Here is a 42,051-nt window from a genome sequence, read left to right as displayed (position 1 = left end):
CCCGCCCACCACCGACCAGACACACCCGCCCCACCCGGCACCTCGCTCTGCACAGGTGATCAAGGAGTTTGCGGCTCTTTCCGGCACCCACGAGCACACAAACTCCTTGATCACCGCGATCTTGGAGTTGTGGCGCCTCACGAACGATGTCAAGCCGGGCATCCTGGGCACCACAACTCCAAGATCGAACAAGCCCTCCCCAGGCACCCCGCCATCGGTCGATCATGAGGTTGGCGGCGACAAACCGGACACCAAGTGCCGTCAACTTCATGATCGACGCCCTTGGGGCGGCTCGCGCGGGGCGGGGCGGGGCCGGATCGGACCGAAGGGCGGCGTAGTACCGCGTCGATCTTGCAGGTGCAGCCCTTCGGGTGTCCCCGTTTGCGCGTTATGCGGGGTACCGAAGTGCAAGATCGCGGAGGACTGGGGCGAGGGCTGTTTGAGAGGGCTGGGACAAAGACATGCGCCGCCGCCCCGTCCGGGCCGAGCTGCCCTCGGACCGGGTTCTGCCGCTGGCAGATCCGCTCACCGTGAACAAGGGGCGCCATGGCCGGCGGGCGGCGGCAGGCTGGGACGCATGCGACTGCTGATGCTGGGTGGTACGGGCTTTGTCGGTGGTGCCGTGGTGGCCGAGGCGGTACGCCGCGACTGGCAGGTGACAGTGTTCAACCGGGGCGTACACGGGCAGGCGCCGCCCGGCGTACACCGGTTGCGGGGTGACCGGACGGCGCCGGACGGGCTGGCCGCGCTGGCCGGCGGCGAGTGGGATCTGGTGGTGGACACCTGGGACGGCGCGCCCCGGGCGGTCCGGGACGCGGCGTCGGCGCTCGTCGGCGCGGTGCCGCACTACGTCTACGTGTCCAGCGGCTCGGTGTACGCGCCACCCGTCGAGCTCGGCACCGGCGAGGAGGCGCCTACGGTGGCGGCGGACCCGGAGGCCGACGACGGCGACTACCCGGAGAACAAGGCGGGCGGGGAACTCGCCGCCACGCGGGTGTTCGGTGACCGGGCGCTGCTCGTGCGCGCCGGGCTGATCCTCGGGCCGGGGGAGGACATCGGGCGGCTGCCGTGGTGGCTGAACCGGATCGCCCGGGGCGGGGACGTGCTGGCGCCCGGGCCGCGTGACCTGCCGATCCAGTACGTGGACGTCCGTGACCTGGCGACCTGGCTGCTGGACCGGGGTGCCGAGGGCGTCGGCGGGGCGTACAACGTGATCGGTCGCACCGGGCACGCCACGATGGGTGAGCTGCTCGACGCGGCGGTGGCGGCGACCGGGTCGGGCGCGACGCTGCGGTGGACGCCGCCGGAGCCGATCCTGGCGGCCGGGGTGGTGCCGTGGAACGACCTGCCGGTCTGGGTGCCGCGGGGGCACGAGTACCGGTGGTTGCAGGAGCGGAACGTCGAGCGGGCGTACGCGGCGGGGCTGGTGTGCCGGCCGGTGACCGAGACGGTCGCCGACACCTGGCGGTGGCTGCGCGAGGTGGGGCAGGTGCCGGCCCGGGCGGGGCGGCCCACACGTGCGCGGGTCGGCCTGGCGCCGGAGCGGGAGGCCACCCTGCTGGCCTCGCTTCCGGCCTGAACCGGCACAGAAGGGGCCGTGCGGCCGGCCTGACCCGCGGAGGGGTTCGGGTCAGGCCGGCACGACCGGCAGGTCGAGCACTTCCTCGACCGGGCGACGCGGGGTGGCGCGGCCCGGCTGGCCGTACCCGATCCGCATCACCATCTGCGGGGTGCCGAACCGGCCCAGCGACATCCGCAGCGCCTCCCGGGCGGCCGGCACCTCGATCGGCTGGGACAGCATCGACGCGCTGAGCCCGGCGTCGGTGGCGGTGAGCAGCACCCGCTGCAACGCCTGCCCGGCGAGGATCTGGTCGGCGGAGGTGTTGCCGGCCGAGCCGAGCACCGCGACGAGCGGCTCCGGCTCGAAGTCGCGGCCGGGGGCGCGGTTGCGGCCGCCGAAGCCGCGCTGGGGAAGCAGGTCCTGCGGCTCGCTCTGCGGTCCGCCGGCGCCGGAGGGCACGCCGTCCGGGGCCGGCTCGGAGCGGATCCACTCGGCCCGCTCGGCCACGTACGCGGGGTCGCGTTCCAGCACCCGGTGGGCGCTGCGGGCGACCTCGGCGACCGCGTTCACCGCGCTGGTGCCGATCACCAGTTCCAGCCAGCACTGCTCGGCCCGGGCCGCCTCGCCGAGCCGCCAGCGGGCCTCGGCCGGCACCGGGTCCGGCCAGAACGGCGCGCGGTTGCTGAACCGGCGGTTGATCGCCCCGTACAGGCTCTGCTCGGTCGGGGTGGGGCGGCGCGGCACGTCCGGCACGAGCCGGGCCACGACGTCCGGGTCGGAGGGGTACGGGCGCAGCCGCACCGTGGCCGGGGTGCCCGCCACGGCGAGCGCGAGCCGCAGGTTGAACAGCGCCGCGCCGGCCGCCATGCGCGCGCCCCAGCCGGTCGGGTCGGTGGCGGGCAGGCCGCGCAGCGGGTCGACGGACACCTCGATGCCGCCGTCGACCACCCGGAACCGCCACGGCTGGGTGTTGTGCAGCGACGGCGCCCGGACCGCGTCGGCGACCGCGGCCCGCAGGTCCGCGGTGGTGTATTCGGTCGTCATGGTGGTGCTTCCTCTCGTGCGGCGCCGGCTCCCCCGTCCGGTACACCACTACGGTGCGTCAGCGGACGGCGCGGTGAGCAGGGCCGGAGGTCCCCACCTGGGCCCGGCCGTCGGTCCCGGCCGGCGCGTGCAGGACGGGACTTTCGACCCGTGCTACTGACGCGGGAAAGCGGGTAGAAAGGACTGATGATCCGGGTGTTCCTGCTCGACGACCACGAGGTCGTCCGTCGTGGCCTTGCCGACCTGCTGCAGAGCAGCGGCGACATCGAGGTGGTCGGCGAGTCCGGCCTGGCCCAGGAGGCGGCGCGCCGCATCCCCGCGCTGCGCCCCGACGTGGCGATCCTCGACGCCCGGCTGCCCGACGGCAACGGCATCGACGTGTGCCGGGACGTCCGCGCCGTGGACTCCTCGATCAAGGGGTTGATCCTCACCTCGTACGAGGACGACGAGGCGCTGTTCGCGGCGATCATGGCGGGCGCCGCCGGGTACGTGCTCAAGCAGATCCGCGGCACCGACCTGGTGGACGCGGTCCGCCGGGTGGCGGCGGGGCAGTCCCTGCTCGACCCGGCGATCACCACCCGCGTGCTGGAGCGCATCCGCAGCGGCGTGGAGCAGCCCCGGGAGCTGAAGTCGCTCACCGAGCAGGAGCGGCGGATCCTGGAGTACGTGGCGGAGGGGCTCACCAACCGGGAGATCGCCGGGAAGATGTTCCTGGCCGAGAAGACGGTGAAGAACTACGTCTCCAGCGTGCTGGCGAAGCTCGGTCTGGAGCGGCGCACCCAGGCGGCGGTGCTGGCGACCCGGTTGCTCGGCAAGAACACCTGACGCCGCGTCAGCCGAGCGGGACGCTCCAGCGCACCTCGGTGCCGCGCGGCTCGGCCCGGCGCAGCGAGAACTCGCCGCCCAGCCGCTCGGCCCGCTCCCGCAGGTTGACCAGCCCGCTGCGGGCCGCCTCCGGGTCGCAGCCGATCCCGTCGTCGGTGACGGTGATCTCGACCCGGCCGGAGTCGACGCGTACGCGCACCGACACCCGGTCGGCCTGCGCGTGGCGTACCGCGTTGGACAGCGCCTCGCGCAGCACGGCGGTGAGTTCGCCGCGCAGCTCGTCCGGGACGGCGCTGTCGATCGGGCCGACCAGCTCCAGGTCGGGCCGGTAGCCGAGCGACTCGGCGGCCACTTCGATGGCCTCGCGGATCTCGGTGCGCAGCGCCGCGCTCATCGGGGTGCGCAGCTCGAAGATGGTGCGGCGGATGTCGCGGATGGTGGCGTCCAGGTCGTCGACCGCCTGGTTGATCCGCTTGGCGGCCTCGGGGCGGGCGTTCATCGCGCCGCTCTGCAGTTGCAGGCCGGTGGCGAACAGCCGCTGGATCACCACGTCGTGCAGGTCGCGGGCGATGCGTTCGCGGTCCTCCAGGACCACCAGCAGTTCCCGCTCCTCCTGCCCGCGGGCCCGTTCCATGGCCAGCGCGGCCTGCCCGGCGAAGCTGGCCAACGGCGCGAGGTCGTCGTCGGCGGCGGGGCCGTGGTCGGGCCGGTAGCCGATCACCAGGACGCCGTGCAGCGTGTCGGCGGCGGCGAGGGGGGAGACCACTGCCGGGCCGGCGACCACGGGCCGGGGCCAGGGCGCCGCGGCGGCGAGGTTCTCCACCTGGTCGTGCCGGCCCGACGTGGCGGACGCGGCGAAGCTGGTCTCGGCGGCCGGCAGCACCGCGCCGACCAGTTCCCGGGTGACCGGGTCGGCGCCGTCGACCACCTCGACGGTGAACTGCGCCTCGTCCTCGTCGTAGAGCAGCACCAGGGCCAGCTCGGCCTCGGCGACCTCGCGGGCGCGGCGGGCCACCAGCGTCAGCGCGTCGGTGCGGCGTACCTCGCCGAGCAGCACCGAGGTGATCTCGGCGGCGGCGGCGAGCCAGCGTTCGCGCCGGTGCGCCAGCGCGTAGAGGCGGGCGTTCTCGATCGCCACGCCGGCCGCGGCGGCCAGCGCCACCACGATCTCCTCGTCGTCCTCGGTGAACTCGGCGGCGCCCTGCTTCTCGGCCAGGTAGAGATTGCCCCAGACGTGGTCGCGGATGCGCACCGGCACGCCGAGGAAGCTGTGCATCGGCGGGTGGTGCGGCGGGAAGCCGTACGAGTTGGGGTGCTTGGTGATGTCCGGCATGCGTACCGGCTTCGGCTCGTCGATGAGCAGGCCCAGCACGCCGCGGCCGTGCGGCAGCTCGCCGATCTTCGCGTGCAGCTCGGGGCTGATGCCGTGGACGATGAAGTCGTGCAGCATCCGGTCGGGGCCGATCACGCCCAGCGCGCCGTAGCGGGCGCCGGCCAGCTCGCACGCCGACTGCACGATCCGCTGCAGCGTGCTGCGCAGGTCGAGGTCGGAACCGATGCCGACGACGGCGTCCAGCAGCGCCCGGAGCCGCTCGCGGCTGGTCACCACCTCGCCGACGCGGTCGAGCATCTCCTGGAGCAGTTCGTCCAGGCGGACGCGGGACAGCGGGGTCAGCCCGAGCGACGGCGCGACGTGCTCGTGCTGGGGCTGGGGTGCGGCGGCCACCGGGCGATGGTATCGCCCGGCGGCCGCCCTGATCGAGACCGGTCAGGTGAGCCGGTCGCGGACCGCCGAGGTGTCGACGGTCTGCGCGACGTCCAGCCGGGGGGTGTGCGGCGGGCCGGCGTGGTTCGGGTCGGCCACACCCAGCCGCATGCTGATGTACGGGAACCCCAGGCCGGCGAGCATCTGCCGTAGCACCTCACGGGTGCCCTCGACCTCCACCACGCCGGACAGCGGCACCAGCGACACCCCGTGCCGGGTGGCGGTGAGCCAGGCGGCGGAAAGCGCCTCACCGGCGCGCAGCCAGCTCATCAGCTCGTCGTCGGCGCCCCAGAGGATCCCGTACACGGCGGTCTTGTCGTGGCCGGGGCCGATCGGCAGCGATCCGGCGCGGCCGAAGTCGCGGGCCGGAACGGTCGTCTGGGGGGCCTGCTCGGGCAGCACCTCCGGCGGCAGCCCGGTGCCGGTGCCGGCCCGGCTGGTCCAGTACGCCAGTTCCTCGCGCAGTTCCGGGCTGTCCGCCTCGACGGCGGCGGCCTGCTGGGCGGCGCTGGCGAGCTGGATCTTCTGGGTGTCGTCGAGCAGTTGCAGGTTCACGCCTTCGCGGGTGGCGGCCCGGTCGATGTCATCGAGCGCGGCGGTCGGGATCGGCTCGTCGCTGACCGGACGCCGGTCGGTGTGCCGGACCTGCATGCACTGCACGACGCGCATGGCGTCGGGGTCGGCTCCGGTGTGCTTCAGACTGGTGATCCTGGCCAGCAGGTCGGGTTCGGCCGCGTCCGGCAGCCGCTCCACCACCGGGGTCCAGCCCTCGGCGGCCAGCGCCACCCGGGCGTGGTGCAGCGCGGCGCCGCAGCTCACCACCAGCAGGTGACCCTCCGGGTCCATGGCGCTGAGGTGCCGTTCGCGTACCACCCGCAGCTCCAGCGCGTCGGGCAGGACCGTCCAGTGCCACGGCTGCGTGTTGTGCACCGAGGGAGCGTGGCCGGCCATTCCGGCGGCCTCCGCGAGCGCGGTGGTCAACGGGCGATCGCCGGCCGGCGTCTCGTGGCTCATCGTCACGACCTTTCCTGTTTTCCCCATCGTGCCCCACGCCCGGGTGGGGACGCCGTTCCATCCCCCGGATTACCCGTGTCGGCCCGCCCGCCCCACGTCCGACTGAGACGATCCACACGTGGGAAGCGAACCACGCGAGTGCGTACCCGAGCAGCCGGCCCGTGCCCGGCGGTGGGCGTGGGCCGAGTGGGCGCCGCTGGTGCTGCTCACCGCGGCCGTGCTGGCCGGGGCGGCGCTGTGGTTCGCGGGCGCGCACGACGCCGCCCGGCTGGTCTGGGCGGCGGTCACGGTGGTCGCGCTCGTCCCGGCCGCCTGGACCACGCTGCGCCAGCTCTGGCTGCGGCAGTTCGGCGTGGACGTCATCGCGGTGCTGGCGCTGCTCGGCGCGCTGCTGGTGCGGGAGTTCCTGGCCGGCGCCGTGATCGCGGTGATGGTCGCGACCGGGCGGGCGCTGGAGGAGTACGCCCAGCGCCGCGCCACCCGTGACCTGCGGGCGCTGCTGGAACGCGCGCCCCGGCAGGCGCGGCGGCGGACCCCGGACGGCGGGATCGAGGTGGTGCCGCTGGACCGCGTCGAGGTGGGGGACCGCCTCGTGGTCGGGCCGGGCGACGTGGTGCCTGTCGACGGCGTGGTCGAGGAGGCGGCCACGCTCGACGAGTCGGTGGTCACCGGCGAGTCGCAGCTGGTCACCCGCGCGGCGGGCGACGAGGTCGCCAGCGGGGTGGTCAACGCGGGCGCCGGGTTCGGGCTGCGGGCCCGCCGCAACGCGGCGGAGAGCACCTACGCCGGCATCGTCCGCCTGGCCGGCGAGGCCACCGCCCGCAAGGCACCGATGGTACGGCTCGCCGACCGGTACGCCGCCGCGTTCGTGCCGTTCACGCTGGTGCTGGCGGGGCTGGCATGGCTGCTGTCCGGCGAGTTCACCAGGGCGGTGGCGGTGCTCGTGGTGGCCACCCCGTGCCCGCTGCTGCTGGCGACCCCGATCGCCGTGGTGTCCGGCCTGTCCCGGGTGGCCCGGCGCGGCGTGCTGGTGCGTGACGGTGGCTCGCTGGAGCAGCTCGGCCGCGCTCGTACGCTGCTGCTGGACAAGACCGGGACGCTCACCGCCGGGCGGCCCCGGGCGGCCGAGGTGGTGGTGGCGCCGGGCGGCGACCGGGACGAGGTGCTGCGGCTGGCCGCCTCGGTCGAGCAGCTCTCCCCGCACGTGCTGGCCGCCGCGCTGGTCCGGCAGGCCCGCGAGCGCGGGCTGGCGCTGGCCGAGCCGACCGATGTCACCGAGGAGCCGGGGCACGGCGTGAGCGGGCGCGTCGACGGGCGGATGGTGCACGTCGGGCAGTTCGCGGGTGAGCCGCCGGAGTGGGCGGGCCGGCTCGGTGAGCGCGCCGAACGGGCCGGGCGTTCCGCGGTCTGGGTCAGCGACGACCACGGGCCGCTGGGCGCGATCCTGCTGGAGGACCCGGTGCGCCCGGACGCCCGGCGGACCGTGCGGCGGCTGCGCGAGGCGGGCCTGACCCGGCTGGTGATGGTGACCGGCGACCGTCCGGGCACGGCCCGCCAGGTGGCGCAGATCGTGGGCGTGGACGACGTGATCGCGCGCTGCTCGCCGCAGGAGAAGGCCGAGCGGGTACGCGAGGAGTCGGCGCAGGCGGTGACGGTGATGGTCGGCGACGGCGTGAACGACGCGCCCGCGCTGGCCGAGGCGCACGTCGGGGTGGCGATGGGCGCGACCGGGGCGACCGCCTCGGCCGACGTGGCCGACGCGGTGCTCACCGTGGACCGCCTGGACCGGCTCGCGGACGCGGTCGAGATCGCCCGGTACGCCCGCCGCATCGCGGTGCAGAGCGCCACCGTCGGGATGGGCCTGGCGGTGCTGGCGATGCTGGTGGCGGCCGCCGGCCGGCTGCCCCCGGTGGCCGGCGCGTTCCTGCAGGAGGGCATCGACGTCCTGGTGATCCTCAATGCGCTGCGCGCGCTCGGCGGTGGCCTGCGGCGGCGGGACCTGCCCCCGCACACGGCGGAGCTGATCGACAGGTACGCGGGCGAGCACGGTGGCATCCGGGACGTGCTGGCCCGGCTGCGGGACACCGCCGACATGGTGGCGACCCGACCGGACGACCCGGCGTGCCTGCCGGCGCTGCGCGAGGTGCACCGGCGTCTGGTCGACGAGGTGCTGCCGCACGAGGCGGCCGAGGACCGGCAGCTGTACCCGGCGCTGGCCGGGCCGCTCGGCAGCGACGAGGCGACCTCCACGATGAGCCGGGCGCACGTGGAGATCGTGCGGCTGGTGGAGCGGATCGGCGGGCATCTCACGGCGCAGCCGGACGGGCGGCTGCGCCGTGACGAGGTGCCGGATCTGCTCGCCGCGCTCTACGGCCTGGACGCGGTGCTGCGCCTGCACCTGGCGCAGGAGGAGGAGGATTACTTCTCGCTCAACCCGGAGGAGGGCTCCACCGCGTCCGGCCGCTGACCACCGTCCTCGCGGCAGGTGCTCCACGAGCCAAGCGCGCCCGTCTGGTCAGCGCTCGCGTACCACGGCGACCGGGCAGTGCGAGTGCTGGATGAGCTGCTGGCTGACCGAGCCGAGCAGCATGCCGCGCAACCCGCCGCGGCCCCGGCTGCCGACCACCACGAGCTGCGCCGACCGGCTCGCCTCCACCAGCAGCGCCGACGGGCTGCCGGGAACGGCCTCGACCTCCATCGGCACGTCGGGGAAGCTCTCCCGCCAGGTGGCCAGCTCCGCCTCGGCAGCGGCCCGCTCGGCGGCGGCGGTCTCCTCCGGGTCGAAGCCCGGCGGCACCCACCTGTCGCCGGGCCGCTCCCAGGCCCGCAGCACCCGCAGCGGCACGTCCCGCTGGGCGGCCCGCTCGACGGCGAAGCCGAGCGCCCGCAGCGCCGTCTCCGAGCCGTCCGAGCCGACCACCACCGGCCCGGACGTGGCGGCCTGACCGTCGCGGACCACCACCACCGGGCAGTGGGCGTGCGCTGTCACCGAGACCGCGGTGGAGCCGGCGAGCAGCCCGCCGAAGCCGCCGTGGCCGCGGCTGCCGAGCACCAGCATCCCGGCCTCGGCGGACTGTTCCTGCAGCACCAGCGCGGGCGGGCCGTCGAACACCTCGCCGTGCACGGTGAGGCCGGGCCGGTCGGCGGCGGCGTCCGCCGCCGCCTTGCGGACCAGTTCCTCGACCTGCCGGCGGGCGGCCTCGTCCGGCCACACCCCCGGAGCCACCCCGGGACCGATCCAGCCGGTCACCGTCAACCACTCGAAGACGTACGCCAGCCGCACCGGCCAGCCCGAGCGGCCCGCCTCGTCCAGCGCCCAGTTCAGGGCGACAACCGCGTCAGGGGAGCCGTCGTAGCCGACGAGGATCTCCTCGTTCATTCGCCACTCCTTACCGCCGGATCGTTCTCGCGGACCCAGCGCCACTCGGCGACGCGGGGGTCGTCCTCGCCGTAGCGCCGGGTGTAGTCGCGGCAGGACTGGCGGGCGTCCACCATGTCCTGACGCAGGTGCGCGGCCCGCGACCGCAGCCCCGGTACCCGGTCGATCACGTCGATGACCAGGTGGAAGCGGTCCAGGTCGTTGAGCATCACCATGTCGAACGGCGTCGTGGTGGTGCCCTCCTCCTTGTAGCCGCGTACGTGCAGGTTCTCGTGGTTGGTCCGGCGGTAGGTGAGCCGGTGGATCAGCCACGGGTAGCCGTGGTAGGCGAAGATCACCGGCTTGTCGCGGGTGAAGATGGTGTCGAACTCGTTGTCCGGCAGGCCGTGCGGGTGCTCCGACGGCGGTTGCAGGCGCATCAGGTCGACCACGTTGACCACCCGCACCTTCAGGTCCGGCAGGTGCCGGCGCAGCAGGTCGACAGCGGCGAGCGTCTCCAGCGTCGGCACGTCGCCGGCGCAGGCGAGCACCACGTCCGGCTCGACGCCGTCGTCGGTGCTGGCCCAGTCCCAGATGCCCAGGCCGCGGCGGCAGTGCTGGATCGCCTCGTCCATGGTCAGCCAGTTCGGCGCGGGCTGCTTGCCGGCCACCACCACGTTGATGTACTGCCGGCTGCGCAGACAGTGGTCCATGGTGGACAGCAGCGTGTTGCCGTCCGGCGGCAGGTAGACGCGGACCACCTCGGCCTTCTTGTTCATCACGTGGTCGATGAAGCCCGGGTCCTGGTGCGAGAAGCCGTTGTGGTCCTGCCGCCACACGTGGCTGGACAGCAGGTAGTTCAGCGAGGCCACCGGCTCCCGCCACGGGATGCCCCGGGTCACCTTCAGCCACTTGGCGTGCTGGTTGACCATCGAGTCGACGATGTGGATGAACGCCTCGTAGCTGGTGAAGATGCCGTGCCGGCCGGTCAGCAGGTAGCCCTCCAGCCAGCCCTGGCACAGGTGCTCGGAGAGCACCTCCATCACCCGGCCGTCGGGGGAGAGATGGTCGTCACCGGGCACCTCCGCGCCGATGAACGCGCGGCCGGTCACCTCGAACGCCGCGCCGAGCCGGTTCGAGGCGACCTCGTCCGGGCCGAACAGGCGGAACGTCTCCGGGTTACGCGCGATCACGTCGCGGACCCAGGGGCCGAGCACACCGGTCGCGCCGGCCATCGGCTCGCCCGGCTTCGGCACGTCGACCGCGTAGTCGCGGAAGTCGGGCAACTCCAGGTCGCGCAGCAGCCGGCCGCCGTTGGCCACCGGGTTCGCGCTCATCCGGCGGTCACCGGTCGGCGGCAGGTCGGCCACCTCGGCGACCGGGCCGCCGGTGGCGTCGAACAGCTCCTCCGGACGGTAGCTGCGCAGCCAGCGCTCCAGCTCGGCCAGGTGCTCCGGGTTGTCCCGGACGCCGGAGATCGGCACCTGGTGGGCGCGGAACGTGCCCTCGACCTGCTTGCCGTCGACCCGGGACGGCCCGGTCCAGCCCTTCGGCGTACGCAGGACGATCATCGGCCAGCGCGGGCGTTCCACGCGCTCACCGGAGCGGGCGCGGCGCTGGATCTCGCCGATCTCGTCGACCGCCCGGTCCAGCGTGGCGGCGAGCGACTGGTGCACTGTCGCCGGGTCGTCGCCCTCCACCACGTACGGCTGGTAGCCGAAGCCGCGCATCATCTCGCGCAGATCCGCACGGGGGATCCGGTCCAGCACGGTCGGGTTGGCGATCTTGTAGCCGTTGAGGTGCAGGATCGGCAGCACCGCGCCGTCACGGGCCGGGTTGAGGAACACGTTCGACAGCCAGCTCCCGGCCAGCGGGCCGGTCTCCGCCTCGCCGTCGCCGATCACGCAGGCCACCAGCAGGTCCGGGTTGTCGAACGCGGCGCCGTACGCGTGGCTCAGCGCGTACCCCAGCTCGCCGCCCTCGTGGATCGAACCCGGCACCTCCGGCGCCACGTGGCTCGGGATCCCGCCCGGGAAGGAGAACTGGCGGAACAGCCGCTGCATGCCGGTCTCGTCGCGGGGGATGTGGTGGTACAGCTCGCTGTAGGTGCCCTCCAGCCAGGTGTTCGCGACCAGCGCCGGGCCGCCGTGGCCGGGACCGGTGACGAAGATGGCGGACAGGTCCCGGTCGACGATGACCCGGTTGAGGTGCGTGTAGAGCAGGTTGAGCCCGGGGCTGGTGCCCCAGTGGCCCAGCAGGCGCGGCTTGACGTGCTCGGGTCTGAGCGGTTCGCGCAGCAGCGGATTGTCGAGCAGGTAGATCTGGCCGACGGTCAGGTAGTTCGCCGCCCGCCAGTAGGCGTCCAGCCGGCGCAACTCGTCCTCGGTCAGGGGGCTGTGCAGGTTCACCGCGGTGTCCATGCTGCCTTAGCCTCTCGTGGCTCGGGATCTGCTGCCACTCGGGGACCACGTCTTCTTCCCCGGCGGGTTCAGCTTCGCCCCGGTCCGGGGCCGCCGGTCAGGGCCGTAGGTCCCGCCTCGGGTGGGCGTCACGATCCGTCCCCGGCGCCCGTGTCGAGTCCCCGTACGACGATCAGCGGGGCCGGCGAATGGTAGAGCAGGGACTGGCTGACCGCGCCCAGAGTCGACCGTACCGGCCCGTCGCCCCGGGCGGCGACGACTGCGAGCTGCGCCGCGCGGGACCGGTCGAGCAGGACGGATGTCGGCTCACCGTGGACGGTGAGGCAGTCGGTGGTGACCCGGGGGTGCCGGACGGCGTGCCGGTTCACCGCCTCCTCCAGCAGCCCGTCGTCGCCGTCGCCGCACCCGGGCTCGATCACCCGGACGGCGAGCAGGCGGGCGCCGCGGCTCTCCGCGCAGTCGAAGGCGTATCCGAGTGCGGCGCGGGAGCTGGCCGACCCGTCGAAGCCGACGACCAACGGTCCGGGCGGGGCCGGCTCGGCGCGGCCGACCAGCACCGGGCAGCCCGCCCGGGCGGCCACCTCCACGGCCGGCGTGTCGGTGGGTACCGAGTGCGGGCGGGTCGACATGCCGCCGTCACCGAGCGCGATCAGGAACGCGGTGTCGGCGGCCCGCAACAACGCCTCGACCGGTGAGCCCTCGACGATCTCGCCGCTGACCGGCACCTCCGGCGCGCACTCGGCGGCCACCTGGCCGGCGGCCTCCAGCAGGTTCTCCGCGTCCGTGCGGCTGCCGCCCGCCGGGGCGGGCCCGGGCGTCGCGGCCCAGTTGAACGCGTGCAGCAGATGCAGCGGCCGGTGGTGGGCGGCGGCCTCGGCGGCGGCGGTGCGGACCACCGCCAGATCCTCCGCCGACCGGCCCACGCCGACGACCACCGAACCGTGGCTGGGTGCGGCCACCCCGGCTCACCTCCCGACCCCGCTTTTCACTCACCGTAGTCGCGGGACCGGGTGCGCCGGACCGGGTCGGCGGAAACCGGCGGTCAGCGCGGGGCGGGCAGGGCGGGATGGACGCGCAGGACGACGGCTGTGGCGTTGTCCTCGCCGCCCTCGTCGAGGCTGGCGGCGAGCAGGGCCTCGGCGGTGCGCGCCGGGTCGCGCCGGGCGGCGAGCAGGTCGCGCAGCCGGTGGTAGCCGAGCTGGTCGCTGACCCCGTCGGTGCACAGCAGCCAGGTGTCGCCCCGGCGCAGCGGCACGGCGAGCAGGTCCGGCTCGGGCCGGTCCGGGTGTCCGACGTAGCGCAGCAGCTGGTAGCGGGCCCGGGCCGCCTCCGGCGAGTCCGGCGGCCACCAGCCGTGCAGCAGACCCAGCCAGGCCATGGTGTGGTCGACCGTCACCAGCTCCAGCAGCCCGTCGCGCAGCCGGTACGCCCGCGAGTCGCCGAGCTGGACCAGCCAGCCCTGGTCGCCGTCGGGCTGGACGACGAGCGCGGTGAGCGTGCATCCGGTCAGGCCGGGCTGCGCCGCTCCGGCCTGGCGTACCCGCCGTTGGGTTTCGGCGACGGCGGCGCGCAGCCCGGCGGGGCCGACGGCGGGCCAGTCGGCGCGGACCCGCGCCACGAACGTCTCGGCGGCGGTGGTGCCGGCGATCCGGCTGCCCTCGCCGTCGCCCATGGCGTCGCAGACCACCGCCAGCGGCAGCTCCGGGTCGACGTGCAGCACGTCGTAGTTCTCCGGGTAGCGGTGCCCGACGACGCTGCCCCCGGCGATCTCCAGGGTGAGGCGGCCGGCGGTGAGCCGGCGCGCGGGCTCGACCGGCCGGTCCAGCGGACGGCGGCGGAACACCAGCGGACCGTAGCACCGCCGCGGGCCGCGGGTGGCAGGCCACGACGGGTGTCAACCAGGGTTGACACCCGTCGTGCTGTCAACCTACATTGACACCATGAGTCAGGCGACGGAACTCGCGGCGGCGGCCGGCAGCACCGACCCCAAGGTCGGCCTGCGTGCCGTGCTCGCCCTGCGCCGGCTGCTGGAGCGGCTGGAGGTGATCCAGGTGGACAACGCCCGGCGACAGGGCTGGTCCTGGCAGGAGATCGCCGACGCCCTCGAGGTCAGCCGGCAGGCGGTCCACAAGAAGCACGCCGGGCGACCGGCGGTACGCGACAGCTGGGAGGCGTGATGTTCGAACGATTCACCGACCGGGCCCGTGCCGTGGTGCACCACGCGCTCGACGAGGCCCGCACCGAGGGACGGCGGCCGGTCGGCACCGAGCACCTGCTGCTGGGCGTGCTCGCCGACCGCGACAACCTGGCGGTACGGCTGCTCGCGGCCGGTGGCGTCGAGGCCGACGCCCTGCGCGCCGCGGTGGCCCGCCACACCGCGCAGGGCGTGGACGGGCTCGGCGCGGCGGACGCCGCGGCACTGCGCGAGATCGGCATCGACCTCGCCGCGATAGTGGCCCGGATCGAGGAGTCCTTCGGCCCGGACGCGCTGCGTGAGGCGACCCCGCGCCCGCGCCGGTGGTGGCGTCGCGGGACGCACCACGGCACGTTCTCGCCCCGCGCCAAGAAGGTGCTGGAGCTGTCGCTGCGCGAGGCGCTGCGGCTGCGCCACCGGCACATCGGCACCGAACACATCCTGCTCGGCCTGCTGCGCGAGGGCGACGGCCTGGCCGCCGCGGTGCTCACCGAGGCCGGGGTGGACATCGACGACCTGCGACGCCGCATCGACACGGCGCTGCGCGAGGCCGCCTGACCCGTACCCGGTTTTCAAACCTGTTTGCGGTCATCGCAACGTCCCGCTGCGCCGGGTCGCCGTCACGCCCCGTGTCCTGCACACTGACGCCGTGGACGGTGCAGACGACAAGCGCCCGGTAAACGCGGAGAACCGCACCCCGCGCTCGGCAGTGGTGGTCAACCCGGTCAAGGTGGCCGACCTGGACGAGTTCCGCCGGACCGTGGAGGGCGCGCTCGCCGCCGCCGGCTGGCCGGCCCCGACCTGGTACGAGACGACAGTCGAGGACCCGGGCCGCGGGCAGACGGAACAGGCGGTGAAGGCGGGCGCGGAGGTCGTCTTCGCCTGCGGCGGCGACGGCACGGTGATGGCGTGCGTGACCGCGCTGGCCGGCACCGACGTGGCGCTGGCGGTGCTGCCCCAGGGCACCGGAAACCTCCTCGCCGCCAACCTCGGCCTCTCGAACGACCTGGCCGCCGGGCTCCAGGTCGCCGTCGAACGCGGGATGCGCCGCCTCGACGTCGGCGTGGTCGGCGACCAGTGCTTCGCGGTGATGGCCGGGATGGGCTTCGACGCCCAGATGCTCGACTCCACCTCCGAGACCACCAAGAAGCGGATCGGCTGGCCGGCGTACCTGATGGGCGCCGCCCGCCACCTGCGCGACCGGCCGATGCGGGTCTCGGTGCGCATCGACGGCCGCCCGCCGCTGCGCCGCCGGGCCCGGTCGGTCCTGGTCGCCAACGTCGGGCGCCTGCAGGGCGGGGTACGCCTGCTCACCGACGCCGAGCCGGACGACGGCTGGCTCGACGTGGCGGTGCTGACACCGCGCGCGCTGCGTCACTGGCTCGCCATGGGCTGGGCGGTGCTGCGCCGCCGCGACAGCGTGCCCCGGATGGAGGTGTTCCGGGCCCGCTCGGTCGAGATCACCAGCACCCGGGCGCAGCCCCGGCAGCTCGACGGCGACCTGATCGAGCCGGGCCGCTCGCTGAAGGCCACCATCCGCCCCGAGTCGCTCTGGCTCTGCGTACCGCGCCCCGAGGAGCACCCCGACCTGGCGGTGGACGCCGACGCGGTCGGCGAGCGCGGCGAGCACCTGGTCGAGGAGGCCCGCCGTGAGTAGCACCAAGCTGGTCCCCGAGACCCGGTTGATGACCGAGAACGAGCTGTCCGCCGACGACGCCTGGCACACGCTGCGCCGGCACGGCGGCTGGTGCCTGCTGCGGGACGCGTTCGTCCGGTTCCGCTACGGCGACGGATTCAGCCACTCCCGGGCGCTGGGGTTGCAGCTCTGCCTGGCGGTGGTGCCGTTCCTGATCGCGCTCACCGGCCTGATCACCGACCTGGGGGTGGACGAGGGCGGCAAGGTCGTCGCGGACACCGTACTGGCCATCACGCCCGGCCAGAGCGAGGCGATGGTGCAGGACCTGCTGACCGACAGTGAGCGCAGCGAGGACGCCGGCGAGCTGGCGCTGACCCTCGGCCTGCTCACCGGGCTGGTCGCGCTGACCACCACGATGGCGCAGATCGAGCGGGGCGCGAACCGGATCTACGGCGTCGAGCGGGACCGCCCGGCGCTGGCCAAGTACCTGCGCGCCACGGTCCTCGCGGTGGTCGCCGGCGTACCCGCGCTGGCCGGCTTCCTCATCCTGGTCGGCGGCCGGGCGATGGGCGAGTCGGTACGGCGGCACTACGAGTGGGGCGACGCGGCGATGGCCGGATGGGACGTGATCCGCTGGCCGCTGAGCCTCGGCCTGACGGTGATCGCCGTGGCGGTGCTGTTCCGGCACGCGCCGCGCCGCCGGCAGCCCGGCCTGTCCTGGCTCGTCTTCGGCGCGGCCATCGCCATCGCGATCTGGTGGCTGGCCAGCCTGCTGCTGGCCGCCTACGTGAAGTACAGCGGCGGATTCGGCCAGACCTACGGCGCGTTGACCGGCATGATGGCGCTGTTGCTCTGGGCCAACCTCACCGGCATGGCGCTCTTCGGCGGGCTGGCCTTCGCCGCCCAGCTGGAGGCGATGCGCATCGGCGTGGAGGAGCCGGCCCAGCCGGATCTGTGGCAGCCGGAGGCGCACCGCGAGGACCTGTTCGACACCGGTGAGATGACCTCGCTCTGACGCCGCGCCGGTCCGGCGTGTACGGGACACGCCGATCGGGTACAGCGCGCCTCGCAGAGGAACGAGGGAGGTGCGGTGTGACCGCGGTCAAGGAAGCCGGGCGCCGGCCGCTGGGCCATTTCGCCGAGCGGAGTCTGGCGGGCCTGCTCGCCGTGGCCGGTGCGGGAGTCGGGTTCGGGCTGCTCCTGATGCTCGTCCGGTTCCGCTGGAGCCCGCTGCGCGACGCCGATCATGCGGCGGCCGAGTGGTTCAACGGCCTGGTGGCGCCGCACGGCCCGCTGGTCACGGTGCTCCAGGCGATCACCGACCTGGGCGGCCGGCCGGTGCTGATCTGGCTGGTCACCATCGCGGTGGTGGGTCTGCTGATCCGCCGCCAGTCCCGGCTGGCGGTCTACCTGATCGTCACCGGCGTGGGCGGGCTGATCCTCGACCCGTCGCTCAAGGCGCTCGTCGGCCGGCTGCGCCCGGTGGTGGACGTGCCGATCGCCGACGCCCCCGGCAACAGCTTCCCCAGCGGGCACGCGCTCGGCTCGTTCGTCGCGTACGGGGCGCTGCTGCTGGTGTTCCTGCCGGCCATGTCGCCGCGCTGGCGCAAGCCCGCCATCGCCGTCGCCGCCGTGCTGATCTTCCTGGTCGGGCTGACCCGGATCGCGCTGGGCGTGCACTTCGTGTCCGACGTGATCGGCGGCTGGCTGCTCGGCGCGGCCTGGCTGGGCGTCACCGCGTACGCCTTCCGGTTGTGGCGGCGCGAGCGCGGCCGGCCGGTGCCGCCGCTGCGCGAGGGCCTGGAACCGGAGGCGGGCGACGAGCTGGCGCTCGCGCCGGACGAGGAGAAGGTGCTGGAGCACCCCCGCTCCGCGGTGGCCGAGCTGCTGGTCGGCTGGGTGCTCGTCTTCGGCGCGCTCTACGCGTTCGGCATGTTCGTCAGCTACCACGCCAAGGGCACGTTCTTCGACACGCTCGACACGAAGGTGCCGCGCTGGTTCGCCGAGCGGCACACCGATTTTCTCACCGACGTGAGCTGGTGGTGGAGCAAGTTCGGCGACACCCACGCCATCCTGCTGGTGTCGCTGGTCTTCTGCCCGGTCGTGCTGGCCCTGTGGCGGCGCTGGCGGCCGGTGCTGTACGTGGTGCTGGCGATGTTCGGCGAGCTGAGCCTGTTCCTGGCCAGCGCCCGGGTGGTGGACCGGCCCCGGCCGCCGGTGGAGAACCTGGACGGGCAGATGCCCACCTCGTCGTTCCCCTCGGGGCACATCGCGGCCACCATCTGCCTCTGGGCGGCCATGGCGGTCATCGTGTTCCCGCGTACCGACAGGTGGTGGCGGTGGCTGTTCGTGGGCATGGCCGTGCTGATGCCGGTCGGCGTGGCCACCTCCCGGATGTACCGGGGCATGCACCACCCGACCGACTTCATGGGCGCGATCCTGCTCGGCGCGCTCTGGCTGTCGCTGCTGTACTGGGTGATCAAGCCGAACGCCGACGTGTACGAGGGCAACCAGCCGGCGATCGAGTCCGAACAGGTGGACGAGCTGGACGACGAGCTGGCCAAGGCCGCGCGGCCGGACTGAGCCGATGCTGCGGGTGATGACCTGGAACATCCGGACCGGCGGGCGGGACGCGGGCGGCGCCGACCGCCGGGACCGGATCGTCTCGGTCGTCACCGCGCAGCGCCCCGACGTGCTGGCGTTGCAGGAGCTGCGCGGCATGGACGCCACGCTGGGCAGGCTGGCCGACCGGCTCGGGATGGCGGCGTACCTGGCCCGGTCCTGTCTCGGCCAGCCGGTGGCGGTGCTGGTCCGCCCGCCGCTGCTGGTGCTGCGCGCCGGCCGGGTCCGCCGCCCGTTCCACCACGCCGCCGCCCGGGTGCAGGTCGCCACCGGCGCGGGACCGCTGACCGTGCTGAGCACGCACCTGTACCCCTACTCGGGTCGGCGGCGGCGGATGGAGGCGGACTGGCTCGCCGCCGCGCTGCGGCGGACCGGGGGAGAGCTGGCGCTGCTGGCCGGGGACCTGAACACGCTGGAGCCCACCGTCGACCACACCGCCCGGCTGGCCGGGCTGGCCACTCCGTACCGGCGGCGGCACCTGCGCCGCGACGGCCGTACCGTGGACACCCGCGCGGTGGCCCGGCTGCTCGACGCCGGGCTGGTGGACCTGTGGCCGCGCTCCGGCGGCGACGAGCCCGGCGGCCGGACCGTGCCGACCCGGCACGGCGGCGCCGAGTTCGCCGGGATGCGGCTGGACTATCTGCTCGCCACCCCGGCGCTGGCCGACCGGGTACGCGCGGTGCGGGTGGTCCGCGACGGTGACGCCGACTCGGCGTCGGACCACTATCCGGTGCTGGCCGAGGTGGACCTCACGGCCGGCTGAACGACGCGCCAGCCCAGACCGAAGGCATACGTGGTGCGACCGGCGCAGCCACCCCGTTCTGGTGTCGCCGCCGAGCGCGCCGGGCCGGGTTCTACAGGACCAGGTTGAGCAGCACGGTGAGCACCACCGAGGCGACGATCGAGAAGAGGATCATCAGCAGGCAGCCGAGCCCGCCCCCGGCGGGCCGGATCTCGGTGTTCCCGATACGCATGGCGTCAACTCCTCAGCGGTCACAGCTCCCGCAGCCGGGGCAGCAGCTCCTCCTGGGCCCAGTCGAGGAACATCGGCTGGGTGTCGCCGCCCACCTGGACCAGCGCGACGTGGGTGAAGCCCGCCTCGACGAACTTCTTGAACGCCTCGACGTGCCGGTCGGTGTCCGGGCCGCAGGAGATGCCCTCGGCCACGTCCTCCTCCCGGACGAACCGGGTGGCCGCCTCGAACGACTCCGGGCCGGGCAGGTCGGCGTTGACCTTCCAGCCCAGGCCGAACCAGCGGAACTGGTCGTGCACGATCTTGCGGCACTCGTCCTCGTCCGGGCCGTAGCAGATGGCGACCTGCCCGTAGCGGGGGCGGCCCGCGCCACCGGCCTCCTCGTACATGTCGATCAGGTGCGACAGCGGGTCGGTGGCGATCATCGCGTCGGCGTACTCGGCGGCGAGCGTGGCCGACTGTCGCCCGGACGCGGCCACCGCCATCGGCACCGGCCGGTCCGGGCGGTCCCAGACGTACGCGTCGGGCACGTCGAAGTGGTTGCCGGAGAACGTCAGCGTCTCGCCGTTGAGCAGCGGCCGGATGATCTGCAACGCCTCCTCGAACATCTCGTGCCGCTGCTGCACGTGCGGCCATCCGCCCACCACGTGCTCGTTGAGGTTCTCCCCGGCGCCGAGGCCCAGCGTGAAGCGGCCGTCCGAGAGCACCCCGATGGTGCTGGCCTTCTGCGCCACCACGGCCGGGTGGTACCGCCGGATCGGGCAGGTCACGAACGACATCAGCTCGGCCCGGCTGGTGGCGTGCGCGACCGCGCCGAGCACCGACCAGGCGTACGGGGAGTGGCCCTGGGACTCCAGCCAGGGGTAGTAGTGGTCGGACATGACCAGGTGGTCGAAGCCGGCGGCCTCGGCGCGTACGGCGTGGTCGATGAGTTCCTTCGGGCCGGCCTGCTCGCACATGAGGGTGTAACCGACGTTGACCATGGCACGTCTCCTTCCCGGGCGGATCGTCCCCGGATACCCCGCCCGGCGCGGGTCAACCCTGCTGTCCGCTTTCGCATTCGTCGCTTAACCGGTTCAGCTCATACAGTGCGTCAAGCGGTGTCGCCTCCCGGCCGATCCTGCTTAACCGGTTGCCTCACGCCTTCCATCGTCCTACGCTGATGCCTGCGTCCGTTCGGGAACCGGGCGGCGGCTACCGGGCTCAGTCGCCACCACCCTCTCACCGTCACCGCACCCCCGCTCGGGCACGGGGGATCCTTCCCCTGAGGACAGCCATGAAGAAACTGCTCTCCGTCGCGGGCGCCGCCCTGCTGACGGCCCTCGCCGCCGTCTTCGCCCTCGGGCAGCCGGCCCAGGCGGCCACCGGCTTCTCCGTCTCCAACGGGCGTCTCTACGACGCCAACGGTGTCGAGTTCGTCATGCGTGGCGTCAACCACGCGCACACCTGGTACCCGCAGCAGACCAGCTCGTTCGCCAACATCAAGGCGCTCGGCGCGAACACCGTCCGGGTGGTGCTGTCCAGCGGCGACCGCTGGACGAAGAACAGCGCCGCCGACGTGGCCAACGTGATCTCCCTGTGCAAGGGCAACCGGATGATCTGCGTGCTGGAGGTGCACGACACCACCGGGTACGGCGAGGACGGCGCCGCCACCACGCTGGCCAAGGCCACCGACTACTGGCTGAGCATCGCCGACGTGCTCAAGGGCCAGGAGAGGTACGTCATCGTCAACATCGGCAACGAGCCGTTCGGCAACCAGGGCTACAGCGCCTGGACCACCGACACGTCGAACGCGATCAAGCGGCTGCGCGCCGCCGGCCTGACCCACACGATCATGGTGGACGCGCCGAACTGGGGCCAGGACTGGTCGTTCACCATGCGCGACAACGCCGGCACCGTGTTCGCCGCCGATCCGCAGCGCAACACCGTCTTCTCCATCCACATGTACGGCGTGTTCGACACCGCCGCCGAGATCAGCGACTACCTGGGCCGCTTCCGTACCGCCGGGCTGCCCATCGTGGTCGGCGAGTTCGGGTTCAACCACTCCGACGGCAACCCGGACGAGGACGCCATCATGGCGTACGCCCAGGCCAACGGCATCGGCTACCTCGGCTGGTCGTGGAGCGGCAACGGCGGCGGCGTGGAGTACCTGGACATGACCACGTCGTTCAACCCGGCCCAGCTCACCAGCTGGGGGCAGCGCATCTTCAACGGCGCCAACGGCATCGCCGCCACCTCCCGTGAGGCGTCGGTGTACGCGAGCACCACCCCGACCGCCAGCCCGACGGTCAGCCCCACCGTGAGCCCGACGACCAGGCCGACCCCGCCGCCGCCCACCACGCCCCCGCCGTCCGGTGGCTGCACCGCCACCTACACCGTCGCGAACTCGTGGCAGGGCGGCTTCCAGGGCGAGGTCAAGGTGACCGCCGGAGCGGCCGCGATCACCGGCTGGACGGTGCGCTGGACGTACGCCAACGGCCAGTCCGTCACCCAGGCGTGGAACGCGAGCGTCAGCAACAGCGGGTCGGCGTACACCGCCCGCAACGTCGACTACAACGGCCGCCTCGGCGCGGGCGCGAGCACCACGTTCGGCTTCATCGGCAGCTGGCAGGGCACGAATTCCACCCCCGCGGTGACCTGCACCGCGAGCTGACTCACCGGGTGGCCGGGTCCCGCGCGGGCCCGGCCACCGCTCTGCGACCTAGTAATCAAGGGGTTTGTGCTGCGTCCGGGCGCGGGTGCAGACGCCACGCCCTTGGTCGCGGGTCGAGGCGCGAGCGAGGCAATGGAGGCGACGTCATGAGCGCGGGGACCAGGGGGCGACCGTCGGGGCTGGTGATCGGCTCGCTCGTGGCCATCTCGTTCGGCACCGTGTTCGTGCTGGTCAACAGCGGCGGTCTGGACGCGCCCTGGCCGCTGGTGCTGCGCGTCGCCGGCCTGCTGGTGGCCGTGCTGCTCCTGGTCACGCTGTTCCGGGTGGCCGGTCGGGAGACGTCCGCCCCGCAGCGGGAGGCCGCCGGATTCATGGACCGCCGCTACTGGCTGGTGGTGGCGCTGGAGGCGGTCGCGCTCCTCGGTGGCCTGTCCGTGATCAACAACGTGCTGGACCGCCCCGCCGTGGCCGTCGCCTGGGTCGCGGTGGTCGTCGGCGTGCACTTCTTCGGCCTCGCCCACGTCTGGTGGATGCCGCTCTACCGCTGGCTAGGCGCCGTGATGGCCGCGCTCGGCCTGGCCGGGTTCGTCGTCCACGCGCTCGGCGCGGGCGCCGGCACCGTCGGCCTGATCTCCGGTGTGGGGTGCGGCGCGGCTCTGTTCGCCGCAGTGGCCCTGGCCCTGCGGGACGCCGTCCGTCGCGCCGCCGCCTGAGGACGGCCGGACCGCTGATTGCCGTCGGGAGGAACGCGGCCGGAAGTTGGTGACTCAGGGTGTTGCGCTGTCCGCTTAGCGTGAGGGGAGTCGTACTCCTTGAAGGGCGGGGGACATGTGGGAAACGATTCTGGGCTTCGTCAGTCTGATGCTGGTCGCGCTGTCGTTGTGCTTCTCCGCCGTGCAGACGCGGGAGGTGGCGAAACAGAGCCGCATCAACAACGGCATCGGCTCGGCCACCGCGTTGATGGAAGTGAACAATTTGTCTCGCGCCTAGCACGACCGCCTGTTGGAGAATCCGCCGCTTCGCGCATACTTCTTCGACCGGAAGCCCTCCGCGCCGACTGACACCGACCGGTCCGTTGTGATCACCCTCGCGGAGCTACTCGCGGACGTGCTGGAGTGCGAGCTGCAGGTGGCCGGGCTGCTGCCCGACTTCCGATTCGCCCACTCCTGGCACCGGTGGCCCGCGCACATGCTGGAGCAGAGCCCCGTCCTGGTCGAGGTGGTGGAGAGCCACCCCGACTGGTGGCCCACGCTCCACGAACTGTGGCGCTCGACTGGCGAGTCCGGCCCGGCCGCCGTGACCCATCCATTGGTCGGTGGGGTTGCGGCCACCTCGACCCGCGTCCCGCGGCGGCGCCGGTGACCCCACGAACGTCCCGGGCGCCTAGGCTCCCGCGTTTGAACGGGCCGGTCACCGCTGCCGGCGTCTCTCAGCCAACGACGGTGACCTCCAGGAGGAGGGCCTGTTCGGGGTGCAGGGCGGGGAGCTGAACGCCGACCGTGCCCAGCACCGAACCGGTCACCGTGATGCCGTCGCCCGGCCAGGCCAGCCAGCCTGGCGGGGACAGCTCCAGCATCGCCGGCTCCGGCGCCTCGGCGGGCGGACGGACCCGGTAGCGCCGGGCCGGGTCCAGCCCGGGCAGCCGCACCACGCCCGGCACCTGCGCCGCCGAGGTGGCGACCCGGCTGACCGCGTACACCGCGTGGTCGCGGTCGTGGGCGACCACGCCGTGGGCCTGCACGGCCGGGTCCGGGTGGTCGACCCGGACCACCCGGCCGCCGTGCAGCAGCGGGCGCAGCCGCTTGTGCAGCGCCACCCAGGCGGCGAGCTCGGCCCGCTCGGTCGCGTCGATCGCGGTGATGTCCCACTCGATGCCGTGGTGGCCGAACAGCGCGGTGACCGCCCGGAAACCCAGGTCGTGCACGCGGTGCGTGGTGTGCGAGCGCTGCGGCCCGATGTGCGTGCCGATCAGTTCCGGCGGCAGCAGCAGGCCGGTCCAGCGCTGGATGGACAGCCGTTCCAGCGCGTCGTTGCAGTCACTGGCCCAGACCCGGTCGGTGCGGCGCAGGATCTCCAGGTCGACCCGGGCGCCGCCGGACGAGCAGCTCTCGATCTCGACGCCCGGGTGCCGGGCGCGCAGCTCGTCCAGCAGCCGGTAGACCTCGAGGGTCTGCGCGTGCACGCCGGGCCGTCCGGCGTGCCCGGCCTCGGTGAGGTCGCGGTTGTGGTCCCACTTCAGGTACGCGATCCCGTCGTGCTCGCTCAGCACCGCGTCGAGCCGTTCGAGCAGGTACGCGTACGCGTCCGGGTTGGCCAGGTCGAGCACCTGCTGATGCCGCCACGGTGGCGGCAGTCGGTCCGGCGCCTGGAGCACCCAGTCCGGGTGGGCGCGGAACAGGTCGGAGTCGGGGTTGACCATCTCCGGCTCCACCCAGAGCCCGAACTGCATGCCGTGCCCGCGTACGTGGTCGATCAGCGGCTGCAACCCGTCCGGCCAGACCTCGCCGTCGACCCACCAGTCACCGAGCCCGGCCTGGTCGTGCCGCCGGCCCCGGAACCAGCCGTCGTCGAGCACGAAGCGTTCCACGCCGACCTCGGCGGCCGCGTCGGCGAGCGCCCGCAGCCGGTCCAGGTCGTGGTCGAAGTAGACCGCCTCCCACACGTTCAGCGTCACCGGCCGCGGTGTGCGCGGGTGCGACGGGCGGGCCCGCAGGTGCGTGTGCAGCGCCTCGCTGAGCCCGTCCAGCCCGTCGGTGGAGTGGGCCGCGTAGAGCAGGGGAGTGGCGTACTCCTCGCCCGGCCCGAGCACCACTTCGCCGGGCGCCAGCAGCTCACCGCCGCCGAGCGTGGACTCACCTGTCGGGCGGCGCTCGGCGGCGGTGACGTGGTCGCCGCTCCACGCGGTGTGCACCGCCCACACCTCGCCGTGCCGGAAGCCGAACCCGGCGGTGCCCGCGACCAGCAGCAGCGTGGCGTCGTGGCCGGTGCGGCCGTGCCGCCCCTCGCGCACCCACGCGCCCATCGGCCACGGGTGCCGCTGCGGCGCGCGTTCCCGGCACCACCGTCCGGTCAGGTCGAGCAGTTCGGTGGCGACCGCCGGCACCGGCAGCACGGGCGTCAGTTCCCGCAGCTCGTACCGGCCGTCGCCGTCGTTGCGCAGCCGGTGCCGCAGCGTGAGCACGCCCGCCGGGTCCAACGTGATCTCGACGGTCAGGCTCAGCCCGGCGCCCGGGTCCGCCGCCCGCACCACCACCCGCCCGGAGGAAAGGAAGGGCCCCTTGTTAACGCCTGGTGCATGTAAAGGGGCCCCTCCTAACAGGTCGGGCGACGGCGCTGCGGGCTCGTCGTGCACGTCGAGGCCGGTGAGGCGGAACGCGGTGGACCAGTCCCGGCCGTCGCGGTGACCGGCGCGACCGGCCCGCCCGCTCCACCCGGCGCTCGCCTCGGGCAGCAGCGACAGCACAGTGGGCGCGTCGAAGCTGCTCGGCACCACCGGCGGAACCGTGGCGTCGACGAGCGCGGGCAGGTCCTCGTCGGGCAGCGGGCCGAGGTCGGCGCCCCAGTGCACGACCCGGGGCAGTCCCGGGCCGCGTGCGTCGAGCACCAGGCTGGTCCGCGCGCGGCGCAGGTGGACGATCGTCATCCCTTGGAGGCTCCCAGCGTCAGACCCCGGACGAACTGCTTCTGCAGCAGGAAGAAGATCACCAGGGTGGGGATCGCGACCAGCACCGAGCCGGCCGAGACCAGGTTGTTGTCGGTGAAGAACTCGCCGCGCAGGTTGTTCAGCGAGCTGGTGACCGGGAACTTGTCGCCGGTCCGCATGAGCACTGTGGCCCAGAAGAACTCGTTGTAGATCCAGGTGACCTCGAGCGTGGCGAGCGCGGCGAGCGCCGGCCGGCACAGCGGCATCGTCACCTGCCAGTACTGCCGCCACACGTTCGCCCCGTCGACCATCGCCGCCTCGTACAGCTCGTGCGGCAGCGCCTTCATGTAGTTGCTGAGCACGAACACGCAGAAGCCGCACTGGAACGCAACGTTGACCAGGATCAGTCCCCAGTAGCTGTCGTACAGCAGCTCCGAGTCGCTCATCCAGGCCGGCAGCGGGATCTCGGTGAACATCCGGAACAGCGGGATGAGCAGGGCCTGCTGCGGCAGCAGGTTCGCCGCGGTGAACAGGCCGAGCAGCGCGATGTTGAGCTTCCAGCTGAACCGGGCGATCACGAACGCCACGCACGAGGCGAGGAAGAGCGTGAGCAGCACCGCCGGGACCGTGATGTACGCCGAGTTGAGGAAGTGCTTGCCGAACTCGGCGGTGCGCCAGGCGGTGACGTAGTTGTCGACGGTCCAGCCGCCGAGCGACACGTAGCCGTTGGCGGCGGTGTACTCGTAGGAGCGGAACGAGGTGAGCACGGCCCACAGGATCGGGAACAGCCAGCCCACTGCGACCGTACCCAGGAAGAGGTGCAGGACGACCCGGGCGGGCCGCACGGGTCGGCGGCGGCCGGCGGAGACGGCGGTCATCGCTTGTCCTCCCGCATCACGGTCCAGAGGTAGATGGTGATGAAGACGAGCGAGACGGCCAGCATGATCGTCGCCAGCGCGGAGCCGAAGCCGATCCGGCTGGCCTCGCCGACCACGTTCTGGGTGACCAGCGCGGAGATCAGCTCCAGCCCGTTGCGGCCCTTGTTGATGACCCAGACCAGGTCGAACGCGCGCAGCGACTCGATCACCGTCACCACCAGCACGATGATGTTGATGGGGCGCATCACCGGGAAGACGACCCGGAAGAACGTGCTGGTCTCCGAGGAGCCGTCGACCGCGGCGGCCTCCCGCAGGGACGGGTCGACGCCCTTGAGGCCGGCCAGGTAGAGCAGCATGATGTAGCCGACGTGCCGCCAGCCGGCCGCGACCAGCACGGCCCAGATGTTGACGTTCGGGTCGCCGTACCAGTCGGTCTCGCCGCCGAACACGCCGTTGAGCAGCCCCTGGTCGCGGCTGTAGATGAGCTGCCAGACGAAGCCGATGAGCGCCAGCGACAGCACCACCGGCAGGTAGAGCGCGGTCTGGTAGAAGCGGCTGCCGCGAATCTCCTTGTCCAGCAGCACGGCGAGGAACATGCCGAACGGGGTGGCCACCACGAACAGCGCGGCCAGCCAGAGCAGGTTGTTCTGCACCGCGGGGACGAACGGCGGGTAGATGTTCACCACGTCGTCGTAGTTCTTGAGGCCGACCCACTCGATCTCGGAGACCGGGCCGATGCCGTCCCAGTTCGTGCCGGAGAGCAGCACCGTCGCCACCGCGGGCAGCCAGACCAGGCCGGCGACGAGCAGCAGGGGTACCAGCACCATGAGCGTGATGACCACGCGGTCGGTGCGGGACAGGAGCCGTAGCCGGCGACCGCGACCACCGTTGCTGGTGGTCGCGGCCGGCGGCGGCACGGCGCGATCCGCTTGGATCAGGGGCAGGTCGGACATGATGTCCTTCCCCCTTCCGCCGTCAGCTGGTGAAGATCGACTTCTTCTGGTTCTCGATGCTGGTGAGCAGCCCGCCGATGTCCTTCGGGTCCTTGATGAACTGCTGCAACGCCGGGATCATCACGGTGGAGGCGAAGTCCGGCCGGGTGTCGCGGTCGAGGAACTGGGCGATCTCGGTGGCGGAGCCGACCAGCTCGGCGGCCTTCTTCTGCAGCGCGGTGTAGGCACCGGTGTCCGCGCCGCTGTTGGCGACGAGCGTGCTCGGGTCGTTCTTCACCGTGATGTCCGCTGCCTCCTTCGAGCCCAGGTACGTCAGCAGCTTCTGCGCGGCGTCCTTGGACTTCGGCTTGCGGGCCATCATGTAGCCGTCGATCGGGGCGTCCAGGGCCTTCGCGCCGATGGTGGAGTCGATCTCGGGGAACGTGAAGAAGTCCAGGTCCTCCAGGTCGGCGCCGCTGAACTGCTGGCCGACGAACAGGCCGAGCAGGTACATGCCGCTCTTCTTCTGCTGCAGCGACTGCGCGGCCTCCTGCCAGGTGCGGCCGAGCGAGTCCGGCTGGTGCAGGGGGAGCAGCCCGGCCCAGGTGTCGAAGACCTTCTTCACCTTGTCGGAGGTCCACGCCTCCTTGCCGGCCATCAGGTCGATGTGGAACTGGTAGCCGTTGATCCGCAGGTTGAGGATGTCGAACGTGCCCATCGCCGGCCAGCCGTCCTTGTCGGCGAACGCGATCGGGTTCAGCCCATCCTTCTTCATCTGCGCGCCGAGCGTGTTCAGGTCGTCCAGCGTCTTGGGCACCTCGTAGCCGCGCTGCTGCCACACCGACTTGCGGTAGAAGACGGCCCACGGGTAGTACGACGCGGGCACGAAGTACTGCTTGCCGTCGTCGCCGGTGGACGCCTTCTTGAACGCGTCGGAGTAGCCGTCGAGCTTGCCCCACACGTCGCTGAGGTCACCGGCCAGGCCCTTTGCGGCGAAGAACCGCATCCGGTAGCCGGCGAACCAGGTGAACACGTCGTCCGGCTTGCCCTGCAGGTAGTTGTTGATGTTCTCCTGGAACGTGTTGTGGTCGACCGTGTTGATGTTGACCGTCACCCCGGAGGACGTCTTGAAGCCGTCCATCACCTTCGCGACGACGTCCTTGGGCTTCGGGTCCGACTGGTTCGAGCCGACCGAGACGCTCTTGGCGTCACCGCCGGATCCGGAGTCGGAGTCGCCGCAGCCGGCGAGCAGGCCGGTGCCGAGCAGCGCTCCCGCGCCGGCCGCGCCGGCGAGCAGCGAGCGCCGGTTCAGGCCGGCGACGGACGGGGGTACGAGCCGGGCGAGGTATTCGGCTTGCGAGCGGGGACGGGACATGGTGCCTCCTGCGTGGAAGAGGTGCGCTGCGCTCATGGACCGTGATCGTTGGCGGTGAGCGGTGTCGTGTCGGTCGCGGTAGATCCACCGAGAATCCACACGTCCGAACACAAACAGCCGGTGGCGCTTGAAGCTACCCCTTGGCGCGGCGCTGTCAAGAGGGCAAAAAGGCGACGCCGTCGGCGGTTAGGCGGGGCAAAGAGCCGGTAAACGTTGGAACTTCAGTCGATGTTGGAAAGTGTTGACTTGGGTGCTGTTCGGGGGGCAACCTCTGCTGTCATGCGGAACTGGCACGGCGAGGGCATCTGGTACGGCGCTGACTACAACCCGGAGCAGTGGCCCGAGCAGACGTGGACCGAGGACGTCGAACTCATGCGACGGGCCGGGGTCAATCTGGTCTCGGTCGGCATCTTCTCCTGGGCCCTGCTGGAGCCCACCCCCGGTCGGTACGTCTTCGACTGGCTGGACCGGGCGATCGACCTGCTGCACGACGGCGGCATCAGCGTCGACCTGGCCACCGCCACCGCCAGCCCGCCACCGTGGCTGGCGCACCGGCACCCGGAGACGCTGCCCCGCCGCGCCGACGGCACGGTGCTCTGGCCCGGCGGCCGGCAGGCGTACTGCCCCAGCTCGCCGGTGTTCCGGGACCACTCGCTCGCCCTGGTCGAGGCGGTCGCCCGGCGGTACGGGCGCCACCCCGCCGTCGTGCTCTGGCACGTCTCCAACGAACTCGGCTGCCACAACGTGCACTGCTACTGCGACGTCAGCGCCGAGGCGTTCCGCGGCTGGCTGCGCGAGCGCTACGGCGACCTGGACTCGCTCAACGCCGCCTGGGGCACCGCGTTCTGGAGCCAGCGCTACCACGACTGGGCCGAGATCAACCCGCCGCGTACCGCGCCGACGTTCGCCAACCCGACCCAGCAGCTGGACTTCCTGCGGTTCTCCTCCGACGAGCAGCGCGCCCAGCTGCGCGCCGAGCGGGAACTGCTGAACCGGCTCGTCCCGCAGCCGGTCACCACGAACTTCATGATCGGCACCGGCATCAAGTACCTGGACTACCACTCCTGGGCCGCCGACGTGGACGTGGTCGCCAACGACCACTACCTCACCGCCGCCGACCCGCAGCCACAGGTCAACCTGGCGCTCGCGGCCGACCACACCCGGGGCGTGGCGGGCGGCGCGCCCTGGCTGCTGATGGAGCACTCCACCAGCGCCGTCAACTGGCAGCCCCGCAACGTGGCCAAGACACCCGGTCAGATGCGCCGCAACAGCCTCGCCCACGTCGCGCGCGGCGCCGACGGCGTGCTGTTCTTCCAGTGGCGGGCCTCCCGGGCCGGCGCGGAGAAGTTCCACTCCGCGCTGGTGCCGCACGCCGGCCCGGACACCAAGGTGTTCCGCGAGGTCTGCCGGCTCGGCGCCGACCTGCGCGCGCTCGCCGAGGTACGCGGCAGCCGTGTCGACGCCGACGTGGCCATCCTCTTCGACTACGAGGCGTGGTGGGGCGCCGAACTCGACTCCCACCCGAGCGTCGACGTCACCTACACCGACCGGTTGTCCGCGCTGCACGCCGCGCTCTGGCGGGCCGGGATCACCGCCGACGTGGTGCACCCCTCGGCCGACCTGTCCCGCTACCGGCTCGTCGTGGTGCCCACGCTCTACCTCGTCCGCGACGCCGACGCCGACGCGCTGCGCCGGTTCGTGGAGGCCGGCGGCACCGCTGTGGTCACCTACTTCAGCGGCATCGTCGACGAGCACGACCACATCCGGCTCGGCGGCTACCCCGGCGCGTACCGCGACCTGCTCGGCGTACACGTCGAGGAGTTCTTCCCGCTGCGGGCCGGCGAGACGGTACGCCTCGACGACGGCGCCCGCGCCGACGTGTGGACCGAGTGGCTGCACGCCGACGGCGCGGAGGTGCTGGCCGAGTACGCCGACGGGCCCCTGCCCGGCGTGCCGGCGCTGACCCGCAACGCCGTCGGCGCGGGCGCGGCCTGGTACGTCGGCACCCGGCTCGACGACGAGGCCACCGACCGGCTGGTGGCCCGGTTGCTGGCCGAGGCCGGCGTCCGGCCGCCGGTGAGCGCGCCGACCGGGGTGGAGGTGGTCCGCCGCCGCGCGGAGGACCGGAGCTGGCTGTTCCTGATCAACCACACCACCGAGCCGGTACGGTTGCCGGTCACCGGCGTCGAGCTGCTCGGCGGCGCCCGCTGCGACGGCGAGCTGGAGGTGCCGGCGGGGGAGGTGGCGGTGGTCCGCGAGGAGCCCGCGCCGGCGCCCGTGAGCGCCTGACCGCAACCCTGCCGTTCGCGCCGATGGAGGTCCACATGCTCGCCCAGCAACGGCAGAGCGCCATCCTGGAGTTGATCCGCCAGAGTGGCGGCGTCCGGGTCAGTCACCTGGTTAGCCGCTTCGGGGTGTCCGATATGACGATCCGCCGCGACCTGGAGGTGCTGGCCGAACGCGGCCTGATCGACAAGGTGCACGGCGGCGCGACGCTCGCCGGTCCCGGCTCCACCGAGGAGCCCGGCTTCGCCGCCAAGTCGGTCCGGCAGCAGGCCGAGAAACGGGCCATCGTGGAGCGGGCCGCCGGCCTGGTCGAGCCGGGGATGGCGGTGGCGCTGTCCGCCGGCACCACCACCGCCGCGCTGGCCGCGCGGCTGGCCGAGGTACGCGGGATCACTGTGGTCACCAACTCGATCCCGGTGGCCGACGCGCTCTACCAGAACCCCCGCGCCGATCAGACAGTCGTGCTGACCGGCGGCATCCGTACCCCGTCGGACGCGCTGACCGGCCCGGTCGCCGAGGCGGCGATAGCCGCGCTCAACGTCGACCTGCTCTTCCTCGGCGTGCACGGGATGAGCCCGCGTACCGGGTTCACCACGCCGAACCTGCTGGAGGCGGCGGTGAACCGGCGGCTGATCGGTTCCGCCCGGCGGCTGGTGGTGCTGGCCGACCACACCAAGTGGGAGACGATCGGCATCGCCACCATCGCGCCGCTGGAGGAGGCCGACATGCTGATCACCGACAGCGGCCTGTTGCCGGAGGCCCGACGCCAACTCGGCGAGCAGGTCGGCGAACTGGTGGTGGTCCGGGCGGACTGACAGCCGGCCCGCCGTCGGCTACCCTCTGCCCTCGCCATGACCGACGGGGGAGACAACATGGACGGTGATCGTCAGTACGCCGAGGCGCCAGCCCAGCCGGCAGGCCCGCAGCAGGCGAGACCCGGCAGGCGGAAGATCCTGCTCGGCGTGCTCGCCGCGCTGCTCGTCTGCGGCGGTCTCTGCGGCGTCGGTCAGCTCATCACCAACGTGGTCAACCAGGACGACTGGGAGGGCCTCGGCCGCCCGGTGACGTCACCGGCGGTGCCCGAGTCGCCGAAACCGACCTGGCCCAAGCCCAACCTCCTCTACGGCCGACCCGATCCGGGCATCCGGCACACGCTGGAGCAGAACGTGCTCGACTCCGCCGGTGTGCTGAAGCCGATGACGAGCTCCTGCGACAACAAGGGATTCACCGGCGAACACGCGGCGACGTTCGACTGCACAGTCACGTACGCCGGACTCGACGTGGTCTACACGGTCGTCGCCACACCGTCGGGCTCCCAGCTCTTCAAGTGGACGGCGACCGCCGAGCGGACGGTGGTCACCCGGGACGGGCTGCTCGCCCTGTTCCACCGCCAGTACACGAGCGACAACCGCTGGAGCGACCTGCGGTGCGACGAGTTCCCGGAGGTCGCGCTGGTGCCGGTCGGCAAACCCCTGCCGCAGTTCTGCTACGCGAAACTCGACGACCGGATCAAGACCAGCCGGATCCGTATCACCCCCGACGCCGACAGCCCGCCGACGCTGGAGACCGAGCACCAGGAGGAGGGCCTGTGATCCGGTGCGCCTCACAGCCACTTCTCAGTCGCGGCATTTAGGGTGCCCTGACGAAGCGTCCGACGGTCCATGTCGGAATGCAGTTCAGCGGGAGTGACCGATGGTCTTCAAGAAGATGTTGAGCGCGTTCGGCGTGGGCGGTCCGAGCGTCGACACGGTGCTCACCAACCCGAACACCCGGCCCGGGCTGACCCTGGACGGTCACGTCAACCTGGTCGGCGGCGACAGCCCGGCGCGGATCGAGCAGATCAACCTCGGCCTGGTCACCCGCGTCGAGATCGAGAGCGGCAACCACGAGTACGCGGGCGTCATGGAGTTCCACCGGCTGCCCGTCAGCGGCGCGTTCGATCTGGCGCCGAAGCAGCAACTGTCGATCCCGTTCCAGATGCCGGTGCCGTGGGAGACCCCGATCACCGACGTCTACGGTCAGCGCCTGCACGGCATGACCATGGGCCTGCGTACCGAGCTGGCGGTGGCCCGCGCCGTCGACAAGTCCGACCTGGACCAGGTGTCGGTGCACCCGCTGCCGGTCCACGAGCGCATCCTGGAGGCGTTCCAGGCGCTCGGTTTCCGGTTCAAGCACGCCGACCTGGAGCGCGGGCACATCTACGGCGTGCCGCAGACGCTGCCGTTCTACCAGGAGATCGAGTTCTTCGCCGCGCCGCAGTACGCGCAGACCGTCACCGAGGTCGAGCTGACGTTCGTGACCAGCCCGCAGGGCGTCGAGGTGATCCTGGAGTGCGACAAGCGGGGCGGCTTCCTCAGCCCCGGGCACGACGTGATCGGCCGCTACTCGGTCCCGCACACCGACGCCGCCCGTACCGACTGGGTGCAGGTCGTCGACGGCTGGCTGCGGGAGACCACCGGCCGCTACGGCAGCATGCGCGCCCAGGGCTTCGGCATGCCGCACCACGGCGGCCACGGCTACCCGGGTCACCACGGCTACGCCGGCCACGGGCGGCGCGGCCCGGGCATGGGCGGCGTCATCGCGGGCGCCGCGCTGGGCGTCGCCGGCGGCATGATCGCCGGCGAGATGCTCGACGACGCCTTCGACGGCGGCGGCGACGACTTCGGGGACTTCGGCGAGGAGTGAGCAGACGCGACGACGCCCCCGGGACGGATCCCGGGGGCGTCGCCGTTCGCGCGGCGTCGGATCAACGTCCGCGGCGCTCCTTGCCGGAGCGGCGCGCGCTGCCCGCCTTCGACAGGCCACGGCTGACCAGGTACGCGCCGGTCAGCGCGGTCAGGTACCACCAGGCCTGGTTCGGGTTGTTGATGTTCAGGCCGTTGGCGGTGGTGCCCTTCCAGAACGCGGCGATCACCACGAGCGCGACCGCTGCGGCGTACACCCAGAACTCGGTGGTCAGGAACGCCTGCTTCGTCTCCGTACCCGGGGACGGCATGTTCTCCCGGTGACCGTCGTGCATCGACGGCATGTGCCGGGTCGACGTGTCCTGCATGCTCGACCGGTTCTGGACGTCGGACATCGGCCGGTTCATCGGCCTGGTGGATGCAGCCTGCGTGCTCATCTGGTCCTCCTCAGGATTTGATGAGTCGTTAACCTGCACACCCTCGCCCCGCTACCGCAGGTCGGCCACGGCGCGGTTCGCGCTCTGTGGCGGGGGCACCCTGGGTCTACCCGAGGCCGGAGACAAGGTAACCGCCGGTCGCCGTCGAATGGCCACCACGCTCGGCCTCTCAGCCGGAACCGGACACGAGGGCGCACACCGGTCCTCCCGCCGCCGGTTCCGGTTTCAGCCACCCACCCTCGGGCACGCAACACCGATACCCCGAGAGAGCTGCGAGGTGGTTGACGTGCGTGAGGACGACATGCGGCAGGACGCCGCCCGGCGGGCCGAGCAGCGGGTCGCCGGCGGCGTGTACGGCGACGGCGCGCTGGACGAGATCACCGTGCCGCAGACCGACGTGGAACGGATGCGGCAGGAACTCGACCCGGACGACCCGGCGGACGTACCCGTCGACCCGACGGTGCTGCGCGACGGCGGACCGACCCGGGGTCAGGGCGCGGTGACCACGACCGGTGGCACGGCCGGCCCGGCCAGTGTGCGCCGGTTGGCCCGGCAGCCCGAGAAGCACCCGGGCAAGGTGGCCCCGATGACGACCGGGGACGCGGGTACGGGTGGCCTGAGCACCCCGGCCGGTGGCTCCACGAGCGACAATTCGGCTACCGGCGCGCAGGTGGGCAACTTCACCAACAATCGTCCCAATCCGGGCTGACCGAGGCAGCACGGCGAGGGCGGGACGGCCTCCGGCCGCCCCGCCCTCGCGCACCCGCCACTTCGCCGAAGTGGCGCAGTCAGCACGGCCATGATGTGGCAACTTCCCCGATCTGGTGCCCGCCCCGCCACTCCGGCGAACTGGCGCGAACAGGCCGCCCGGACACGCCCCGCCCCTCAAAGCCGGCACTCGTCGATCTTGCACTTCCGCCCCCAAGATTGTCCGTTTGGTGGAGTTTTCCGGGGCCGCAACTCCATGATCGCGGAGTGGAGCGGAGCGGAGCGAGGGTGAGAGGGGCGCGGCGGGACGTGAGGAAGCACGTGCTCGGCCCGGCCGATCATGAAGTTGGCGGCCGACTTGGAGATCGACAAGGCCGCCAACTTCATGATCAACAGGGCGGAGGCGGAGGCAGAGGCCGGGGGAGAGGGTCAGGGGGTGCGGAGGATGCCCAGGCGCTGGGTGGCTCTTGTCAGGGCCACGTAGAGGTCACTGTGGCCCCTCGGGGACTCGGACACGATGCGGGCCGGGTCGACCACCAGCACCGAGTCGAACTCCAGACCCTTGGCCTGTTCGGTGGTCAGCACCACGATCCGGTTCGCCAGCTCGGGCTGCTCGCCGAAGGCGGCCTCCGGCAGCGCCGCCACCACCGCGCCGCCCAGCTCGTCCACCCGCCCGGTGGGCACCAGCACGCCGAGCCGCCCGTCGCCGAGCGACGCGGCCTCCCGGGCGGTCGCCTCGACCAGTTCGACCACGAGGCGGTCCGCCGGCACGGTCCGGTCCCACGGCGGTACGCCGGTGGCGCGTACCGAGCGGGGTGGCCGCAGCGCCCTGTCGATCTCGGCGAGCACGTCGGCGGCGACCGCCATGATCTCGGCCGGGGTGCGGTAGCTGACCGTGAGTTCCTCCAGCCGCCACCGGTCCGCCACGTACGGGGCGAGCGCCTCGCCCCACGACGGCGTGCCGGCGAGCGCGCCGGTCTGCGCCACGTCGCCGACGATCGTCATGGACCGGCTGGGGCAGCGGCGCATCAGCAGCCGCCACGCCATCGGCGACAGCTCCTGCGCCTCGTCCACGATGACGTGCCCGAACGCCCACGTCCGGTCGGCGGCGGCGCGCTGGGCGGTGGTGAGCCGGTCGGACTCCTCCTGCCGTTCGGAGAGCCGGTCGGCGTCGGTCCGGGCGGTGACGCCGAGGATCTCGCCGCCGTCTGCCTCGTCCTCGACGTCGATGGAGCGGGAGCCGCGCCAGATCTCCAGCACGCCCTCGGCGTACTCGCGTTCCAGCGCCCGGATCCGCTCCCGGCGGGCGACGGCGGCGCGTTCGTCCTCGCCGAGCAGTTCGGCGGCCTCGTCCAGCAGCGGTACGTCGGCGGGCGTCCAGCCGCCGGGCTCGCGGTGCAGCGCGGCCCGTTCGGCGTCGGTGAGCATCGGCGCTGCGGTGGCGATCCGCTCCGGCGAGGCGTACAGGTCGGCGAGCAGGCGTTGCGGGGTGAGCACCGGCCACAGCTCGTCCAGCGCGGCCCGGATCTCCGGCTCCTCGCGCAGCTCGCGGCGGATCTCCGCGCGGTCGGCCTCGGAGAGCAGGTTCTCCCCGCCGAGCGGGTCGGCGCCGATCCGCTCGGCCACCTGGTCGGCGAGCGCGTGCACGATCTCCACGTCGAACAGGGCGCGGGCCAGGTTGTGCGGGCGGCCGGTGCGGCGTACCCGGTCGCGGGCCTGCCGCACGGTGTCCGGGTCGAGCGTCAGCACCTCCCGCTGCGGCAGTTCGATGGTGACCGGCTCGTCGGGCACCCACTGCCGGTCGCGGACCGCCGCGGCGAGCACGTCGGCCAGCACCGCGCGGCCTTTCAGCGCCGCGGTGGTGGCGGGCTCCGCGCGGCGCGCGTGCACGCCGGGGAACAGGTCTGCCTGGGTACGCAGCAGCACGCCGGTCTCGGCCAGCGTGGGCAGCACCTGGGAGATGTAGCGCAGGAACGTGGCGTTCGGGCCGACCAGCAGCACACCGCGGGTGGAGAGCTGCTGGCGGTGGGTGTAGAGCAGGTACGCGGCCCGGTGCAGCGCCACCGCGGTCTTGCCGGTGCCCGGGCCGCCCTGCACCACCATCACGCCGGGCAGGTCGGCGCGGATGATCCGGTCCTGCTCCGCCTGGATGGTCTCGACGATGTCGCGCATCCGGCCGGTGCGCCCGGCGTTGAGCGCGGCGAGCAGTGACGCCTCGCCGGTCAGCTCCTCGTGGGCGGTGGGGGAGGCGGCGGCGATGTCCAGCACCTCGTCGTTGAGCCCGGTCACCTTCCGGTCGCGGGTGCGCAGGTGACGGCGGCGGCGTACGCCCTGCGGGTTGGCGGCGGTGGCCAGGTAGAACGGCCGGGCGGCCGGGGCGCGCCAGTCCATCAGCAGCGGGTCGTAGTCGCCGGAGGAGTCGAAGATCCCGATCCGGCCGATGTAGCGGACCGCGCCGACATCGCCGTCGAGGCGGCCGAAGCAGAGGCCGCTCTCCACGGCGGAGAACTGCTCGACCTGGTCGGCGTACATCGCCACTGTCGAGTCGCGCTGGGAGCGGGCCTGCTGCGTGCCGCCGGTGTGGCGCAACTCCTCGTCGAGCCGCCGGGCGGCCTGTTCCCGCATGCCGTCCAGCCGGTCGTACAGCATCGAGACGTATTCCTGCTCACGGCCGATCTCGTCGTCCTGGCGCAGGTCAGCCGACACGTCGGAGTGCGTTGACAATCCGGCTCCTCATTGACTAAAATTGCCGCAGGAATGGCATTCAGAAGCCATTCCTTTTTTGTGCCTGAACTGAGAAAGATAGCGCGTCGGCCGCCACCCGACCAAGCCCGGACACGACTCGGGGCCCGGTCGACGTCAGCCGACCGGGCCCCGGGCACGGCGATTCTCAGCCCTTGGCCGCCTGGTAGAGCCGCTCCGGCGTGACCAGACCGGCGATCACCCGGCCGTCGTCGGTCAGCAGCACGCTGAACAGCTTGCCGCTGAGCAGCCGGCCGCTGCCCCAGTCGCCGCTGACCTTCGGCAGGTCACCGAGCACCTGCGTGAGCATCTGGGCATCCGGCGCGTCCGCGCCGGGCTTCGCGCCGTCGCCGGCCGCCGCATCGCCGATCTTGGCGACCACCACGGTGGTCCAGCCGGTGCCGACGGTACGCACATCCGGCTTCTCGGCGTCCTTCTTCTCGAACCTCTCGAACCGCTTGCCCGCCGGTCCGGGCCGCTCGCCCTCGGTCGCCTCGGTGACCTTCACGCCGGGCGGCGGGTTGAACCGGAACTGGTCGGCCTCGGGCGTGCGGAAGTCGACCTGGGTGAACGCCACCTGGAACGCGGGCTCGTCCTGCCCGTCGGCGAGCACCTGCAGACGCAGCGGCACGTGCTCCTTCGCGTCCAGCGCGATCCGGACCTGGTGGACCAGGGACGCCTTGTCGCGCGGCGTGAGCACCAGCTCGTACGCGTCCCGCCCGGCCACTGTGGCGGTGCGGCCGACGGTGACCGCCGTGGTCGGGTCGATCGCCTCCAGCGCCCGGTCCGCGGCGTCGGCCGGGGTGGTCGGCACGGTGGCCCGGTCCGGCGCGTCGGCCGGCAGCAGCCGGTGCGTGGCGGTGTTCTCCCGGCTGTTCCAGGTCCACACGTCGCGGCCGTTGCGCAGGATGTCCTGCTCGCCGAGCGTGTCGACCAGCGCGAGCCGCTGCCGATCCTCGCCGCCGTACCAGACGCGCAGCGTGTGCGTACCGGAGACCAGGCCGGCCAGGTCGTTGCCGGCGGCCCGGCCGGCGAGCGCGGCGATCGGCGGCAGGCCGAGGTCGCCGGGCTGCACCACGGTGCCGGAGAGCCCGTCCAGGCGGGACGTGCGCAGGTCTTCCAGGAGCTGGGCGGCGCTGCGCGGCGGCAGCGCCGGGTCGGCGCCGGCGGCGAACGTGCCGACGGCGGCGCTACCGCCGATCACGGCGACCCCCGCGGTCACCGGGACCAGCCAGCGCAGCACGGCGCGGTTCTTCATCACTGACATAGTGTGCACCTCCTGCGCACCATGCTGCGCGAGCGTCGCTGTGACCACGCTGAGGAGATCCCCTACGGGTGACCCCATGGTGGCACCCTGGACCGGTGCGGTTGCTGGTGGTGGAGGACGAGACGCGGCTCGCGGCGGCGCTGCGCCGTGGGCTGTCGGCGGAGGGTTTCGCGGTGGACGTGGCGGCGACCGGCCCGGCCGGGCTGGACGCGGCCCGGCACGGCGAGTACGACGCGATGATCCTCGACGTGATGCTGCCCGGCCTGTCCGGTTACGAGGTGGTGCGCCGGCTGCGCGCCGAGCAGCGCTGGCTGCCGGTGCTGATGCTGTCGGCCAAGGACGGCGAGTACGACCAGGCCGACGGCCTGGACTGCGGCGCCGACGACTACCTGACCAAGCCCTTCTCGTACGTGGTGCTGCTGGCCCGGCTGCGGGCGCTGCTGCGTCGCGGCGCGCCCCGCCGGCCGACCGTGCTCACCGTCGGCGACCTGCGCCTCGATCCGGCCCGCCGCCGGGTCACCCGGGCCGACGCCGAGGTGGTGCTGACCAGTCGCGAGTACGCGCTGCTGGACTATCTGATGCGCCGCCCCGGCGAGGTGGTCTCCAAGACCGAGCTGCTGGACCACGTCTGGGACGCCTCGGTCGACACCGCCCCGAACGCGGTGGAGGTCTACGTCGGCTACCTGCGCCGCAAGATCGGCCGGGAACGGCTGGAGACGGTACGCGGCGCGGGCTACCGGCTGGCCACGTGAGCTGGGTACGCGGGCCGCTGCCGCGCCTCGGCCTGCGGGCCCGGCTGCTCGCGCTCGGTGTGCTGGGGCTGGCGGTCGGGTTCGCGTTCGGCGGGACGCTGCTGGTCGGCGCGCTGGGCTGGACGCTGCAGCGCTCGGTCGACGAGGAGGCGCTGCGTACCGCCGACGCGGTGGCGCTGCTCACCGCCGAGGACGCGCTGCCGGACCCGCTGCCGGTGGCCGGCGGGCAGTTGCGGGTGCAGGTGGTCGACGTCCAGGGCCGGATCCGGGCCGCCTCGATCGACGCGGACCGCCTGGTGCCGATGCTCGGCCCGGACGAGCTGCGGCCCGGGCAGCGGCAGCGGCTGGTGGTGGACGGGCGGCGCGCCGGCATGCCCGGCCCGGTCCGGGTGGTCACGGTGCCGGCCGGCACGCCGCAGGAGCCGCGTACGGTGCTGGTCGCCAAGTCGCTCACCGACGTGCGGCACAGCCTGCGCGTGGTCCGCAACCTGCTGCTGGTGGGCTTCCCGCTGCTGGTGGCCGGGCTGGGCGTGGTGGCCTGGCGGGTGGTGGGCGCGACGCTGCGACCGGTCGAGCAGTTGCGCAGCGGCGCGGCCGAGATCACCGGGCGGGCCGGGGCGGAGCGGCTCCCGGTACCGGCCGGGCAGGACGAGATCCACCGGCTCGCGGTCACGCTCAACGACATGCTGGACCGGCTGGCCGCGTCCCGGGATCGGCAGCGGGCGTTCGTCGCCGACGCCGCGCACGAGTTGCGCAGCCCGCTGACGAACATGCGTACCGAGCTGGAGGTGGCGCGGCGTCTCGGCGACGACACCGACTGGTCGGCGGTCGCCGACGACCTGCTCGCCGACACCGAGCGGCTGAGCCGCCTGGTGGACGACCTGCTGCTGCTGGCCCGCCTGGACGAGCAGGACGCCCGCCCGGCGCCGGTGGGCCCGGTGGAGCTGGGCGAGCTGCTGCGCGCGGTGGCAGCCCGCTACCCGTCGCCGCCGCTGCGGCTGACGCTTCCGGACGGGCCGCTGTGGGTCGAGGGGGACGCGGGGGAGTTGCGCCGGGTGCTGGTGAACCTGGTGGACAACGCGCTGCGGCACGCGCGTACCGGCGTGGAGCTGGCCGTGAGCGGGCCGGACGGGGCGTACCACCTGGTCACGGTGACCGACGACGGGCCGGGCGTCCCGGCGGCGGACCGGGAGCGGGTGTTCGCCCGGTTCACCCGGCTGGACGACGCGCGGGCCCGCGACGCGGGCGGCGCGGGCCTGGGCCTGGCGATCGTGCGTGAGCTGGTGCGCCGGGCCGGCGGCGCGGTGGAGCTGGCCGACGCGACGCCGGGCGCCGCCGCGCCGGGGCTGCGGGCGACGGTACGGCTGCCCGCGCTGGCCGAGCCGGACCCGGAGTGAACGGTCAGCGGCGGCGCTTGGTGCAGACCGGGCCGGTGCGGGCGACGGTGTCGGTGGACCAGACGAGCGCGACGGTGAAGCAGTAGTCGGTGGTGCGGTCGAGCCCGTAGGCGATGTAGTCGGCCGACCCGGCGGGCAGCGTGGCGAACGTGCCCTGCGGCTGCCCGGCACGGCCGCCGGCGACCACCACCGGTCCTTCCGCGCCCGGCGGGTACGTCCAGCTCAGCACGATGCTGTCGCGGCGGTCCGTGAGCGTGAAGCTGCCGGGCGGGGTACCGGGCTTGGCGGCGGCGGGAGTGGACGGCGCGGGACCGGCGGAGGTGGGCGGCGCGCTGGACGGCGGCGCCCCGGTGGCCGGGGGCGGGGTGTCGCGGCGGTCGTCCACCCGGGACACCCCGGCGATCACCGCGATGGTGCCCAGCAGCAGCGCCACCACCACGCCGAGCACCACGAGCGGCAGCCAGGGCAGCGTGCGCCGCTCGGCGGCCGGTGGCCGGGGCACGTGCACCGGCAGGTAGCGCGACGGCGGCTCGGGCGGGGCCGGCGGCACCCGGCGTACGCCGTCCGGCTCGTCGCCGGTGAGCCCGACCACAGTGGGCGGCAGCGGGTCCGCGCCGGGGCGCCACAGCGGCTCGGCCGGCTCGTCGGGCGGCCACGGGTAGTCGTCGAGCGCGTCGGCGTCGGCGTCGGGCGCGGTACGCGGCGTCGGCACGTGCGCGGTCTCGGCGGCCCGGCCGGGCGGGTGGTAGAGCGGCGTCTCGACCGGCTCGTCCAGCGCGGGCGGGCTGTACGGCGGCAGGTCGTGCGGCCCTTCGTCCTGCGGGGGGACCCGCGCGGCGGGCACCACCGGCGTGGTCCGGGCGGGCGGCGGTGGTGGAGCGGGCG

At 73.0% G+C, this 42,051-nt stretch carries 35 protein-coding genes and 1 pseudogene; 20 read left to right on the top strand and 16 right to left on the bottom strand.

All coding sequences use genetic code 11. From position 1 onward, the window contains the following. The first annotated feature begins 577 nt into the window (after positions 1 to 577). Positions 578 to 1,579, top strand: coding sequence for an NAD-dependent epimerase/dehydratase family protein (locus tag BAW75_RS23315; RefSeq protein ID WP_104114924.1), 1,002 nt, complete (start codon positions 578 to 580; stop codon positions 1,577 to 1,579). Positions 1,580 to 1,630: 51 nt separating this feature from the next. Here BAW75_RS23315 and BAW75_RS23310 read toward each other — a convergent pair whose 3' ends face one another. Then, positions 1,631 to 2,605 carry an Acg family FMN-binding oxidoreductase gene (locus tag BAW75_RS23310; protein WP_064447202.1) on the bottom strand — a complete coding sequence of 325 codons (975 nt, stop codon included), beginning with the start codon at positions 2,603 to 2,605 and terminating at the stop codon, positions 1,631 to 1,633. Between the two features lie 186 nt (positions 2,606 to 2,791). Between BAW75_RS23310 and BAW75_RS23305 the strand changes: the two genes are divergently transcribed. After that, a complete protein-coding gene (locus tag BAW75_RS23305; RefSeq protein WP_013284884.1) occupies positions 2,792 to 3,430 on the top strand; it encodes a response regulator in 639 nt (212 codons plus the stop codon). Positions 3,431 to 3,437: 7 nt separating this feature from the next. Here the strand turns inward: BAW75_RS23305 and BAW75_RS23300 are convergent, their stop codons facing one another. After that, a complete protein-coding gene (locus BAW75_RS23300; protein WP_208635299.1) occupies positions 3,438 to 5,105 on the bottom strand; it encodes a sensor histidine kinase in 1,668 nt (555 codons plus the stop codon). Positions 5,106 to 5,198: 93 nt separating this feature from the next. After that, on the bottom strand, positions 5,199 to 6,209 hold the full coding sequence (locus tag BAW75_RS23295) for an Acg family FMN-binding oxidoreductase (RefSeq protein WP_104114926.1): 1,011 nt from the start codon (positions 6,207 to 6,209) through the stop codon (positions 5,199 to 5,201). Between the two features lie 118 nt (positions 6,210 to 6,327). Here BAW75_RS23295 and BAW75_RS23290 point away from each other — a divergent pair, with 118 nt between their 5' ends. Further along, positions 6,328 to 8,676, top strand: a complete 2,349-nt coding sequence (locus tag BAW75_RS23290) for a heavy metal translocating P-type ATPase (protein ID WP_104114922.1) — start codon at positions 6,328 to 6,330, stop codon at positions 8,674 to 8,676. Positions 8,677 to 8,724: 48 nt separating this feature from the next. Here the strand turns inward: BAW75_RS23290 and BAW75_RS23285 are convergent, their stop codons facing one another. From BAW75_RS23285 to BAW75_RS23270, 4 genes are all read right to left on the bottom strand, one after another. Then, positions 8,725 to 9,588, bottom strand: a complete 864-nt coding sequence (locus BAW75_RS23285) for a universal stress protein (RefSeq protein WP_104114921.1) — start codon at positions 9,586 to 9,588, stop codon at positions 8,725 to 8,727. Continuing rightward, positions 9,585 to 11,987 (bottom strand): phosphoketolase family protein, encoded by a 2,403-nt coding sequence (locus BAW75_RS23280; protein ID WP_104114920.1) that lies wholly within the window; start codon positions 11,985 to 11,987, stop codon positions 9,585 to 9,587. The genes BAW75_RS23285 and BAW75_RS23280 overlap by 4 nt, the downstream gene beginning before the upstream one ends. A 128-nt stretch (positions 11,988 to 12,115) precedes the next feature. Continuing rightward, a complete protein-coding gene (locus BAW75_RS23275; protein ID WP_104114919.1) occupies positions 12,116 to 12,946 on the bottom strand; it encodes a universal stress protein in 831 nt (276 codons plus the stop codon). Between the two features lie 83 nt (positions 12,947 to 13,029). Further along, on the bottom strand, positions 13,030 to 13,830 hold the full coding sequence (locus BAW75_RS23270; RefSeq protein WP_104114918.1) for a PP2C family protein-serine/threonine phosphatase: 801 nt from the start codon (positions 13,828 to 13,830) through the stop codon (positions 13,030 to 13,032). 97 nt (positions 13,831 to 13,927) lie between these two features. Here BAW75_RS23270 and BAW75_RS23265 point away from each other — a divergent pair, with 97 nt between their 5' ends. The 6 genes from BAW75_RS23265 to BAW75_RS23240 all read left to right on the top strand — a co-directional run bounded on the left by BAW75_RS23265 (position 13,928) and on the right by BAW75_RS23240 (position 19,202). Continuing rightward, positions 13,928 to 14,164 (top strand): HTH domain-containing protein, encoded by a 237-nt coding sequence (locus BAW75_RS23265; RefSeq protein ID WP_043325563.1) that lies wholly within the window; start codon positions 13,928 to 13,930, stop codon positions 14,162 to 14,164. Beyond that, a complete protein-coding gene (locus BAW75_RS23260) occupies positions 14,164 to 14,739 on the top strand; it encodes a Clp protease N-terminal domain-containing protein (RefSeq protein ID WP_064447209.1) in 576 nt (191 codons plus the stop codon). The genes BAW75_RS23265 and BAW75_RS23260 overlap by 1 nt, the downstream gene beginning before the upstream one ends. A 91-nt stretch (positions 14,740 to 14,830) precedes the next feature. Then, the gene (locus BAW75_RS23255) at positions 14,831 to 15,838 is read left to right on the top strand and encodes a diacylglycerol/lipid kinase family protein (RefSeq protein ID WP_043325560.1); all 1,008 of its coding nucleotides are present in this window, start codon (positions 14,831 to 14,833) and stop codon (positions 15,836 to 15,838) included. After that, positions 15,831 to 16,832, top strand: a complete 1,002-nt coding sequence (locus BAW75_RS23250) for a YihY/virulence factor BrkB family protein (protein ID WP_043325557.1) — start codon at positions 15,831 to 15,833, stop codon at positions 16,830 to 16,832. Before BAW75_RS23255 ends, BAW75_RS23250 begins: the two co-directional genes overlap by 8 nt. A gap of 77 nt (positions 16,833 to 16,909) precedes the next feature. Then, positions 16,910 to 18,400 (top strand): phosphatase PAP2 family protein, encoded by a 1,491-nt coding sequence (locus tag BAW75_RS23245; protein WP_104114917.1) that lies wholly within the window; start codon positions 16,910 to 16,912, stop codon positions 18,398 to 18,400. 4 nt (positions 18,401 to 18,404) lie between these two features. Then, entirely contained in the window at positions 18,405 to 19,202 is a 798-nt protein-coding gene (locus tag BAW75_RS23240) for an endonuclease/exonuclease/phosphatase family protein (RefSeq protein ID WP_104114916.1), read from the top strand. Positions 19,203 to 19,432: 230 nt separating this feature from the next. Here the strand turns inward: BAW75_RS23240 and BAW75_RS23235 are convergent, their stop codons facing one another. Continuing rightward, positions 19,433 to 20,395 (bottom strand): TIGR03557 family F420-dependent LLM class oxidoreductase, encoded by a 963-nt coding sequence (locus tag BAW75_RS23235; protein WP_104114915.1) that lies wholly within the window; start codon positions 20,393 to 20,395, stop codon positions 19,433 to 19,435. A 293-nt stretch (positions 20,396 to 20,688) separates the two neighbouring features. Between BAW75_RS23235 and BAW75_RS23230 the strand changes: the two genes are divergently transcribed. The 4 genes from BAW75_RS23230 (at position 20,689) to BAW75_RS23220 (ending at position 23,427) form a co-directional block, all read left to right on the top strand. Next, complete coding sequence (locus BAW75_RS23230) at positions 20,689 to 22,065, top strand: cellulase family glycosylhydrolase (protein WP_104114914.1); 1,377 nt, start codon at positions 20,689 to 20,691, stop codon at positions 22,063 to 22,065. A 146-nt stretch (positions 22,066 to 22,211) separates the two neighbouring features. Continuing rightward, the gene (locus BAW75_RS23225) at positions 22,212 to 22,778 is read left to right on the top strand and encodes a hypothetical protein (protein ID WP_104114913.1); all 567 of its coding nucleotides are present in this window, start codon (positions 22,212 to 22,214) and stop codon (positions 22,776 to 22,778) included. 115 nt (positions 22,779 to 22,893) lie between these two features. Then, on the top strand, positions 22,894 to 23,055 hold the full coding sequence (locus tag BAW75_RS32420) for a hypothetical protein (RefSeq protein WP_167435611.1): 162 nt from the start codon (positions 22,894 to 22,896) through the stop codon (positions 23,053 to 23,055). An 87-nt stretch (positions 23,056 to 23,142) separates the two neighbouring features. After that, positions 23,143 to 23,427 (top strand): hypothetical protein, encoded by a 285-nt coding sequence (locus tag BAW75_RS23220; protein WP_104114912.1) that lies wholly within the window; start codon positions 23,143 to 23,145, stop codon positions 23,425 to 23,427. A gap of 67 nt (positions 23,428 to 23,494) precedes the next feature. Here BAW75_RS23220 and BAW75_RS23215 read toward each other — a convergent pair whose 3' ends face one another. The 4 genes from BAW75_RS23215 to BAW75_RS23200 are packed head-to-tail and all read right to left on the bottom strand — an operon-like array spanning position 23,495 to position 28,929. Then, positions 23,495 to 25,708: an alpha-galactosidase gene (locus BAW75_RS23215; protein ID WP_104114911.1), complete on the bottom strand. Its 2,214-nt coding sequence runs from the start codon at positions 25,706 to 25,708 to the stop codon at positions 23,495 to 23,497. Beyond that, positions 25,705 to 26,586 (bottom strand): carbohydrate ABC transporter permease, encoded by an 882-nt coding sequence (locus BAW75_RS23210; RefSeq protein WP_013284905.1) that lies wholly within the window; start codon positions 26,584 to 26,586, stop codon positions 25,705 to 25,707. The genes BAW75_RS23215 and BAW75_RS23210 overlap by 4 nt, the downstream gene beginning before the upstream one ends. Further along, a complete protein-coding gene (locus tag BAW75_RS23205) occupies positions 26,583 to 27,539 on the bottom strand; it encodes a carbohydrate ABC transporter permease (protein ID WP_064447215.1) in 957 nt (318 codons plus the stop codon). Before BAW75_RS23205 ends, BAW75_RS23210 begins: the two co-directional genes overlap by 4 nt. Before the next feature lie 22 nt (positions 27,540 to 27,561). Beyond that, a complete protein-coding gene (locus BAW75_RS23200) occupies positions 27,562 to 28,929 on the bottom strand; it encodes an ABC transporter substrate-binding protein (RefSeq protein WP_223201189.1) in 1,368 nt (455 codons plus the stop codon). Between the two features lie 243 nt (positions 28,930 to 29,172). Here BAW75_RS23200 and BAW75_RS23195 point away from each other — a divergent pair, with 243 nt between their 5' ends. The 4 genes from BAW75_RS23195 to BAW75_RS23180 all read left to right on the top strand — a co-directional run bounded on the left by BAW75_RS23195 (position 29,173) and on the right by BAW75_RS23180 (position 33,864). Then, on the top strand, positions 29,173 to 31,182 hold the full coding sequence (locus BAW75_RS23195; protein ID WP_104114910.1) for a beta-galactosidase: 2,010 nt from the start codon (positions 29,173 to 29,175) through the stop codon (positions 31,180 to 31,182). A gap of 35 nt (positions 31,183 to 31,217) precedes the next feature. Beyond that, on the top strand, positions 31,218 to 31,994 hold the full coding sequence (locus BAW75_RS23190) for a DeoR/GlpR family DNA-binding transcription regulator (protein ID WP_030501763.1): 777 nt from the start codon (positions 31,218 to 31,220) through the stop codon (positions 31,992 to 31,994). Positions 31,995 to 32,051: 57 nt separating this feature from the next. Continuing rightward, positions 32,052 to 32,771: a hypothetical protein gene (locus tag BAW75_RS23185; RefSeq protein ID WP_104114909.1), complete on the top strand. Its 720-nt coding sequence runs from the start codon at positions 32,052 to 32,054 to the stop codon at positions 32,769 to 32,771. Between the two features lie 100 nt (positions 32,772 to 32,871). Then, positions 32,872 to 33,864 (top strand): sporulation protein, encoded by a 993-nt coding sequence (locus BAW75_RS23180; protein WP_104114908.1) that lies wholly within the window; start codon positions 32,872 to 32,874, stop codon positions 33,862 to 33,864. A gap of 61 nt (positions 33,865 to 33,925) precedes the next feature. Here BAW75_RS23180 and BAW75_RS23175 read toward each other — a convergent pair whose 3' ends face one another. Next, complete coding sequence (locus BAW75_RS23175; RefSeq protein WP_043325541.1) at positions 33,926 to 34,300, bottom strand: hypothetical protein; 375 nt, start codon at positions 34,298 to 34,300, stop codon at positions 33,926 to 33,928. Positions 34,301 to 34,586: 286 nt separating this feature from the next. On the opposite strand from BAW75_RS23175, the gene BAW75_RS23165 reads away from it, so the two are divergent. Beyond that, positions 34,587 to 35,009 (top strand): hypothetical protein, encoded by a 423-nt coding sequence (locus BAW75_RS23165; RefSeq protein ID WP_167435610.1) that lies wholly within the window; start codon positions 34,587 to 34,589, stop codon positions 35,007 to 35,009. 428 nt (positions 35,010 to 35,437) lie between these two features. Here BAW75_RS23165 and BAW75_RS23160 read toward each other — a convergent pair whose 3' ends face one another. Both BAW75_RS23160 and BAW75_RS23155 read right to left on the bottom strand, forming a co-directional pair. Beyond that, entirely contained in the window at positions 35,438 to 37,657 is a 2,220-nt protein-coding gene (locus BAW75_RS23160) for a HelD family protein (RefSeq protein WP_244206234.1), read from the bottom strand. A gap of 241 nt (positions 37,658 to 37,898) precedes the next feature. After that, entirely contained in the window at positions 37,899 to 39,017 is a 1,119-nt protein-coding gene (locus tag BAW75_RS23155) for a LolA family protein (RefSeq protein ID WP_104114906.1), read from the bottom strand. A gap of 95 nt (positions 39,018 to 39,112) precedes the next feature. Here BAW75_RS23155 and BAW75_RS23150 point away from each other — a divergent pair, with 95 nt between their 5' ends. Continuing rightward, positions 39,113 to 39,769, top strand: coding sequence for a response regulator transcription factor (locus tag BAW75_RS23150; protein ID WP_043325535.1), 657 nt, complete (start codon positions 39,113 to 39,115; stop codon positions 39,767 to 39,769). After that, positions 39,766 to 41,166: a sensor histidine kinase gene (locus BAW75_RS23145; protein WP_104114905.1), complete on the top strand. Its 1,401-nt coding sequence runs from the start codon at positions 39,766 to 39,768 to the stop codon at positions 41,164 to 41,166. The genes BAW75_RS23150 and BAW75_RS23145 overlap by 4 nt, the downstream gene beginning before the upstream one ends. A gap of 4 nt (positions 41,167 to 41,170) precedes the next feature. Here BAW75_RS23145 and BAW75_RS23140 read toward each other — a convergent pair. Next, positions 41,171 to 42,051 (bottom strand): annotated as a pseudogene (locus BAW75_RS23140) (tetratricopeptide repeat protein); the annotation flags it as partial.

Source organism: Micromonospora chalcea (assembly GCF_002926165.1).
GTDB lineage: Bacteria > Actinomycetota > Actinomycetes > Mycobacteriales > Micromonosporaceae > Micromonospora > Micromonospora chalcea.
This window is presented reverse-complemented; position numbering and strand designations above follow the sequence as displayed.

Bases quoted from the DNA above. Each gene is read 5' to 3' on its own strand.
- BAW75_RS23315 (WP_104114924.1), top strand. From the start codon at position 578: ATGCGACTGCTGATGCTGGGTGGTACGGGCTTTGTCGGTGGTGCCGTG.
- BAW75_RS23310 (WP_064447202.1), bottom strand. From the start codon at position 2,605: ATGACGACCGAATACACCACCGCGGACCTGCGGGCCGCGGTCGCCGAC.
- BAW75_RS23305 (WP_013284884.1), top strand. From the start codon at position 2,792: ATGATCCGGGTGTTCCTGCTCGACGACCACGAGGTCGTCCGTCGTGGC.
- BAW75_RS23295 (WP_104114926.1), bottom strand. From the start codon at position 6,209: ATGAGCCACGAGACGCCGGCCGGCGATCGCCCGTTGACCACCGCGCTC.
- BAW75_RS23285 (WP_104114921.1), bottom strand. From the start codon at position 9,588: ATGAACGAGGAGATCCTCGTCGGCTACGACGGCTCCCCTGACGCGGTT.
- BAW75_RS23280 (WP_104114920.1), bottom strand. From the start codon at position 11,987: ATGGACACCGCGGTGAACCTGCACAGCCCCCTGACCGAGGACGAGTTG.
- BAW75_RS23265 (WP_043325563.1), top strand. From the start codon at position 13,928: ATGAGTCAGGCGACGGAACTCGCGGCGGCGGCCGGCAGCACCGACCCC.
- BAW75_RS23260 (WP_064447209.1), top strand. From the start codon at position 14,164: ATGTTCGAACGATTCACCGACCGGGCCCGTGCCGTGGTGCACCACGCG.
- BAW75_RS23240 (WP_104114916.1), top strand. From the start codon at position 18,405: ATGCTGCGGGTGATGACCTGGAACATCCGGACCGGCGGGCGGGACGCG.
- BAW75_RS23235 (WP_104114915.1), bottom strand. From the start codon at position 20,395: ATGGTCAACGTCGGTTACACCCTCATGTGCGAGCAGGCCGGCCCGAAG.
- BAW75_RS23230 (WP_104114914.1), top strand. From the start codon at position 20,689: ATGAAGAAACTGCTCTCCGTCGCGGGCGCCGCCCTGCTGACGGCCCTC.
- BAW75_RS23225 (WP_104114913.1), top strand. From the start codon at position 22,212: ATGAGCGCGGGGACCAGGGGGCGACCGTCGGGGCTGGTGATCGGCTCG.
- BAW75_RS32420 (WP_167435611.1), top strand. From the start codon at position 22,894: ATGTGGGAAACGATTCTGGGCTTCGTCAGTCTGATGCTGGTCGCGCTG.
- BAW75_RS23215 (WP_104114911.1), bottom strand. From the start codon at position 25,708: ATGACGATCGTCCACCTGCGCCGCGCGCGGACCAGCCTGGTGCTCGAC.
- BAW75_RS23210 (WP_013284905.1), bottom strand. From the start codon at position 26,586: ATGACCGCCGTCTCCGCCGGCCGCCGCCGACCCGTGCGGCCCGCCCGG.
- BAW75_RS23205 (WP_064447215.1), bottom strand. From the start codon at position 27,539: ATGTCCGACCTGCCCCTGATCCAAGCGGATCGCGCCGTGCCGCCGCCG.
- BAW75_RS23200 (WP_223201189.1), bottom strand. From the start codon at position 28,929: ATGAGCGCAGCGCACCTCTTCCACGCAGGAGGCACCATGTCCCGTCCC.
- BAW75_RS23195 (WP_104114910.1), top strand. From the start codon at position 29,173: ATGCGGAACTGGCACGGCGAGGGCATCTGGTACGGCGCTGACTACAAC.
- BAW75_RS23190 (WP_030501763.1), top strand. From the start codon at position 31,218: ATGCTCGCCCAGCAACGGCAGAGCGCCATCCTGGAGTTGATCCGCCAG.
- BAW75_RS23185 (WP_104114909.1), top strand. From the start codon at position 32,052: ATGGACGGTGATCGTCAGTACGCCGAGGCGCCAGCCCAGCCGGCAGGC.
- BAW75_RS23180 (WP_104114908.1), top strand. From the start codon at position 32,872: ATGGTCTTCAAGAAGATGTTGAGCGCGTTCGGCGTGGGCGGTCCGAGC.
- BAW75_RS23175 (WP_043325541.1), bottom strand. From the start codon at position 34,300: ATGAGCACGCAGGCTGCATCCACCAGGCCGATGAACCGGCCGATGTCC.
- BAW75_RS23160 (WP_244206234.1), bottom strand. From the start codon at position 37,657: ATGCTGTACGACCGGCTGGACGGCATGCGGGAACAGGCCGCCCGGCGG.
- BAW75_RS23155 (WP_104114906.1), bottom strand. From the start codon at position 39,017: ATGTCAGTGATGAAGAACCGCGCCGTGCTGCGCTGGCTGGTCCCGGTG.